General features: G+C 71.7%; 49 protein-coding genes (2 of these 49 running past the window's edge). 22 read left to right on the top strand and 27 right to left on the bottom strand.

Going from position 1 to position 56,908, the window contains the following annotated elements; all coding sequences use genetic code 11:
- On the top strand, positions 1-760 hold the 3' portion of the coding sequence (locus ACFYRX_RS13720) for an aminotransferase class I/II-fold pyridoxal phosphate-dependent enzyme (protein ID WP_389099068.1). Its footprint begins 560 nt before the window's first position; only the last 760 of its 1,320 coding nucleotides appear in the window; its start codon lies beyond the left edge, outside the window; it ends in the stop codon at positions 758-760.
- 10 nt (positions 761-770) lie between these two features.
- Here ACFYRX_RS13720 and ACFYRX_RS13715 read toward each other — a convergent pair whose 3' ends face one another.
- Positions 771-2,738, bottom strand: a complete 1,968-nt coding sequence (locus tag ACFYRX_RS13715; RefSeq protein WP_389099066.1) for an acetoacetate--CoA ligase — start codon at positions 2,736-2,738, stop codon at positions 771-773.
- Between the two features lie 214 nt (positions 2,739-2,952).
- On the opposite strand from ACFYRX_RS13715, the gene ACFYRX_RS13710 reads away from it, so the two are divergent.
- Positions 2,953-5,319: a glycoside hydrolase family 31 protein gene (locus ACFYRX_RS13710; protein ID WP_389099064.1), complete on the top strand. Its 2,367-nt coding sequence runs from the start codon at positions 2,953-2,955 to the stop codon at positions 5,317-5,319.
- A gap of 3 nt (positions 5,320-5,322) precedes the next feature.
- Here the strand turns inward: ACFYRX_RS13710 and ACFYRX_RS13705 are convergent, their stop codons facing one another.
- The gene (locus tag ACFYRX_RS13705; protein WP_389099062.1) at positions 5,323-5,859 is read right to left on the bottom strand and encodes an NUDIX domain-containing protein; all 537 of its coding nucleotides are present in this window, start codon (positions 5,857-5,859) and stop codon (positions 5,323-5,325) included.
- Between the two features lie 135 nt (positions 5,860-5,994).
- Here ACFYRX_RS13705 and ACFYRX_RS13700 point away from each other — a divergent pair, with 135 nt between their 5' ends.
- The 5 genes from ACFYRX_RS13700 to glpK all read left to right on the top strand — a co-directional run bounded on the left by ACFYRX_RS13700 (position 5,995) and on the right by glpK (position 12,065).
- Positions 5,995-6,420 (top strand): Zn-ribbon domain-containing OB-fold protein, encoded by a 426-nt coding sequence (locus ACFYRX_RS13700; protein WP_389099112.1) that lies wholly within the window; start codon positions 5,995-5,997, stop codon positions 6,418-6,420.
- On the top strand, positions 6,417-7,607 hold the full coding sequence (locus ACFYRX_RS13695; protein ID WP_389099111.1) for a lipid-transfer protein: 1,191 nt from the start codon (positions 6,417-6,419) through the stop codon (positions 7,605-7,607). Before ACFYRX_RS13700 ends, ACFYRX_RS13695 begins: the two co-directional genes overlap by 4 nt.
- Before the next feature lie 104 nt (positions 7,608-7,711).
- The gene (locus tag ACFYRX_RS13690) at positions 7,712-9,364 is read left to right on the top strand and encodes an EAL domain-containing protein (protein ID WP_389099060.1); all 1,653 of its coding nucleotides are present in this window, start codon (positions 7,712-7,714) and stop codon (positions 9,362-9,364) included.
- 381 nt (positions 9,365-9,745) lie between these two features.
- Entirely contained in the window at positions 9,746-10,471 is a 726-nt protein-coding gene (locus tag ACFYRX_RS13685; RefSeq protein ID WP_389099058.1) for an MIP/aquaporin family protein, read from the top strand.
- Positions 10,472-10,553: 82 nt separating this feature from the next.
- Complete coding sequence (gene glpK / locus ACFYRX_RS13680) at positions 10,554-12,065, top strand: glycerol kinase GlpK (protein ID WP_389099056.1); 1,512 nt, start codon at positions 10,554-10,556, stop codon at positions 12,063-12,065.
- 71 nt (positions 12,066-12,136) lie between these two features.
- On the opposite strand, the gene ACFYRX_RS13675 is transcribed toward glpK, so the two are convergent.
- The 5 genes from ACFYRX_RS13675 to ACFYRX_RS13655 form a co-directional block, all read right to left on the bottom strand.
- Positions 12,137-12,742, bottom strand: coding sequence for an ATP/GTP-binding protein (locus ACFYRX_RS13675; RefSeq protein ID WP_389099055.1), 606 nt, complete (start codon positions 12,740-12,742; stop codon positions 12,137-12,139).
- 150 nt (positions 12,743-12,892) lie between these two features.
- On the bottom strand, positions 12,893-13,093 hold the full coding sequence (locus ACFYRX_RS13670) for a hypothetical protein (protein WP_389099053.1): 201 nt from the start codon (positions 13,091-13,093) through the stop codon (positions 12,893-12,895).
- 297 nt (positions 13,094-13,390) lie between these two features.
- Positions 13,391-13,786, bottom strand: coding sequence for a DUF742 domain-containing protein (locus tag ACFYRX_RS13665; protein WP_389099051.1), 396 nt, complete (start codon positions 13,784-13,786; stop codon positions 13,391-13,393).
- Between the two features lie 9 nt (positions 13,787-13,795).
- Positions 13,796-14,218, bottom strand: coding sequence for a roadblock/LC7 domain-containing protein (locus ACFYRX_RS13660; protein WP_389099049.1), 423 nt, complete (start codon positions 14,216-14,218; stop codon positions 13,796-13,798).
- On the bottom strand, positions 14,215-17,244 hold the full coding sequence (locus tag ACFYRX_RS13655; protein WP_389099047.1) for a nitrate- and nitrite sensing domain-containing protein: 3,030 nt from the start codon (positions 17,242-17,244) through the stop codon (positions 14,215-14,217). The genes ACFYRX_RS13660 and ACFYRX_RS13655 overlap by 4 nt, the downstream gene beginning before the upstream one ends.
- Before the next feature lie 429 nt (positions 17,245-17,673).
- Between ACFYRX_RS13655 and ACFYRX_RS13650 the strand changes: the two genes are divergently transcribed.
- Positions 17,674-18,213 carry a hypothetical protein gene (locus tag ACFYRX_RS13650; RefSeq protein ID WP_389099109.1) on the top strand — a complete coding sequence of 180 codons (540 nt, stop codon included), beginning with the start codon at positions 17,674-17,676 and terminating at the stop codon, positions 18,211-18,213.
- A 67-nt stretch (positions 18,214-18,280) separates the two neighbouring features.
- Here the strand turns inward: ACFYRX_RS13650 and ACFYRX_RS13645 are convergent, their stop codons facing one another.
- The 4 genes from ACFYRX_RS13645 to ACFYRX_RS13630 all read right to left on the bottom strand — a co-directional run bounded on the left by ACFYRX_RS13645 (position 18,281) and on the right by ACFYRX_RS13630 (position 26,290).
- A complete protein-coding gene (locus ACFYRX_RS13645) occupies positions 18,281-22,954 on the bottom strand; it encodes a hypothetical protein (protein WP_389099045.1) in 4,674 nt (1,557 codons plus the stop codon).
- A gap of 37 nt (positions 22,955-22,991) precedes the next feature.
- Positions 22,992-23,870, bottom strand: coding sequence for a hypothetical protein (locus tag ACFYRX_RS13640; RefSeq protein ID WP_389099043.1), 879 nt, complete (start codon positions 23,868-23,870; stop codon positions 22,992-22,994).
- A gap of 31 nt (positions 23,871-23,901) precedes the next feature.
- On the bottom strand, positions 23,902-25,431 hold the full coding sequence (locus ACFYRX_RS13635; protein WP_389099042.1) for a hypothetical protein: 1,530 nt from the start codon (positions 25,429-25,431) through the stop codon (positions 23,902-23,904).
- A 163-nt stretch (positions 25,432-25,594) separates the two neighbouring features.
- Positions 25,595-26,290, bottom strand: a complete 696-nt coding sequence (locus ACFYRX_RS13630) for a GntR family transcriptional regulator (RefSeq protein WP_389099040.1) — start codon at positions 26,288-26,290, stop codon at positions 25,595-25,597.
- Positions 26,291-26,419: 129 nt separating this feature from the next.
- Here ACFYRX_RS13630 and ACFYRX_RS13625 point away from each other — a divergent pair, with 129 nt between their 5' ends.
- From ACFYRX_RS13625 to ACFYRX_RS13605, 5 genes are read left to right on the top strand one after another with little or no spacing between them, the layout of a single operon-like run.
- On the top strand, positions 26,420-27,715 hold the full coding sequence (locus ACFYRX_RS13625) for an MFS transporter (protein ID WP_389099038.1): 1,296 nt from the start codon (positions 26,420-26,422) through the stop codon (positions 27,713-27,715).
- 34 nt (positions 27,716-27,749) lie between these two features.
- Entirely contained in the window at positions 27,750-28,571 is an 822-nt protein-coding gene (locus ACFYRX_RS13620) for a putative hydro-lyase (RefSeq protein ID WP_389099036.1), read from the top strand.
- A 28-nt stretch (positions 28,572-28,599) separates the two neighbouring features.
- Entirely contained in the window at positions 28,600-29,358 is a 759-nt protein-coding gene (locus tag ACFYRX_RS13615; RefSeq protein WP_389099034.1) for a LamB/YcsF family protein, read from the top strand.
- Complete coding sequence (gene pxpB, locus ACFYRX_RS13610) at positions 29,355-29,966, top strand: 5-oxoprolinase subunit PxpB (protein WP_389099033.1); 612 nt, start codon at positions 29,355-29,357, stop codon at positions 29,964-29,966. The genes ACFYRX_RS13615 and pxpB overlap by 4 nt, the downstream gene beginning before the upstream one ends.
- Complete coding sequence (locus tag ACFYRX_RS13605) at positions 29,963-30,832, top strand: biotin-dependent carboxyltransferase family protein (protein WP_389099031.1); 870 nt, start codon at positions 29,963-29,965, stop codon at positions 30,830-30,832. Before pxpB ends, ACFYRX_RS13605 begins: the two co-directional genes overlap by 4 nt.
- Positions 30,833-30,893: 61 nt before the next feature.
- Here ACFYRX_RS13605 and ACFYRX_RS13600 read toward each other — a convergent pair whose 3' ends face one another.
- The 5 genes from ACFYRX_RS13600 to ACFYRX_RS13580 all read right to left on the bottom strand — a co-directional run bounded on the left by ACFYRX_RS13600 (position 30,894) and on the right by ACFYRX_RS13580 (position 36,325).
- Positions 30,894-31,745, bottom strand: coding sequence for an SGNH/GDSL hydrolase family protein (locus ACFYRX_RS13600; protein WP_389099029.1), 852 nt, complete (start codon positions 31,743-31,745; stop codon positions 30,894-30,896).
- Positions 31,742-32,905 (bottom strand): glycosyltransferase, encoded by a 1,164-nt coding sequence (locus tag ACFYRX_RS13595; RefSeq protein WP_389099027.1) that lies wholly within the window; start codon positions 32,903-32,905, stop codon positions 31,742-31,744. The genes ACFYRX_RS13600 and ACFYRX_RS13595 overlap by 4 nt, the downstream gene beginning before the upstream one ends.
- The gene (locus tag ACFYRX_RS13590; protein ID WP_389099026.1) at positions 32,902-34,035 is read right to left on the bottom strand and encodes a glycosyltransferase family 4 protein; all 1,134 of its coding nucleotides are present in this window, start codon (positions 34,033-34,035) and stop codon (positions 32,902-32,904) included. The genes ACFYRX_RS13595 and ACFYRX_RS13590 overlap by 4 nt, the downstream gene beginning before the upstream one ends.
- Positions 34,036-34,212: 177 nt before the next feature.
- The gene (locus ACFYRX_RS13585; RefSeq protein ID WP_389099024.1) at positions 34,213-35,631 is read right to left on the bottom strand and encodes a HEAT repeat domain-containing protein; all 1,419 of its coding nucleotides are present in this window, start codon (positions 35,629-35,631) and stop codon (positions 34,213-34,215) included.
- A 301-nt stretch (positions 35,632-35,932) separates the two neighbouring features.
- Positions 35,933-36,325 carry an ankyrin repeat domain-containing protein gene (locus ACFYRX_RS13580; RefSeq protein ID WP_389099023.1) on the bottom strand — a complete coding sequence of 131 codons (393 nt, stop codon included), beginning with the start codon at positions 36,323-36,325 and terminating at the stop codon, positions 35,933-35,935.
- Between the two features lie 218 nt (positions 36,326-36,543).
- On the opposite strand from ACFYRX_RS13580, the gene ACFYRX_RS13575 reads away from it, so the two are divergent.
- Positions 36,544-36,738 (top strand): hypothetical protein, encoded by a 195-nt coding sequence (locus ACFYRX_RS13575; RefSeq protein ID WP_046262076.1) that lies wholly within the window; start codon positions 36,544-36,546, stop codon positions 36,736-36,738.
- 40 nt (positions 36,739-36,778) lie between these two features.
- Positions 36,779-38,392, top strand: coding sequence for a hypothetical protein (locus tag ACFYRX_RS13570; RefSeq protein WP_389099021.1), 1,614 nt, complete (start codon positions 36,779-36,781; stop codon positions 38,390-38,392).
- A 97-nt stretch (positions 38,393-38,489) separates the two neighbouring features.
- Here the strand turns inward: ACFYRX_RS13570 and ACFYRX_RS13565 are convergent, their stop codons facing one another.
- On the bottom strand, positions 38,490-39,989 hold the full coding sequence (locus ACFYRX_RS13565) for a PLP-dependent aminotransferase family protein (RefSeq protein ID WP_389099020.1): 1,500 nt from the start codon (positions 39,987-39,989) through the stop codon (positions 38,490-38,492).
- A gap of 64 nt (positions 39,990-40,053) precedes the next feature.
- On the opposite strand from ACFYRX_RS13565, the gene ACFYRX_RS13560 reads away from it, so the two are divergent.
- The 4 genes from ACFYRX_RS13560 (at position 40,054) to ACFYRX_RS13545 (ending at position 43,571) form a co-directional block, all read left to right on the top strand.
- On the top strand, positions 40,054-40,743 hold the full coding sequence (locus ACFYRX_RS13560) for a YitT family protein (protein WP_389099018.1): 690 nt from the start codon (positions 40,054-40,056) through the stop codon (positions 40,741-40,743).
- A complete protein-coding gene (locus tag ACFYRX_RS13555) occupies positions 40,740-41,507 on the top strand; it encodes a glycerophosphodiester phosphodiesterase (RefSeq protein WP_389099016.1) in 768 nt (255 codons plus the stop codon). Before ACFYRX_RS13560 ends, ACFYRX_RS13555 begins: the two co-directional genes overlap by 4 nt.
- A gap of 66 nt (positions 41,508-41,573) precedes the next feature.
- Positions 41,574-42,929 (top strand): MFS transporter, encoded by a 1,356-nt coding sequence (locus tag ACFYRX_RS13550; RefSeq protein ID WP_389099015.1) that lies wholly within the window; start codon positions 41,574-41,576, stop codon positions 42,927-42,929.
- Positions 42,930-43,196: 267 nt separating this feature from the next.
- On the top strand, positions 43,197-43,571 hold the full coding sequence (locus ACFYRX_RS13545) for an RNA polymerase-binding protein RbpA (protein WP_003977404.1): 375 nt from the start codon (positions 43,197-43,199) through the stop codon (positions 43,569-43,571).
- A gap of 94 nt (positions 43,572-43,665) precedes the next feature.
- Here the strand turns inward: ACFYRX_RS13545 and fxsA are convergent, their stop codons facing one another.
- The 4 genes from fxsA to ACFYRX_RS13525 form a co-directional block, all read right to left on the bottom strand.
- On the bottom strand, positions 43,666-44,232 hold the full coding sequence (fxsA, locus tag ACFYRX_RS13540) for an FxsA family membrane protein (protein WP_389099014.1): 567 nt from the start codon (positions 44,230-44,232) through the stop codon (positions 43,666-43,668).
- Positions 44,233-44,304: 72 nt separating this feature from the next.
- Positions 44,305-45,099 carry a polyprenol monophosphomannose synthase gene (locus ACFYRX_RS13535; protein ID WP_389099013.1) on the bottom strand — a complete coding sequence of 265 codons (795 nt, stop codon included), beginning with the start codon at positions 45,097-45,099 and terminating at the stop codon, positions 44,305-44,307.
- 547 nt (positions 45,100-45,646) lie between these two features.
- A complete protein-coding gene (locus ACFYRX_RS13530; protein ID WP_389099011.1) occupies positions 45,647-47,233 on the bottom strand; it encodes an amidohydrolase in 1,587 nt (528 codons plus the stop codon).
- 100 nt (positions 47,234-47,333) lie between these two features.
- Complete coding sequence (locus ACFYRX_RS13525; RefSeq protein ID WP_124002917.1) at positions 47,334-47,774, bottom strand: Lrp/AsnC family transcriptional regulator; 441 nt, start codon at positions 47,772-47,774, stop codon at positions 47,334-47,336.
- 267 nt (positions 47,775-48,041) lie between these two features.
- On the opposite strand from ACFYRX_RS13525, the gene ACFYRX_RS13520 reads away from it, so the two are divergent.
- Complete coding sequence (locus ACFYRX_RS13520; protein WP_389099008.1) at positions 48,042-48,482, top strand: hypothetical protein; 441 nt, start codon at positions 48,042-48,044, stop codon at positions 48,480-48,482.
- Positions 48,483-48,492: 10 nt separating this feature from the next.
- Here ACFYRX_RS13520 and ACFYRX_RS13515 read toward each other — a convergent pair whose 3' ends face one another.
- From ACFYRX_RS13515 to ACFYRX_RS13505, 3 genes are all read right to left on the bottom strand, one after another.
- Positions 48,493-49,587, bottom strand: coding sequence for a phosphotransferase family protein (locus ACFYRX_RS13515; RefSeq protein WP_389099007.1), 1,095 nt, complete (start codon positions 49,585-49,587; stop codon positions 48,493-48,495).
- A 36-nt stretch (positions 49,588-49,623) separates the two neighbouring features.
- Positions 49,624-50,739: a hypothetical protein gene (locus tag ACFYRX_RS13510; RefSeq protein WP_389099005.1), complete on the bottom strand. Its 1,116-nt coding sequence runs from the start codon at positions 50,737-50,739 to the stop codon at positions 49,624-49,626.
- A 318-nt stretch (positions 50,740-51,057) separates the two neighbouring features.
- Positions 51,058-52,245, bottom strand: a complete 1,188-nt coding sequence (locus tag ACFYRX_RS13505) for an acyl-CoA dehydrogenase (RefSeq protein WP_389099003.1) — start codon at positions 52,243-52,245, stop codon at positions 51,058-51,060.
- A gap of 328 nt (positions 52,246-52,573) precedes the next feature.
- Here ACFYRX_RS13505 and ACFYRX_RS13500 point away from each other — a divergent pair, with 328 nt between their 5' ends.
- The gene (locus ACFYRX_RS13500; RefSeq protein WP_389099001.1) at positions 52,574-53,806 is read left to right on the top strand and encodes a glycoside hydrolase family 18 protein; all 1,233 of its coding nucleotides are present in this window, start codon (positions 52,574-52,576) and stop codon (positions 53,804-53,806) included.
- 60 nt (positions 53,807-53,866) lie between these two features.
- Here the strand turns inward: ACFYRX_RS13500 and ACFYRX_RS13495 are convergent, their stop codons facing one another.
- The 3 genes from ACFYRX_RS13495 to ACFYRX_RS13485 form a co-directional block, all read right to left on the bottom strand.
- Entirely contained in the window at positions 53,867-54,529 is a 663-nt protein-coding gene (locus ACFYRX_RS13495; RefSeq protein WP_389098999.1) for a TetR/AcrR family transcriptional regulator, read from the bottom strand.
- Between the two features lie 64 nt (positions 54,530-54,593).
- Positions 54,594-54,740 (bottom strand): SCO1431 family membrane protein, encoded by a 147-nt coding sequence (locus ACFYRX_RS13490; RefSeq protein ID WP_389098997.1) that lies wholly within the window; start codon positions 54,738-54,740, stop codon positions 54,594-54,596.
- Positions 54,741-54,900: 160 nt separating this feature from the next.
- Positions 54,901-56,268: a peptidase C39 family protein gene (locus tag ACFYRX_RS13485; RefSeq protein ID WP_389098995.1), complete on the bottom strand. Its 1,368-nt coding sequence runs from the start codon at positions 56,266-56,268 to the stop codon at positions 54,901-54,903.
- 225 nt (positions 56,269-56,493) lie between these two features.
- On the opposite strand from ACFYRX_RS13485, the gene ACFYRX_RS13480 reads away from it, so the two are divergent.
- Positions 56,494-56,908, top strand: partial view of a uridine kinase gene (locus tag ACFYRX_RS13480; RefSeq protein ID WP_389099107.1) — the 5' portion only. It continues 206 nt past the right edge of the window; only the first 415 of its 621 coding nucleotides appear in the window; the start codon lies at positions 56,494-56,496; its stop codon lies off the right edge, out of view.

Genomic DNA, 56,908 nt, shown 5'->3' with positions numbered 1-56,908 from the left:
GGCGTTGGGGCTGCGCGCGGTCCCCGTGGGCGTGGACGACGAGGGAGTGCGGCCTGAGGCTCTGGGTGAGGCGCTGCGGGCCGGTGCGCGGGCGTTCGTCTGCAGTCCGCGCGCGCAGAATCCGTACGGAGGCCGATTCTCCGTCGAGCGCCGGGACGCGCTGCTGTCCGTGCTCCTGGAGCACCCCGAGGTCCTGGTCGTGGAGAACGATCACGCGTCGGCTGTCGCCGGTGCTCCTCTGCGGACCCTCACGGGCGGCGGGCTGAAGCGCTGGGTGCACGTGCGGACGGTGAGCAAGTTCCTGGGGACGGACCTTCGGTGGGCGGCTGCCGCGTGCGATCCGATCACGTCGGCCCGACATGACGGGCGGTTGCTGCTGACCTCCGGCTGGGTCAGTCATCTGCTCCAGGAGACGGTGTACGGACTTCTCACCGACGAGGGCACGCGCGCGTTGGTCGCTCGTGCCGAGGAGACCTATGCGCTGCGCCGGAGCGCTCTGCTGCGGGAGTTCGCAGACCGGGGCACAGAGGCGTTCGGGGCGAGCGGGATGAACGTGTGGGTGCCCGTCGCTGACGAGTCGGCCGTGGTGAACGGGCTGCGGTCGTACGGCTGGTGGGTCGCGGCCGGGGCCCGGTTCCGGCTGTCGTCGGGTCCGGGTGTGCGGGTCACGGTCGCCGATCTCGAGCCGGCCGACGCGGCGCGGCTGGCCTCGGACCTCGCCGACGTGCTCGGGGAGTCCGAGGCCACCTACGGTGGTTGAGCCGCTGTCGTCAGGCGCGCTTGCGAGCCAGGTCCTCGTAGAAGTGGAGCAGGTCGAGGTTGTCGACGGAGCCCTGGTTGACCGCCTTGTCCAGGGGCGTGCCCTGGAGGAGCCGCTTCACGGGGACCTCGATGCGCTTCCCGGTGAGTGTGTGCGGGATGCCGGGCACCTCGATGACCTCGTCGGGGATGTGGCGTGGTGAGAGGTGTTCGCGGATGGTCCGTTTGATGCGGTCCAGAAGTGCCTGGTCGAGGACGGCTCCCGGGACGAGATGCACGAAGAGGGGCATCCAGTAGCCGCCGTCGGGCTGTTCGATGCCGATGACCAGGGATTCCTTGATCTCGGGGAGTCGCTCCACGGCCTCGTAGATGTCGGCCGAGCCCATCCGGACGCCCTGTCGGTTGAGCGTCGAGTCGGAACGGCCGTGGATGACGACCGAGCCACGTGCGGTGACGGTGATCCAGTCGCCGTGGCGCCACACGCCGGGATAGGTGTCGAAGTAACTGTCGTGGTAGCGGCTGCCGTCGGGGTCGTTCCAGAAGTGGATCGGCATCGACGGCATGGGGTTGGTGACGACGAGCTCGCCGACCTCGTCGGTCAGGGATTCGCCGCCAGGGCCCCAGGACTGCAGGTCGGTGCCGAGACCGGCCGCCTGGAGCTCACCGATGTACACGGGCAGGGTCGGTACGGCCCCCGCGAAGCAGGAGCACACGTCCGTGCCCCCGCTGACGGAGGCGATCCACAGGTCCTCGCGGACCTCGTCGTGGAGCCAGCGGAAGCCGTCGGGCGGGAGCGGTGAGCCGGTGGTGGCCACGCAGCACACCGTGGAGAGGTCGAAGTCGCGTCCTGGGTGCACGTCGGCCTTGCGGCAGGCCATGACGTACGCGGCCGAGGTGCCGTAGAAAGTGGCGCCCGTGCGTTCGGCGACCCGCCACTGGGCGCCGGTGTCGGGATAGCCGGGGCTGCCGTCGTACAGGACGACGGTCGTGCCCGTGAGGAGGCCGGAGACGAGGAAGTTCCACATCATCCAGCCTGTGGAGGTGTACCAGAAGAAGCGGTCCTCGGGGCCGAGGTCGCAGTGCAGGCCGAGCTGCTTGAGGTGCTCGACGAGGATGCCGCCCTGGGACTGGACGATGGCCTTGGGCAGGCCGGTCGTGCCGGAGGAGTAGAGCACCCACAGAGGGTGGGCGAAGGGCACCTGCTCGAAGACCGGCTCGGTGTCCGCGCTCGTCAGGGCCGACCACTCCAGGGCGCCTTCGGGAGCCTCGGTGCCCAGCAGCGGGATGTGGACGACGGCGCGCAGGGAGGGCAGTTCGCCGCGGAGTTCGGTCACCGTCTCCCGGCGGTCGTGCTCCTTGCCGCCGTAGCGGTACCCGTCGACGGTGAACAGGACCACCGGTTCGACCTGCTGGAAGCGGTCCAGGACGCTGCGGGCGCCGAAGTCGGGGGCGCAGGACGTCCAGACGGCACCCACGGCGGCGGTGGCGAGGAGGGCGACGACGGCTTCCGGGATGTTCGGCAGGTAGCCGCTGACGCGGTCTCCCGGCCGGACGCCGAGGGCTCGCAGCTCGGCGGCCAGGGAGCCGACCTGGCGGCGCAGCTCGGTCCAGGTCACCGGGCGGGGTTCATGGGTCTCGTCGACGTACAGCAGGGCCGGTTCGTCCGCGCGGGTCTCGGCCGCGCGCAGGGCGTGCTCGGCGTAGTTGAGGGTGGCGCCCGGGAACCATTCGGCACCCGGCATGGAGCGGTCGCCGAGTACGCGCGCGTAGGGCGTCGAGAACCGTACGTGGAACCATTGGGTGGCCGCTTCCCAGAACTTCTCCAGCTCGTCCACGGACCATCGGTGCAGGGCCGCGTAGCCTCCTTCGGCCGGGGCGCCGTGGTGCTCGGCCGCCCATGCCTGGAACCTGGTGACCTGGGACCGGGCGATGCGCTGCGGATCTGGCTGCCAGAGCGGCTGGGGGTTCACGGTCGACATGGGGCGGCTCCCGGACTGTGCGCGTCGTGTGCGTCACCCGCGCACGGGCAAGGGGTGTGCGCGTGACGCGGCTGACAGGGACGATGCCATGTGATCAACTTCAACGCCAGGGTGCGGCCCACATAGTCCGTGTCGTGAAGATGTGGTCCCGGCACGGGTGAACGGCAGTTGAACGGCACACGCGTGTGGGGCAGTGAGTGGCAGGGTGAGCAGCATGAACGGTCGTGACCTGGTGCGTTCGGTGAAGGCGGTTGGCTCGGCGGGGGCACCCCAGGGGTTGCGTACCGTACGGGCCGCGTGGCGCAGAAGGCGTACCGACGCCACCGGACTGCCGGCACGGGGGGCCGAGCGCGCGCGGGTGCCGGGCCCCGTGCAGAGCGTCGAGCCGGGGCCCGGCGGGGGCGTCGTACGGTTCAGCCGCTCCGAGCTGCGGATCACGGTCACGGTGAACGGGGTGGTGTTCTGGGGCTGGGACGGGGCCGGGCCCGAGCCGTCGTACGCCCTCGCGGGTCGTTGCCCGGAGCCTGATCCTCGCGCGGTCCTGGAGCCGGACAAGGACGGCGGCTGGCGGGTCGTGTCCGAGCGGGCGACGGTCGTCGTGTCGCGGCACGGCGCGGTCGAGGTGCGTACGCCCGGTGGGGTGACCCTGCGCCGGGATCTGCCGCCCCGGTGGTGGGAACCGGTGGAGGGCGGCGCGGCGCGGTGGATGCAGCGGTCGGAGGTGGCCGCCGACGCGCGGTTCTTCGGGCTGGGAGGACGGGCGTCGGGCCCGCGGCTGCGGGACGGAACGTATCGGTTGTGGAACACGGACCCCGGACGGGCGTTCGAGCCGGGCGACGACCCGCTGTACGTCACGATGCCCGTGCAGCTGGTGGTGGCCGACGCCGCCACCCATCTCGTCTTCCACGACACCTCGTGGGACGGCACCGTGACCCTGCGGGAGGGCGAGGAGGGCGCCGGTTCCGGGCACGACCGGGCGGGGACGTCCGAGTTGCGGATGGACGGCGGCCCGCTGCGCTGCTGGGTGATGGTGGGCACACCCGCGCGCGTGCTGCTCGCCTGGGCTTCGCTCACCGGTGCTCCCGCGCTGCCTCCGTCATGGGCACTCGGCCACCATCACGCGCGCCGGGGCTTCGGCAGCGAGCAGGAGGTGCGGCGGATCGTGGCCGGCTATCAGGAACGCGGTCTGCCGCTCGACTCCGTCCATCTGGACATCGACCACCACGACGAGCACCAGGTGTTCACGGTGGACCAGGAGCGCTTCCCCAAGCTGCCCCAACTGGCCGAGGAACTGCGGCGGGACGGGATCCGGCTGGTGTCGGTCGTCAACCCGGCGGTCGGGGCCGCACCGGGCAACGCCGTGTACGACAGCGGCACGGCCGAGGACGTCTTCGTGCGGGACGCGTCCGGGCGAATCGTGGAGGGGGTCGGGTGGGCCGGGGAGACGGTGTTCCCGGACTTCACGCACGCGCGTGTGCGTGCGTGGTGGGCCCGCCTCTACCAGGAGAGGCTCACGGCGGGGTTCGCGGGTTTCTGGCACGACATGAACGAGCCCACCTCCTTCACCGCCTTCGGGGAATCCACTCTGCCGCGCTCGGCCCGGCATGCCCTGGAGGGTCGGGGCGGTGACCACCAGGAGGCGCACAACGTCTACGCGCTGTGCATGGCCCGGGCCGGTTACGAGGGGCTGCGCGAACTGGTGCCCGATGAGCGGCCCTTCCTGTTCTCGCGCTCCGGATGGGCCGGCATGCAGCGCTACGGCGGCACCTGGTCCGGTGACGTGGCCACCGGCTGGCCCGGGCTGCGGGCCTCGCTGTCACTCGTCATGGGGCTCGGGCTGTGCGGAGTGCCCTACTCGGGGCCCGACGTGGGCGGCCACGACGGGAACCCCTCGCCCGAGCTCTATCTGCGCTGGTTCCAACTCGGCGCCCATCTGCCGCTGTTCCGCACACACGCGGGTCCGCGTGCGGGACGGCGGGAGCCGTGGGAGTTCGGCGCCGAGGTGCTGGAACACGCGCGCGTGGCGCTCGTGGAACGCCGTCGGCTGCTGCCGTACTTCATGACGCTCGCGCAGTTGGCCCGGCGTACCGGCGCGCCCTATGTACGGCCCCTGTGGTGGTCCGCGCCGGAGGATCGCGCGCTGCGGGACTGCGAGGACGCCTTCCTGCTGGGTGACTGTCTGCTCGTGGCACCGGTGCTCGATCCGGGCGGCGACCGGCGTGCGGTCCAGCTGCCGCGGGGCCGCTGGTACGACACGACCACGGAGCAGGCGTACGACGGGCCGGGGCAGGTGCTCGTCGACGCTCCGCTGTCGCGGATCCCGGTGCTCGCGCGCGCGGGTGCCGTCATCCCGGTGCGGGGGGACGACGGCGGTCTCGAGCTGGAGGTGTGGGCACCCGCCCAGGGGCGGAGCGGGGGCGGGCTGGTCGTGACCGAAGCGGGCGACGGGTGGGACGAACCGGAGATCGAACGCTATGTCGCCCGCTGGCAGGGCGGGAAAGTGGTCGTTCAGCTGGAGGGTGAGAACGGCGTGAGCAAGCCGTCCCACCCGGTGCGGCTGCGCGGGCTCGGAGCGCGCTGAGTCTCAGACGTAGCGGCCCTCGAACCAGGCCCGGACGGCCAGGGTGTGCAGCGGGAAGGCGAGTTCCTCCGGTCTGCGCAGGAGATGCCATCCCTCCGTCTCGTCCGTGGCGGCGGACGACGGGAGGCCGTCGGCAGGGCGCTCCGGGAGTGCCCCGAACAGCAGCAGATGCCCGTCGGACGAGCTCAGGGCGTCGACGAGCCGTACGTCGCGGCTCGCCGCCTCGATGCCGGTCTCTTCCCTGAGTTCACGGACCAGGGCGTGCCGCCAGTCCTCCCCGTCGTCGATGTAACCGCCGGGCAGTGCGATGCCCCCGCGCGCGGGGGCGATGGTTCGGGTGATGACGACCAGGGCGGCGCCCTGGGTGTCGTACACGGGCTGGAGTGCGACGGCGACCGGCAGGGGGTTGCGGTAGGCCACCGTGTCGCAGGCGGGACAAGTGCGGGGCCAGCCCGCTACGCCCTCTCCGTAGGGCGCTCCGCAGCTCGAACAGTGGGAGCCGCGCACGGAGTTGGGGATGGAGTGTTGAGTTTCGGACACGCGGCGGACTGTATCCGATCATCGGGAGTCCCGGTTCCGTCGGGCCCTCTGCCTCTTTGCCGCTGCGCGTGCAACACTTCTGACGTTCCGTCAGATCCGGTTCGGGGAGGGACTATGTCGCGTACGCGCACACCAGTGGTCGCCGGATGGTTCGCCGGCGACGGGGACGACTTCACTCTTCTCGGCACCCGCTGCTCCGACTGCGCCGCGGTCTTCTTCCCGCGCGAGGACGGCCATTGCCGCAACCCCGGATGCGCTGGTGGAGATCTGGCGGAGATTCCCCTTTCGCGAAGAGGCCGAGTCTGGTCCTACACCGACGGCCGGTACCGGCCTCCGTCACCGTATGTGAGCGATCCGGAACTTCCGTGGGAGCCCTGCACGTTGATCGCTGTGGAGCTGGCCGCCGAACGGATCGTGGTGCTGGGGCAGGCTGTTCCCGGGGTCACCGTCGCCGATCTGGCGGTGGGCGCGGAGGTGGAGGTCGTTCCCGGTGTGCTCCATGAGGACGGGCAGACGGTCTGGACGACATGGCGGTGGCGGCCGACGGGGGTGACGGCATGACGGGAGCGGTGGCGGTTCTTGGCGCCGGCATGCACCCCTGGGGCAAATGGGGCCGTGGCTTTGTCGAGTACGGGGTGGTGGCGGCCCGCGCGGCGCTGGCCGACGCGGGTCTGGAGTGGCGGGAGATCGGCTCGATCGTGGGCGCGGACACCGTGCGGGGCGGTTATCCGGGCTATGTGGCGGGGGCGACCTTCGCCAAGGCGCTGGGCTGGCAGGGGGCCCGCGTCACCAGCGTGTACGCGGCGTGCGCGTCCGGGGCGCAGGCGGTGGCGACCGCGCGGGCACAGATCCTCGCGGGTCTGGCCGACGTGGTGCTCGTGGTCGGTGCCGACTCTGCGCCGAAGGGTTTCTTCCGGCCCGCGGGCGGTGACCGGCCCGACGATCCGGACTGGCTGCGGTTCCGGGTTCTCGGGGCGACCAATCCCACGTACTTCGGGCTGTACGCGCGCAGGCGCATGGCCGTGCACGGGGATACGCCCGAGGACTTCGCTCAGGTCAAGGTGAAGAACGCGGCCATGGGCGTGCTGAATCCGTACGCGCGGTACCGCAGGCGGGTGACCGCGGAAGAGGTGGGGACCTCCGCCGTGGTGGCCGATCCCCTGCGGCTGCTCGACATCTGCGCGACCTCGGACGGTGGGGCGGCGCTGGTGCTCTCCAGCATGGAGTTCGCACGCCGGCGGGGCGTGGCCGATCCCGTGCGGATCAGCGCGGTGTCGACGGTGACACCGACCTATCCGAACACGGTGCTGGACCTGCCGGACATCGCGACGGACTCCGCCGCGGCGGCCGGGCCCACCGCCGAGACCTTCCGGGCGTCGATCGCGCACGCCGCCTACGAGGAGGCCGGAGTCGGGCCGGAGGACCTCTCGCTGGCCGAGGTGTACGACCTGTCCACCGCCCTGGAACTGCAGTGGTACGAGGATCTCGGGCTGTGCGGGGCGGGCGAGGGCGCGAAGCTGCTGCGTGAGGGGGCGACGGCGCCGGGCGGCCGCATACCCGTCAACACGAGCGGCGGCCTCGCCTCCTTCGGCGAGGCGGTCCCGGCTCAGGCGATCGCCCAGGTGTGCGAGCTCACTTGGCAGTTGCGGGGCGCCGCGGGTGACAGACAGGTCGAGCACGCGCGCGTGGGGATCACCGCGAACCAGGGGCTGTTCGGGCACGGGTCGGCGGTGATAGCCGTACGGTGATCACGGGAAAGGGATTTCCTCACGCTCCGTGAATACCTCGCGATTCTGCGTGAACGTCTCATGAACTGAACCTGGGCGTGCCCGAATGGCGCCACCATGCTGCCGTGCGCTCATGGACGGACACTCTCCGCTTCGCCTTCCAGCCGGTGGTCAACCCGGTCACGGGCGGGGTGGCGGGACTGGAGATACTCGCCCGTCCGGAGACCGGCGACATTCTGGCGGAGGCCCGGCGGGACCCCGAACTCGACGGTCGGCTGACCGTGTTGGCGGTGCGGGCGGCGGCCCGGACGCAGACAGTGCTGCCGCTGCACGTCAACGTGTTCGCGGGCACGCTCGCCGACCTCGGCGGGCTCACCCCGCTGCACCACGCGGTGCGTGAGGCGGGGCGGCTGCCGTGGGAGATCACGCTGGACGTGGGTCCGCCGTACACGCATGTGCCGCACCAGGCACTGCCGGAGGCGGTCGCGGAGTTGCGGGGGCAGGGCTTCCGGATCAGTGCGGACGGCATCGGGGACGGTGACGTACCGCTCAGGCTGCTTGTCGACATGTCGCCCGACCTCGTGAAGCTCGACGCGTCACTGCTGGTCCGGCCTTCGGCGGTTCGGGCGATGCGGACCCTGTGCGACGAACTCGGGGCGCTTCTCTGCGTCGAGGGCGTGGAGACCGAACTCCAGTACGCGGCCGCCCTGTCGGCCGGTGCGCAACTGGCACAGGGCGCGCTGTTCGCACCGCCGTCCCGGCTGCCCACGGCGGAGGTGTACATGCCGCCCCGCTCCCCCGCCGCCGCGACGCCCCCTCGGTCCGGACCGTCGGTACGGGAGTTCGTGCGCCCTGCCGCACTGCTGCCGGCCACCGCGTCGGCGGGGCAGGTACGGGCGCTGCTGACCGGGTCGCCCGATGTGTCCGGGGTGCTGCTGGTGGACCGGGACGGGGTGCCGTTCCGCTCGGTGCACCGGTCGCGTTTCCTCCTGTCGATGTCGGGGCGCTACGGACACGCCTTGTACGCCGACCGGCCCGCCGCCAAACTCGGTGATCCGCCACGGGTGGTCGGCATCGACGCCACCGCGTGGGAGGTCCTGGACGTGGTCGCGGTCGGGGGCGAGGACCGTACGTCGGACGACGTGGCCGTGGTCGACCGGTACGGCCGGTGCGTGGGGGTCGTACGGCTCGCGGATCTCGTACGGGCGCTGAGCGAGACCAGGGTGGAGGAGGCGGCCCGGCTCAATCCGCTGACCCGGCTGCCCGGTTCGGACGCGATCACGGCCGAGGTGGACCGGTGTGTCGCGGACGGGCGGACGTTCGCGCTGAGTTGGCTGGACGTCGACCACTTCAAGCAGGTCAACGACGGTGCAGGGTTCGCGGCGGGCGACGAGCTGATCCGATCGGTGGGGCGGGTGCTTCAGCACGCCGCGGCCGACGCCGTACGCGTGGGGCACATCGGCGGGGACGACTTCCTGGTGCTGGCGGATCCGGAGCAACTGGCTCCGCTGGCTGCCGCCGTTCTCGACGCTCCCTGGTCGGCGGGCGGGCGGCCCGTGACGCTCTCCCTGGCCACCGTGGTCTGCGTGCCGGGCAGTGTGGCCGACCACCGGGAGGCGGCGGCATGTCTGGCGCCGCTGAAGAAGGCCGCGAAGGCGCTCAGCGGGGCCAGTTGGGTCATCGGGCGGGCCGGCTCGCCCGGGCACGAGATCCGGCGCGGCACGGGGGCGGAGGCCGCTTCGACGGGGTATGCGGTGGCGGAGCCGGGGTGGGGTTGAGAGGGACGCCCGGGCACGGCAACGCTCGGCTCGGGCATGTTCCGGCTCGCCGCACGCCCGTGGAACGGGGACGCCGGGGCGGTCCGGGCAGCTCGCCCAACCGTTGTGGTCGGCTACCTTGACGCCCCCCGGGGCCCGGTGAACACTTCCGGTGTCAGTCGACATCGCCGTACATTCTCGGCGCATCCAGGCACCACGCGGCGCGGGCCCCCACGAGTCCAGGCCCATACCCCCACGGGCGATTCGGCTGCGACGGCACGCTCGTCGCGGACGCCGGGCGGGGCGCGGGATCTCCCTGCCCTCGGCAGTTCGCCAAGGGAACCGCAACCCTGCACGGAGCGCCGGGGCGGGAACGTCTCGGGCCAGGGCCTAGGAGCCGCCATGAGCAACGGAGACGTATTCCTCGGTGAGGTCATCGGTACGGCGATTCTGATCCTCTTCGGCGCCGGTGTGGTCGCCGCCGTCGTACTCAACCACTCCAAGGCGAAGGACGCCGGCTGGGTCGTCATCGCGTTCGGCTGGGGCTTCGGCGTGCTGGCGGGGGCGTACACCGCCGCCCCGCTGTCCGGCGGGCATCTCAACCCCGCCGTGACCATCGGGATCGCCGTCGACACCGGGGACTGGGACCAGGTTCCCGTGTACATCGCCGGGCAGATGGTCGGTGCCGTGCTCGGAGCGGTGCTGTGCTGGCTGGTCTACTACGCGCAGTTCCAGGCCAACGCCGAGGAGGAGCTCGCGCAGCCCACGCTCGGGATCTTCTCCACCGCGCCCGCGATCCGCAATCCCGTGGCGAACCTGATCACGGAGATCATCGCGACGGTCGGTTTGGTCCTGCCGATCCTGGCCTTCGGCCTGACCAAGGGACTCGGCGAGTCCGGTACCGCGGTCCTCGTCGTCGCCTTCCTGGTGGTCGGTATCGGTCTGTCGCTCGGCGGGCCCACCGGATACGCCATCAACCCCGCCCGTGACCTCGGCCCGCGCATCGTGCACACCCTGCTGCCGATTCCCAACAAGGGCACCTCGGACTGGGGTTACGCGTGGATCCCGGTGGTAGGACCGCTGATCGGCGGGGCGCTGTCCGGGGTCATCTTCAACGCGGCCTTCTGAAACGCGCCTTCTGCAACACCGCCTCCCGAAACACCGCCCTCGTGAAAGACAGCCTTGTGCAGGAACTGACGAAGGGGACGTCATGACGGACAAGTTCGTCGCCGCCATCGACCAGGGCACTACTTCCAGCCGCTGCATCATCTTCAACCAGGACGGCGCGATCGTGGCCGTCGACCAGCGCGAGCACCGCCAGATCTTCCCCAAGCCCGGCTGGGTGGAGCACGACGCCACCGAGATCTGGTCCAAGGTGCAGGCCGTGGTCGCCGGGGCGATCGCCAAGGCGGGGCTGCGTGCCGACCAGCTCAGCGCGCTGGGCATCACCAACCAGCGTGAGACGACGGTCCTGTGGGACCGGGCCACGGGCAAGCCAGTACACAACGCGATCGTGTGGCAGGACACCCGCACCGCGGCCCTGACCAGTCAACTCGGCGGCTCGGACGGGCAGGACCGCTTCCGCGAGCAGACGGGTCTGCCGCTGGCCACCTACTTCTCGGGACCGAAGGCAGCCTGGCTGCTGGACAACGTGCCGGGTCTGCGCGCGCGTGCCGAGAACGGCGAGATCGCGTTCGGCACCGTCGACTCCTGGCTGATCTGGAACCTCACCGGCGGCACGGACGGCGGACGGCACGTCACGGACGTGACGAACGCCGGACGGACCATGTTGATGAACCTCGAGACCCTCCAGTGGGACCAGTCCATCCTGGACGCGATGAACGTGCCGGACGCCGTGCTGCCCGGGATCCGGTCGTCCGCCGAGGTCTACGGCACCGCGGTCGGCCAACTCGCGGGTGTGCCGGTGGCGTCGGCGCTGGGTGACCAGCAGGCCGCGGTGTTCGGGCAGGCCTGCTACGACGTGGGCACGGCGAAGAACACGTACGGCACGGGCTCCTTCCTGCTGCTCAACACGGGCAGCCGGCCGGTCCCGTCGAAGAACGGGCTGCTGACGACGATGGGCTACAAGATCGGCACCGAGGCGCCGGTCTACTGTCTGGAGGGCTCGATCGCCATCACGGGCGCCCTGGTCCAATGGTTCCGCGACCAGCTCGGCATCATCCGTGACGCCGACGAGATCGAACCCCTGGCGGCGAGTGTCGACGACAATGGCGGCGCGTACATCGTGCCCGCCTTCTCCGGTCTGTTCGCGCCCTATTGGCGCTCCGACGCCCGCGGAGTCGTCACGGGTCTCACGCGGTACGTCACCAAGGCGCACCTCGCGCGCGCCGTGCTGGAGGCGACGAGCTGGCAGACCCGTGAGGTCGTGGACGCGATGTACCAGGACTCCGGCGTGCACATCACCACGCTGAAGGTGGACGGCGGCATGACGAAGAACAACCTGCTCATGCAGCACCAGGCGGATGTGCTGGACGTTCCGGTGGTCCGGCCGAAGGTCTCCGAGACCACGTGCCTGGGCGCCGCCTACGCGGCCGGGCTCGCCACAGGCGTGTGGAACGACCTCGACCAGTTGAAGTCGCACTGGCAGAAGGACGTCGAGTGGACGCCGAACATGGAGGCGTCCGTCCGGGACCGCCAGTACCACAACTGGCGCAAGGCCGTGGAGAAGAGCTTCGGCTGGGAGGAGGACGGCGAGAACTAGGCACGCGCGCGTGGTGCCGTCGGACCGCTGCCCGTACCCCTGTCGGCGGGGGTACGGGCAGCACCCGTGCCTCAGGTGATGACGGCCTGGCGGCGCCTCGCCGAGTACGCCATCGCGTGCTGGACGACTCCGACGAGGACGTCCTTCACCGACTGCTTGTCGCGGGCGTCGCACAGCAGGATCGGGACGTCGCCGTCCAGATCGAGGGCCTGGCGTACGTCCTCCTCCGGGTAACGGACCGCGCCCTCGAAGCAGTTGACGCCCACGACGAAGGGTATGGAGCGCCGCTCGAAGTAGTCGACGGCGGCGAAGCAGTCCTCCAGGCGACGGGTGTCGGCGAGCACCACGGCTCCGAGGGCACCCTCGGACAACTCGTCCCACATGAACCAGAACCGCTCCTGACCGGGTGTGCCGAACAGGTACAGCACCAGGTCCTCGCGCAGGGTGATTCGCCCGAAGTCCATGGCGACGGTGGTGGTGCGCTTGCTCTCCACACCGCTGATGTCGTCGACCGGGCGGCCCGCCTCGGTCAGCAGTTCCTCGGTGCGCAGCGGCCTGATCTCGCTGACCGCGCCCACCAGCGTGGTCTTGCCCACGCCGAAGCCGCCGGCCACCAGGATCTTGAGCGTGACGGGCTCGACCGGGGGCTTGCCGCGCTCAGATCGCCCGAAGATCATTGGTCTCTTCTCCTGCTTGCTGGGGGTGTGGAGTGGACGGCGGCCACAGCATCCGCCGTCGGGGGCTCGATGGCGAGTGCGTCGCGTGGGTCGACGTCCGCGGCACCCGGTGCACCGGGCTCGCCGCCCGCCATGCCGTACGGGGGCACCCTACGGTGCCTGGACGCAACCCGAACTCGTCGCGCCGGGGGCGGCCGGTTCGGGCACCGGCCCGACGACGCCGGGCGGGCGCGGACAGTCGCCGTGAAGCCGGGTGTCGTCGTCGGCCAGGAGCCGGAACACGTACAGGACCGCCGAGTTGACCACCGTGAGGGGAGCGTCGGCGCGAGAGGCGGCCTCATCGGTTCGCACAGGCGGCCGTCCGGGCGTCGCTCGACGATGTCGGCGAGGGTGCCGCCCGGGTCGACCGGGAACTGCCGGCCTGTCGTCACGTCCGTCTCCCCGATCGCACTGCTCGGCACCGTGTCCGCGGGCCGGTGGCCGGCCGTCCGCGGATGGTCGTCGACGATTCGTCAGATCATATCGGCAGGGTGTGCGGGCGCCCGCCACGGAACGGTGGGCGCTCCCGCCGTGCGCGTACGGCCCTTCTCGACTGTTCTCCGATGTCAGGCCACCGTGGTGAACGGACCGGGTCGGCGGGAGGGTTGGTCACAGGGCCCTGAGGCCGTTGATCACGTCGCGCAGAATGCTTTCGTCGGGGAGTTCGGCGGGCGGCACCGGCCGGTTCACATGGACCCACTCCGAGTTGACGAGGTCGCCTATGAGGACGCGTATCACCCCGATGGGCAGGTCGAGTTCGGAGGACAGTTCGGCGACCGACTGCGGGGTCTCCCGGCACAGGTCGACGATGTCCACGTGCTCGGGGGACAGCGAGTGGTCCCCTTCGGGGTCGTCCGTGTCCGGTTCGGCGACGACGACCGCGATGAGGTCGAGGCGGTGCTGGCCGGTACTCGTGGTGCGGCCGCGCGTCATGGCGTAGGGCCGGACCACCGGTCCGGCCTCGTCGTCGAACCAGTGGCTTCTTCCCTGACCTTCTGTGCTCATGCCATCTCACTACCCGCCCTGAGGCAGATCGGTGCGTGGGGCGGCGCCCAGATGCACACCGACCCGCTTGACCAGGAGCGTCATCTCGTACGCGACGAGACCCACGTCCGAGTCGGCGTCGGAGAGGACGGCGAGGCAGCTGCCGTCACCGGCGGCCGTCACGAACAGGAAGGCGTCGTCGAGCTCGACGACCGTCTGCCGCACGCTGCCCGCGTCGAAGTGCCGGCCCACGCCCTTGGCGAGGCTGTGGAAGCCGGACGCCACGGCCGCGAGGTGCTCACTGTCCTCGCGGGTCAGGTCCTTGGACACGCCGGTCGGGAGGCCGTCGCTGGAGAGCACCAGGGCCTTGCGGATACTCGTGACACGGTCCACCAGGTCATCGAGGAGCCAGTTGAGCTCGCCGGACTTGTCGGTCGCCTTCGGTGCGGTCATGGACCGTCCCCCTTAGTCGTTCGTTGTGCTGCTGTGCCGCCGGACGTGTCGTCGTCCTCGGCATTCTCCTCACGGCCGCGCTGCCAGCCGCGTTGGAGTGAGGCCATACGGCTGCGTACCTCGTCGGCGTCCCGTTCGGCGGGCCCCGTCTGGTTCTGCGGGCGTCGCTCAGGACTCTGCTTCAGCTGCGGGGCCAGGTTGGCCTGCCGCACCCGGCGGGGCAGCGGGGCGCTGCCGGAGGCGGCGTCCTGTGGCCCACGGGCGGCCTCAAGGGCCGGCCTGTCCGAGCCGGACACTCCGGAGCCGGCACGGGCGGAGTCGCCCCGGCCGGGCCGTACGGCACCGCCCGGGGCGGAGTCGGCCGAACCGTCCCTCCCGAGAACGCCCGGAGCGGAACCGACAGCGGGCGCGCCCGAACCCGGCCCGTCGCCGGCGCCGATGGCGGAGTCGTCCGGGCCCGCGCCGCTCGACGCGATCTCGGCGCGCCGGGTGCGCCGGGGCAGGGCGGGAGAGCGGGCCGCGCCGCCGAGTTCACGGCTCGGGGATGCCGACGAGGCCGGAGCCTGCGGCATCTCGTCGAGGCGGTCGGCCACTCCGGTGCCCCGGCGCAGTGCCGCGGCACGACGTCGGCTCGGCAGCGTCGCAGGCTCGGAGCGCGAAAGCCCTGAGGAGACCGGGGGATTCGGCTGCGACCGGGTTCCGCCCGGGCCGATCGCCGGTGGTTCCTGCGCATCGACGCGTCCCGGCCGTTCGTCGGTGACCGGGCGTCCGTGGGAGCTGACCAGCTTGGGAGTACGAAGACGGGGCAGCGGCACCGGTGCGTCCGGGTCCTCGTCGCCGATGACCGTCGCGTCGGTGTCCGGGCCTTCGTCGTCGACCTGGGCCAGGGAGCGGCGCGGGCGGAACAGACCGCCGCGCTCGCTGTCCTCGGAGTCGAGCGCGCCAGGGAATTCGTTCAGGGCGTCCAGGTCGACGGGCGCCTCCAGTTCGACCGGACCGTCCAGGATCGCGGGCGCCATGCCCGGCACCTGGGGCGACCCCTTGGCCAGGAGGACCCGCTTGGACTCCTCCAGGGCGATCTCCTTCGGCGGCCGGGGGCGGTCCAGACGGAAGCCGATGCCGTTGGTGTCCGGGACGTCGTCGGTCAGCAGCGCGTCGGGGATGAAGACGACAGCGGTCGTGCCGCCGTACGGCGAGGGCTGGAGCGAGACCCGGACGTTCTGCCGCTGCGCGAGCCGGCTGACCACGAACAGGCCCAGCCGGTCGGTATCGGACAGCTCGAACTCCGGTGTCTCGGCGAGCCGGAGGTTGGCGTCCAGCAGCGCGTCGGCGGCCATACCGAGCCCGCGGTCGTGGATCTCCAGCGTGAAGCCGTTGGCGACGCGCTCGCCCACGACCTGGACGGCGGTGTGCGGCGGGGAGAACACGGTGGCGTTCTCCAGGAGTTCGGCCACCAGGTGCGTGAGGTCCGCGACGGCCGGTCCGGTCACGGCCACCCTCGGCAGCCGGCGGACCTCGATGCGCTCGTAGTCCTCGACCTCGGCGACGGCGGCGCGGACGACGTCCATCAACTGGACGGGTTTGCGCCACTGCCGGGACGGGGCGGCGCCGGAGAGGATCACCAGGCCCTCGGCGTGTCGGCGCATGCGGGTGGTCAGGTGGTCCAGGCGGAACAGGTCGGCGAGTTCGTCGGTGTCCTCGGTGCGGCGCTCCATCGTGTCGAGCAGGGTGAGCTGCTTGTGGAGCAGTACCTGACTGCGGCGGGCGAGGTTGACGAAGACCTCGGAGACACCGGCCCGCAACTCGGCCTGTTTCACGGCGGCTTCGACGGCGGCGCGCTGGAGGGTGTTGAGTGCCTGGCCGACCTCGCCCATCTCGTTCTTGTCGTACTCCAGGCGCGGGACCTCGGTCTCGACGTCGACCTGCTCACCCACGGAGAGGCGACGCATGACGCTGGGCAGCCGTACGCCGGAAGCCTCGTGGGCCTCCAGGCGCAGTTGCCTCAGATCGCGGATGAGGCCGCGGCCGACACGTACGGACAGCACGAGCGAGAAGAGCAGGGCGATCAGGCCGAGGACGCCCACACTGGCCGCCTTGATGATGACGGCCATCGCGTCCGGGCGGACCCGGTCCTGAAGACGGTCGCCGGCCTGGTCGTCGAGCTTGGCGAGGTCGGCGAGCACACTGCCCCCGGCGGCGTCCCAGCTCTTGGCGCTGACCCTGTTGAAGGTGCCGGGATCGGCGGAGGCGACGGACTGCTCGGCGGAGCGCAGTGGAGCGGTGCCGGCGTTCTTCCAGAAGCTCTCGTAACGCTCGCGCTCCGCCGCTGGCAGTACCGCGAGGCTGATGTCGTACATCATGGTGCGCTGGGCGACGAGGTCGGAGACGTCACGGATCTCGTCGTGGTTCAACTTCCCCACGACCAGGGCGGAGCTGAGCAACGCGTCCTCGCGGGACAGCAGTTCGCGGGCGCGCGTGATGTTCACCAGGGCACGGGCCTGCTTGTCCAGCTCCACGCTGTCGACTCCGTCGACGGTGGCGAGGAGGGAGTAGCAGGGGTCGACGAGCCGGTTGTACTGGTTGAGGGCCTGGAGGCGGGAGACGGTGCCCTCCTCCACGGTCCGGCGCAGCGACTCGATGCCGTCGAACGCGTCCAGTACGGCGGTGAGCCGCTCGTCGTCGTCCTGGTCCAGGCCGTCGCGGACATGGGGATCGTGCGCGTTCCGGCGGAGCTTGGCGATGGCGTCGTCCGAAGCGGTCCGTGTGCTGCGCAGGTCGGACAGGGCGTCCGACGCGCGCGGGTCGGCGAGGTAGACGAGGGTCTGGCGGCGTTCCTGCTGGAGCACGCGAACGGTGTCCTCGGTGGGATAACCGAGCTTCTCCGTGATGGTCGACACCTGGAAGAGCTGGGCGACCTCACGTCCCGTCAGCACCGTGGCGAAGCCCCATACCGCGATCAGGGAGAGCAGCGGCACGAGAAGCAGCGCCACGATCTTCCGGCGGATCGACTTCCCGCGAAAGCGCATGGCCTCCCCCAGCTCGACCCCCGTCGGCCGGGGGTACACATGTACGTCAACAAACGGCGCGAGCCTACTACTGACGCACCCGTAACTCGAAGCTCCGTCCGGAATCCGAACTTCCGCCCCGGCACCGAGACATACGGAGTTGTCCGGCCATGGCGGGAGATCGCCCCCTGCGATCAGGCAGTCCATGTCGGGCCGGAACCGATCGACCAGGACAGGTGGTTGGCTGGATTTTTTCGTTTCTTTGACGTCGGGCGGGAATCTTGAAGGGGTCCTGTACGTACTTCTCTTCGGGAAATGGCGGTGGATTCGGCCACAGGAGCCGCATCTGCAACTGGGCGGCGTAAAGCAGCGCAAGCCGGGCAGCCACCTTGAAGCCCGGTCCACGGGCATCGGGCGGGAGGTCTGCCGGCGGTGGGGAGTGACACGGTGATGGGCACGGCGGAACGGCAGGAGGCGCCGGAGAACGGCGTGAGGACGGTGCGTACGACGGCACCGCGGCGCCGCGCGGCGCCGGTTCACGGCATTCCGGCGGGGCCGGACATGTCCGGAGGACGCAAGGCGGTGCGGGAGGAGCCGTACCGGCCATTGTGGGTCGAGGAGCCCGCGCGCAGGCGTCGGCTGCCGGACCCGGTGCGGACCTCCGCGGTGCGGGCGGTACTCATCATCGCCGTGACCCTGCTTCAGGCGATGGTGGCGTTCCTGTGCACCCTGGCCGGTTCCTGGCTGGCGTTCCCGATGGTGCTCAGCAGCGTTGCCAGCACCGTGGTGGCCACCTGGGGCGCCCTGGACGTCTGGGTGACCCGCCAGGTGTGGAACCAGCGGCACGGCGTGGTGTCGACCCCGAGCAGCACGGCGCGCGCGCTGCGGCGCGAGCGGCGCAAGGCGCGGCGGCAGGTGCGGGTCACCGAGCGGGCCCAGGAGCGGATACGGCGCCAGGGCGGCGGCACGGGGCAGTTGTCGCACCCCTGAGTCCGGACGGACACTTCACCCAGGAACTCAGGGGTGCAGGTTCCGGGCCTCTGCAGGCCCGGGCCTGCTACGGAGCGACGGGCGCCGGACGCTTGAACATACGGGTCGCCGTGATCTCGCTGTGTCCCGCCTCGCCCGCCTGGGGCTGTTGAGGCAGGCCCGGGCGGAGGTGCTCCTCCACGCTGATGTATTTCAGGCCGGCCCTGAGGTCCGCGTCGTTCCGCAGGCGGATCACCAGGGGGAACTCCGCGAGTGCCGTCGTGTCGAACAGGCCGGTGGTGTAGAGGAGTTGGACGCCCAGGGCGTCCGAAACCGCTCGCTGGAGCTCCAGCAGATAGGTCGCGTTGGCGCGGCCGATCGGGTTGTCCAGGAACAGCGTGCCGGCGTGCCGGTGCTTGTCCCTGCCCCGGTCGTTGGAGCGCAGGGCGGCCATCGTGCAGTACAGGGCGATGGCCGCGGTGAGCAGCTGACCGCCGGAGAACACGTCTCCCATCTGCCCGACGGGCACACGCTCGGCGCGCAGCACGGCGTCCGGCTTGAGGATCTCGACGGCCACGCCCTTGGGCTGGAGTGCGGCGGCAACTCCCCGCAGCAGCAGGGACATTCCGTCGCGTCGCAGGTCGGAGTTCTTCTTCACCGCTGCCCGGGTCGCCTCGTCGACGACCTCGCCGAGCCGCTCGGTCAGCGTGGCCTGGTCGGGCTCCTCGAAGCGGATCCGCAGGAACTCCTGCCCGGACCACTCCCCCAGCCCCTCGGGCAGCCGGGACAGCCGCTGGGCGGACCTGAGCGTGGCGAGGGCGGACTCGACGAGCCCCCGCAGCCGGTCCACGATCGAGTCCCGGTTCCGCTCCAACTGCGCCAACTCGTCGGTCAGCACCCGCAGTCGGGGCGCGAAGGCGTCCGCCCACTTCTGCGCGTGCTCGGGCAGCGCGGACGCGGGAAGCTCACGGATCTGCTGCCGTGCGGGGGTGCGGACCTGCTCGTAGCGCGTGGAGTTCGCGTGCCGGACGAGCACATCGCTCGCCTCGCGCACGGCGGACTCGGCGCCGGAGAGGTCGGCGGCACATCCGCGCAGCGAGCGGCGGGCCTCCGCGGCGGACTGCCGGGCCTCCTCGGGGCTGCCCGGATAGGGCTCCGGCTCCTCCTGCTCCTCCTCCGAACCGTGCTCGCGCAGCAGGTCACGGAGCATCGCGGCGATCTCGTCGAAGCCGCCCGCCGCGTCCTCGGCGGCCCGGTGGGAGCCGAGCAGTTCCGCGTGCGCCTCCCGGGCCTGCGTCAACGCCTCGGTGCGGGACGCGAGTTCGGAAGTCGCCGTGCGCAACAGCGCCTGCGCGTGTTCGGCGTCGCGGGGCTCGGACTCCTCCGGCAGCCCGGTGTGCGCCTCACCGTCCTCGGGCGCGAGCCGCTCGGTCTCGCCGCGCAGCCGGCCGAGCTGCTCGCTCGCGGTCGACATACGGGTCTCCAGGAGCTGGACCAGCTCCTCGGCACGGGCGACGGCGGCCTGCCGGGAGGGCCCGTCGGAACCGTCGGGCGACTGGAGCAACTGCTCCGCGCGCGTGCGGACCTTGTTGCTCAGCCGGTCCAGGTCGGCGAGGGCCCCGCTCTCGTCACTCTCCGCGCGGGCCTGCTCGGCCCGCAGGTCGGCGCCGACACCCACCTTCTCGTACAGCTGGGAGGCCGCCCGGTAGGCCTCGCGCAGGGCGGGCAGGGACGCCCTGGAGGCCTCGGAGTCGGTGTCCGGTACGTCGTCGGGCGCGCCCGCGATCTCGGCGCGCTCGGCCCGCAGCGCACGAGCGGTGCGACGGGCGTCGTCGGCGGCGCGCTGGGCGCCGCGCCGGTCCTCGTCGGCGGCGCGGGCGCGCTCCAGGCAGGTCTGGGCGCGTGCCTCCGACTCGGTTGCCTCGTCGGCCAGTTCGCGCAGCTTGACCTGCCAGCCGGCCCGCTCGCGCAGGCGGAAGGCGAGTCCGGCGAGGGCGTCGGCGGCACGCCGGGCCTTCTGAGCGGCCTCCTGCCGCTCGTCGCGCGTCCGCGCGGCCTCGGCGGCGACCTCGTCGGCCTCCGCCCGCACGGCGCGCGCCTCGGCCAGCTCGGCCTCCGCCTCCTCGGCGAACGCGCGCGTGTCCCGGGCCGCCTGCGCCAGTTCGACGAGCCGGCCGGCCGGACATCCGGTGCGCCAGGAGGCGAGCCGGGCGGCCAGCTCCCGGTCCTTGCCGAGCCTGGCCGCGAGTGACCGGATCTCCTCGTCCCGCTCGCCGGCCCGCGCCCGCAGGGCCTGGCGCTCCTCGTCGGCGGCGTGCTCGTCGTGCATGGCCGGGTTCGGCGGTACGAGGAAGACGTCGGAGCTGCGGGAGTCGGCCCCTGGAGTCGGCGCCAGCAGCGCGGCGGCCGTACCGACGGCGACCGCGGACCGTGGGAGCAGGGCCGCGTCGTTCAGGGCCTCGCGGGCACGCGCGTGCGTGTCGGGGTCGGTGATGATCACGCCGTCGACCAGTTCGGGCCGGGCGGCCAGCACGCGTGCGTGGTCCGCCGGGTCGACGGCCTGCGCGAGATAGCGCCAGCCGGGCAGCGCGGGGATGCCGTTCTCGCCCAGGAACTCGACCGTGGCCAGGACGTCCGGCCCCGGAGGCAGCAACCCGCCGTCACCGAGCGCACCGAGGATCCGCGCATCGTCGGCGGCCGCGGTGCGCAGCTCGAACAGCTGGCGTTCGGCGGAGGACACGGAGTCCTCCAGCAGCTCACGGAGTTCGCCGGCGAAACGGTCAAGGTCCTCGGGGGTGAGTGTCCCGTCGTCGGCCGAGCCCCCGTAGGAATCCGCGTCGGTCCTCCTCGTGGCGCCCGCGTCAGACTTCTTGGCTCCCTCGGCGCCCGTCCGCGGCCCCGGCACTCCCCCGCCGGCTCCGGTCAGGCTCAGCAGCTCCGCGAGCCGCTCCTCCCCGGCCAGGCCCTCGGCGAGGCGGCGTTCGGCCTCGTAGGACCGCTCGGCCGCCGTGGCGGCATCCTCCGCGCGGGCGGCCGTGAGCTCCGCGCGGGACTCGGCGGAAGCGGCCTCGCGTGCGTGCTCGGCGGCCCGGTGCGATGCCTCGCGAGCGGTGTCCCAGGCGGCCACCGCCGTCTTTTCGGCGTCGCTCGCGGCAAGGGCCGCGCGGGCGGGGTCGGCGTCGGGTGCGCTGTCGTCGAGCCAGCCCGCGCGGACCGCCTCCGCGGTCTCCTGCTCGACCTCGCTCAGACGCTGGCGCAGGTGCCCGACCTCACTGCGGGCGCGCTGTGCCTCGGTGGCGGCCGAGGTGGAGTCCCGGTGAGCCGACTCGCTGACCTCCTGGAGGGCGGCGGACCGCTCCTCCCCTTCGTTGGCGAGGGTCTCGGCGTTCCCGGCGGCCACGTGCAGGGCCCGGACGAGATCGGCGGCGGCCTTGGCGCGGGCGGCGAGCGCGGGGGCCGCGTCCCGCTCGGCCACCTGGATGGCGGCTGCCACGCGCGCGACCCGGTCGGCGGCGGCCCGGTGGCGCAGTACGGCCTCGGCGGCCTGCCAAGCGGAATGCAGGGTGCGTGCCTCGGCGAGCTCGCGCTTCTGGGCGGCTGCCGACTTCTCGGCGGCCGCGAGCGCCAGGGAGGCGTGCCGGTAGGCGAGTTCGGCGGCGATCAGCGCGCTGCGCTCGCGGCCCGCCTCCGCGTGGGTGACGGCGTACGCGGCGGCGGTGACCCGCTGGGCCAGGTCCGTGGCCCGTACCCGCTCCTGGACGCCCCGCGCGGACAGACGCCGGGCCAGCGCCCGCGTACGGCGTTCGGCCCCCGTGTGGATGTCACGCGCGCGTGAGCGCGCCTCGGCGGCCTCGACGATCCGTCCCAGAAGATCCACCGACCCGGCGGTGAACTCCCGTTCGGCGATGAGTTCGGCGCGCCGCCCCAGTTTGTTGCCGAAGCCTCCGACCAGGTCGGCGAGCCCGTCGGTGTCCCGTGTGTCGGTCACGGCCCGCAGCAGCAGGTCGGTGAAGTCGGAGTCCTTCTTCACCGCGAAGAGGCCGGCCGCCTCACCTTCGTCGGCGTTCATCTCCCGCTGGTAACGGAAGAGTTCGGGGTCCAGACCGAGCTCGCCAAGGTGCTCGATCCACCGGTCGTGGATCTCCTCCCAGTGCACTTCCAGGTGCGGGTACGCCTTGCCCGCGTCGGTGATGGCGTCCCGGAAGCCCTTCATGGTGCGGCGACGGCCCTGCGCACCCGACTGGCCCTCGACGGACGGCCGTACGCCGGTGGCCTCGGCGACGGGCAGGTTGTCGAGGCTGAGCCCCGGGCCGGGGCGGAACGAGTACCAGGCCTCGGCGAACTTCCGGGGGTCGTTGGAGACCTGGCGCCCCCGCCACTCGCTCACCTTGCCGACGACGACGCACTCACCGGTGAGGGTGTGCTGCCATTCCAGGGCCACATGTCCGCAGTCGTCGGCGAGCAGGAACTTCCTGAGCACGCCGGAACTGGCGCCGCCCAGCGTGTTCCGGTGGCCGGGCAGCATCACCGAGAAGATCAGTTTGAGCAGGACGGACTTGCCGCCGCCGTTCTCCAGGAAGAGCACTCCGGCGGGCGCGGGCCGGCGCGGCGGGCCGACGGGTTCGTCCTCGAAGAACTCCGCCTGGGTGGGCGCGGGGTCGGGCACGACATCGCCCACACCGCGCAGGTCAAGCACGGTGTCGGCGTAACGCGCACCGGCGGGACCGATGGAGTAGAGGCGGACCCGGGACAGCTCGTACATGGCGGACTCTCGTAAGTCTTCGGCAGATCGGGACAGTTCAGGAGTGGAACGGCAGCCCGGCATCGGCCGCCAGCTCCAGGTCGTCGCCGTCCGCGGCGGGCAGCAGCGTCGGCGTGCCGTCGGTGACCGGGACGACGCCCAGTTCGAGGAGTTCGGCCATGGCGGCGCTGCCGGCCATGTCGCGCACCTGGAGCTGGTAACGAGCCGTGGTCCGGTAGGTACCGCCGTTGTCGTCACCGGTCCGCTGGAGGAACCCGGAGTCGGTGAGGAAGGCGGCGGCCTTGCCCACGATGCCGGTCGTGGACCCGGCCAGCCGGCGCGCGTCCTTGGTCGCACCGGCCGCGCTGCGTCTCGCCCAGATCCGCCAGGCCGCCTCCAGACCCGGCGCGTCCGTGGCCGGGTCGGTGTTCTCGCCGACCTCCTCGGCCCGCTCCTCCAGGCGCCGGCAGGCCTGCCGCACGAAGGCGTCGACGCCGTTGACCGAGACGCGCCCGATGTACCCGTCGTCGGCGAGGTCCTCGGGCCTCGGGAACGCCATGGCGGCGACGGCGAGGTGGGCCAGTCCGTGCAGGAAGCGGTCGCCCCCGTCGGCGGACGTACGACGCGCGTAGTCCCCCATCCGCACGGCGAACACGGAGTCCTCGGCGGCGGTCACGGCCATCCCCGCGCGCGGGGACACCTCGAGGACCACCAGACCGAGTCCGGCGGCGACGGCGTCGGCGAGACGGGCGAACGGCGGGTCCTCCCGGTACCGCCGCAGCAACTCGGCGTACTCCTGGTCGCGTGCCGGCTGAAGCTTGGGCTGCAGCCCGAAGGCGACGAGCCGAGCGGCGTCGGCGGCATCGGCGGGGGTGACGGCCGCGGGCGCCGACGGGGCCGGGGCCTGCGCATCACTCCACTCGGCATGCTCACTCACGGCTGGGGCTCCTTGTCACGCTCTTGCTCACTCATGCTGCTTCCGTCCGGTCCGCCGCCATCCCCGCGGCGTCCAGCAGGGCGGTGCCGACGATGAAGTCGGCACCGCCGAAGTCCGGATCGTCCAGTTCCGTCCCGTCGTCCACCGCGAAGAGCAGCTTCTGCTCGCCCTGCCGGTAGGCGGTTCCGACCGCGGGGCTGGCCGCGTGGACCGCCAACAGGGCCACCAGATAGGCCAGGTCGAAGCCACCGGTGTGGCGGGCCTCCACGAGCAGCCCCGAGAGCCGTCGCGGCGCGTCCGCCGGCAGATCCAGCAACTCCTTCGCGGTCGCGAGCTGTTCCTCGGTGAACCGGCTGTCGTCCGGGGTGGCGATGAGGTCCGGCTCCGGCATCTCGGCGCCCAGGTGCTCGCGCTCCATCGGGGGCGTCAGCAGTATGTCGACGAGATCGCCCACCCGCACCGACACCGGCGTCCGCAGCCCGGTCCCGCGCGCGAAGAACGCGTCGGTGACGCGCGTGGCCTGCTCCAACGGCAGCGGCAGCACCGGCGCGACGAGGTGGCCGTACAGGTCTATCCCGGATGTCGTCATCGGTGTGGCGAAGGCCTGGCGGTCCTGTTCGGCGCGGAACAGGGGCCCCGCCTCCAGGAGCCGGGACTGGAGCTGGGTGTGGCGCCGGATGCAGTCCTTGACGATGTCGACGAGTTCGGCGGCCCGCCGCTTCTGCTCGGGGTCCTCGGACTCGTCCCGTGCCTTGCGGATGTTCGTCAGGATCGCGTTCTCGTGGCGGTACCGGTCGGCGACGTGGTCGAGGGCCTCGGCGATCATGTCGGGCACGGAGTTGAGCCAGTCGACGGCCCGGACATTGCGCCGGGTGGCGTCCAGGGCCCTGCGCAGGGTCTCGGAGTACTGCACGGTCCGGTACCGCGCCTGCTCGGCGGCGAGCTGGGCGTCGGCGAGGCGGCCGCGGCTGATCAGCACCTCCAGCTTGACCTCGGCGGCGATCTGGGCGCTGGTGACATCGGTATCGAGGGCGCCGACCAGGACGTTGACCGCCTCGTCGGTCGTGCGGAGGTACACCGAGCCGCCGGGGCCGGGGACCTCCTCGATCAGCTTGAAGTCGTAGTCGCGCCGGACATAGGTGCCGTCCGGCGCGAAGGTGCCGTAGACCGCCCGGAAACCGCGGTCGACGCTGCCGACGTTGATCAGGTTCTCCAGGACCCAGCGGGCCACCCGGTCGTGCTCGGCGACGGGGCGCTGCGGGGCCTGGGCGGCGATGCGCGGGATGAGGCGGGCCACGACCTGGTCGTGGTCGGCGCCCGTGTCGAAGTCCATGTTCAGTGTGACCAGGTCGATGCCGGAGAGGGCCACCTCCGCCATGCCGTACACCGAGTACTCGCCCGCGAGGTTCGCCTTGCGAGCGTCCAGGTCGTGCAGCGGCGCGGTGCATGCGAGCGCGCGCAGCCGACGCGCCAGTCCCTCGTCGGCGGCCGGGCCCGGTGCGGGGCGCGGCCCCGCGCTGAACTGGGGCGGAACGCTGTCCGTCGATGCAGGCGAAGTCACGGTGCACAGACTAGGTCCTGGGTCTGACAACTCCCCAAACGGCGCGGATCGCCTCCGGCGGTCGGGCGGGGGACTACCGGTTGTTCGTCATCTGATCGCCGGTGGGGGCTGATCGCGCGCACCCGGCGGAGCCGCATGACCAAGTACCGCCCCGCGCCCCTGGCTAGGAGTCCTCGCCGACCCTTCGCCTGTACACCTCGACCACTCGCTCCAAGGAGTCGGCGAGGTACACAGCGAGCAGCTTTTCGGCCTCGACCCTGTCACCCGCCTGCAGAGCCCGGAGGATCTGCTGGTTGCGGGCCAGGTACGGCTCGTGCAGGGCCTTGGGGTCGTCCACGACATGGAAGGCCAGGCGGAGTTCGGCGAAGACGCTGCGCATCAGTTCGTCGGTGCGGTCGCTGCCCGCCAGGGCGACCACCTCCCGGTGGAAGTGGATGTTGGCCGTGCCCAGCGCTTTCCAGTCACCTTCGCGCACTGCCCGCTGCCCCTCCTCGACCGCCTCGGCGAGCGCGTCCAGGGCGTACGGCGGCTCCCCGAGTCCCCGTACGACGGCGCACTCCACCAGCGCGCGCGTGCGGTAGATGTCCTCGACGTCCTCGACGGTCAGGACCCTGACGAAGACGCCCCTGTTCAGCTCGTGGACGAGCAGTCGTTCGTGCGTGAGCAGCCGGAAGGCTTCGCGCAGGGTGTTGCGGGAGACCCCGAGGGCGCCCCCGATGCTGTCCTCCGAGAGCCGGGTGCCGGGCGGGAAGTAGCCCTCCGCGATGCGACTTCTGAGGATGTCCGAGACCCGCTCGGCCGTGCTGGTACGGCCCAGAAGGGCGCGGTCGTCGGCCAGTCCGCTCAGCTGCTCTGCCATGCCCGGAATTCAACCGCAGAGAGGAGAACGAAACAACAGAGGTATTGAAGGATCGTTGAACGATCCTCTACGTTGGGACCACCGCACGGTTCAGCTCCGCACCCTCCGTCCTCCCACTGCGAGGTGCCCATGAGCACGATCCCGCCAACCCAGTCCCTCACCACCGACCCCGCGACGACCGAACGCACCGACGAAGACGGGGCGTTGAGCTGGTTCCGGGCCCTCGGCCCACGCGGCCGCCGCGCGTTCGCCGGAGCCTTCGGCGGCTACGCCCTGGACTCCTACGACTACTTCACGCTCCCGCTGAGCATGGTCGCGCTGGCCGCGTACTTCGGGCTGGACAGCGGCCAGACCGGTCTCTTCACCACCGTCACCCTGGTGGCCTCCGGAATCGGCGGGGCGCTGGCGGGGGTGCTGGCCGACCGGGCCGGCCGGGTCCGGGCGCTGATGATCACGGTGATCACCTACGCGGTCTTCACCGTGGCCTGCGGCTTCGCACCGAACTTCGAGTCCCTGCTGGTCTTCCGCGCCCTTCAGGGCCTCGGTTTCGGCGGCGAGTGGGCGGTCGGCGCGATCCTGGTCGCCGAGTACGCGAGCACCCGGCACCGGGGCCGCACCCTGGGCGCGATCCAGAGCTCGTGGGCGGTGGGCTGGGCGCTGGCCGTGATCGTGTACACGCTGGTCTTCTCGGTCTTCGACGACGGCACGGCCTGGCGCGTGATGTTCTGGACCGGCGCACTGCCCGCACTGCTGGTCGTCTGGGTGCGGCGCCAGGTCCAGGACGCCCCCGAGGCGATCGCGGTGCGCGAGAAGAGCGCCGGCAAGGGCTCGTTCACGGCGATCTTCAAGCCGGACCTGCTGCGTACGACGATCTTCGCGGTGCTGCTGTCCACCGGCGTCCAGGGCGGCTACTACACGCTCGCGACCTGGGTGCCTACGTATCTCAAGAGCGACCGCGGACTGTCGGTCGTCGGTACTGGCGGCTATCTGACGTTCCTGATCTCCGGCGCTTTCCTCGGCTACCTCACCGGCGGCTATCTCACCGACCGGCTGGGCCGCCGGCGCAACATCTGGCTCTTCGCGCTGCTGTCGGCCGTCTGCATCGTGGCCTACGGCAACATCCCGCACGGAGCCGACACCCTGCTCCTGGTCCTCGGGTTCCCGCTCGGGTTCTGCATGTCGGCGATCTTCAGCGGCTTCGGGTCCTATCTGAGCGAGCTGTACCCGACCGCGGTGCGCGGCTCGGGACAGGGCTTCACGTACAACACCGGCCGCGCGATCGGCGCGGTCTTCCCGACCGCCGTCGGCTTCCTGGCCGACAGTTGGGGCGTGGGCGGGGCGCTGGTCTTCGGCGCCATCGGCTACGGCATCGCGGCACTGGCCCTGCTCGGACTCCCGGAGACGCGTGGAAAGGAACTCGCGTGAACCGTCCGGCGCAGACCCGCGGAAAGGAACTCGGATGAACCGCACGGAAGACCGTCCTCTGACCCTCGTCGACGAGCACGCGCACGCGTGGAGCCCGGCTCAGGCCCGCACCCGCTTCCGCGCGGGCCTGACGGGCCCCACCGCCGGGGTCGCGGCCGGCCACACCCAGGTCAACCTGATCTCGGTGCCCGCCGACTGGGCGTACGACATGCTGCTGTTCTGCCAGCGCAACCCCAAGCCCTGCCCGGTCCTCGACGTCACGGACGCGGGCGACTGGACCACCGTCCTCGCCGACGGCGCGGATCTGCGCACCGATCTGCCGCGCTACCGGGTGTGGGAGCACGGCGAGCTGGTGGACGAGCCGACGGACGTGCGCGCCCATTGGCGCGACGACCTGGTGTCGTTCCTGATCGGGTGCAGTTTCACCTTCGAATGGGCGCTTTCCGAGGCGGGCGTCCCGATCCGGCACATTCAGCAGGGTCGGAACGTTCCCATGTATGTGACCAATCGCCAGTCCCGCCCCGCGGGAAGACTGCACGGCCCCATGGTGGTGTCCATGCGCCCGGTGCCGCCGCAGCACCTCGCTGCCGCCATCAGGGAGAGCAGCCTGCTGCCCGCGGTGCACGGCAGTCCCGTCCACTGCGGTGATCCCTCGGGGCTCGGCATCGACGACCTCGGCCGACCCGACTTCGGTGATCCGGTGACCGCCGAACCGGACGACATCCCGGTGTTCTGGGCCTGCGGGGTGACGCCCCAGGCCGCGGTGATGGCCTCGCGCCCACCGTTCGCCCTCACCCACGCGCCGGGCCAGATGTTTCTGACGGACGCCCGCGACGAGCAGTACCGAGTGGCCTGAGAAGCCCGGAAGGAGACACGAGACGTCCATGAGCTCGATCGATCTGAACGCCGACCTCGGCGAGGGCTTCGGCCGCTGGCAGCTGACCGATGACGAACAGCTGCTGTCCGTCGTCACCAGCGCCAACGTGGCCTGCGGGTTCCACGCCGGAGACGCGGCCACCATGCGGCGGGTGTGCGAGCTGGCGGCCGCGGGCGGGGTCCGGGTCGGCGCGCAGGTCTCCTACCGGGACCTGGCGGGCTTCGGACGGCGCGCGATGGACGTGCCGTCCGCCGAGCTGACGGCCGAGGTGGCCTACCAGATCGGCGCCCTGGAGGTCTTCGCCCGGGCGGCGGGCACGCGTGTGTCCTACGTCAAGCCGCACGGCGCGCTCTACAACCGGATCGTGCACGACGAGGAGCAGGCCGCGGCGGTCGTCGACGGCGTGCTCCTCGCGGACGCGACGCTGCCGGTGCTGGGTCTGCCCGGCTCGCGTTTCCTGGAAGCGGCCGGGAAGGCGGGCCTGCCCGGCGTCACGGAGGCCTTCGCGGACCGCGCCTACACCGAGGAGGGCACGCTGGTGCCGCGCGGCCAGGAGGGCGCGGTGGTCACCGATCCGGACGCGGTCGTGGAGCGCTCACTGGGCCTGGCCCGGGACCGCGCGGTCCTCTCCCGCTCCGGCGCCCGCATCGAGGTCGCGGCCCGCTCGCTGTGCCTGCACGGGGACACCCCGGGCGCGGTGGAGCTGGCCCGCCGGGTCCGGGATCGGCTGGAGGCGTCGGGCGTCCGGGTGGAGGCGTTCGTATGAGGGCCCTGCCGGTCGGGACCGACGCCCTGCTCGTCGAGGTGTCCTCGGGCGAGGAGGCCCAGGCCCTGCATGCCGAGCTGGTGCGCCGCCGCGCTGAGGGCTCGCTGTCGGTCCGCGAGATCGTCCCCGCGGCGCGCACGGTCCTCCTCGACGGCCTCGCGGAACCGGGCCGCCTGGCCGCCGAACTCTCCGCCGCCGAAGTGCCGCCCGCTCCTCCCCACGCGCGCGCGGCGATCGAACTCCCGATCCGCTACGACGGCCCCGACCTGGCCGACGTGGCCGCGCACTGGGGCGTCTCCCCCCAGGAGGTGGCCCGCATCCACGCCGGCACCGAGTTCACGGTCGCCTTCTGCGGATTCGCCCCAGGCTTCGGCTACCTCACCGGCCTGCCCGCCCGCTACGACGTCCCGCGCCGGGCCACCCCGCGCACCTCCGTCCCGGCGGGTTCGGTGGCGCTCGCGGGGCCGTACACGGGCGTCTATCCGCGCTCGTCACCGGGCGGCTGGCAGCTCATCGGCACCACGGACGCCGTGCTGTGGGACCACGCGCGCGTGCCGGCCGCACTGCTGTCGCCCGGGACCCGCGTCCGCTTCGTGGAGTCGGCATGACGGACCGCGCCCTCTCCGTCGTACGTGCCGGAGCACTGACCACCGTCCAGGACCGGGGCCGGCCCGGCCACGCCCATCTCGGCGTCCCCCGCTCCGGTGCCCTCGACGGCCCCGCGGCGGACCTCGCCAACCGGCTGGCCGGCAACCGCTCCGACGCGGCCGTCCTGGAGACCACGCTCAACGGCTGTGCGGTACGCCCCCGTTCGGCGGTCACCGTGGCAGTCACGGGCGCCCCCTGTCAGGTCACGGTGGACGGCCGTCCGGCAGCCTGGGGTGCACCGGTGCGCGTACCGGCCGGAGCCGTGCTGGCCATCGGCACGGCCGTACGCGGGGTACGCAGCTATGTGGCCCTCTCCGGCGGCATCACCGTGGAACCGGTCCTCGGCAGCCGCTCCACGGATCTCCTGTCCGGACTGGGCCCGACCCCCCTCACGGACGGCGCGGTACTCCCCCTGGGGGCCCCGGAACCCTTCCACACACGCGTGGACGCGGCCCCGCAACCAGCGCCTCCCGCTGAACTCGTCCTACGCGTCACGCTCGGACCACGGGACGACTGGTTCACAAGGGCATCGGTGAGGATCTTCACCTCGGGCACCTTCCGGGTGTCCTCGGCGAGCAACCGCATCGGCCTGCGCACGGAAGGACCCGCCCTGGAGAGAGCGTTCACAGGCGAACTCCCGAGCGAGGGCATGGTCCTGGGCGCGGTCCAGGTGCCGCCCGACGGCAGACCCGTGGTCTTCCTCGCCGACCACCCGACCACCGGCGGATACCCGGTGATCGGTGTGGTCCACGAGGCCGACCTCCCTGCGGCGGCCCAGGCGGTTCCGGGAATCCCTGTGCGCTTCGTAGCGGTACGACGCCGCTGACCCACCCAGGGGCGCGGGGAACTGAGCGACCAGCCCCACCTCCCCGCGCCCGGCCACGCGCTCATGCCGCCTCGGGCCGTTGCTCCTGAACGGACAACGACGTCAAAGCCATGGACACCGCGTGCGCGGCCCGCAGATCAAGCCGCCCGCTGGTCCCCCGCGCGCGATGCCGCATCTCGTCCACGGCCAATGTCACCAACTGCGGCAGCAGATCCGTGCACCGCCGCACCACCCACCCGGTCCCCGCAGTGGCCAGCCACCACAGACTCGCCGACTTCGTCGGCACGGGAAACTCCGGCTCGGCCGAGGGCGCGGTCCCCGTCGCCACGCCGCGTTCCACCAGCACCTGGTGAAAACGCACCGCCAACTGCCGATGCCCCCGCTCACTGGGATGCAGCCGATCCGAACTCCACATCGCACGCTCGGTGGTCCAACTTCCCTGGGCGGCATGCAGATGCACCGCTTCATAGCGCTCGGACAGCGCGTGCACCACGGCGTTGACCGCCCGTTGCCGCCGGGCGAGCGGCCGGGCCAGCGCACCGGGCAGTCCGAACATGGTGCCCGGGTCGGGCAGGCACGCGGTGAGCAGCACCGCGCCCTGCTCGCGGAAGGCCGCATAGATCGTGTCGAGCCGTGCGGCCATGGCATGGATGTCGAAGGTGCAGCGCAGGGTGTCGTTCACCCCGACGACCACCGACACGACGTCCGGCCGCAGGGCGAGCCCCGCGGGCAGTTGCCGCTCCAGCACGTCCCGGGTCTGCGCCCCGCTCACCGCGAGGTTGGTGAAGGCCACCTCCTCGTGGGAGAGCCCGTCGGCGAGCAGCGCGGCCCAGCCGCGCCACCCGTCCCCGACGGGGTCCCCCACGCCCTCGGTGAGTGAGTCACCGAGGGCGGCGAAGCGCGGGCCTGTCATGCCACGCCACCGGGCACGGAGCGCCGTACGGAGGCGTCCGCGTCATGCGCGGCGAGGAACGCCCGTACCGCCGTGTCCCACCCGAAGCACTCCGCACGCGCGCGTGCGGTCTCGCGGCGCTCGGGCTCGGAGCGTTCGAGCAGCATGTCCACGGCGTCCGCGAAGGCGTCGCCCCGGTCGGCGGCGACGGCTCCGGCCGAGCCGATCACCTCGGGCAGCGCCGAGGAGGCGCTCACCACCACCGGCGTGCCGCATGCCATCGCCTCCAGCGCGGCGAGCCCGAACGTCTCGGCGGGCCCAGGTGCCAGGCACACGTCGGCGGAGGCCTGGAGCGCGCCGAGCAGTCCGGGGTCGGAGACATGGCCGAGGAACCTGACCGGGAGCCCCCGCTCCCGCGCCCGCTGCTCCAGGCGCGGCCGCAACGGCCCGTCCCCCGCCACCACGAGCACCGCCCGCCGACCGCGCCGTACGAGCGCCTCCACGGCGTCCAGGGCCGTGCTCGGCCGCTTCTCCACGGACAGCCGGGTACAGGTCACGAGCAGCGTCTCGCCCTCGCGCGCGTATCGGTCCCTCAGGCCCGCGTCGCGCAGGGCCGGACGCCGCTCGACCAGATCGACGCCCAGCGGGGCCCGTACGACGTTGCGGGCCCCGATTCGCACGAACTCCCGCTCCGCGAACTCCGTGGTGCACACCACGCGCGCGTACGTGTGCGCCGTACGGACGTTGAGGGCGTCGGCGGCGCGCCGGGCAGCCCCCTCCGACAGGCCCCAGGTGCGGAGCACGCCGTCGGCGGTCTCGTGGGAGACCATCACGGCCGGGACCCGGGCCCGCCGGGCCCACTTGCCGGTCCACCTGAGCGTCGTACGGTCGGAGACCTCCAGCCGGTCCGGGGCGAGTTCCTCCAGGAGCCGGGCCACCCGCCGCTTGTCGGCGAGGACCCGGTAGCCGCCGGTGCCGGGGAGCAGCGGGCCGGGCAGGGTGATGATCCGTCCCTGCTCGGTCCGGCGGTCGCTCGCGCGGTCGCCGGGCACTACGAGCACAGGCTCGTGCCCGGCTGCCTGGTAGCCCTTGCCGAGCTCGCGCAGCGCGGTACGCAGTCCGCCCGAGGCGGGAGCGACGAAGTTGGCGAGGCGGACGATCCGCAGTGACTGTCCGCTCATGCCGCCACCGCCGTCTTCCGGCCGGAGAGCACGGCGGCGTACTTGCCGATCAACTGGTCGCCGACGGCCGCCCAGGTGCGTCCCTCGACCATGGCCCGCGCGGCGGCACCGAACGAGGCACGCATCGCGGGGTCGGCGGCCAGGGACAACACCGCGTCCCGTACGGCGGCCGGGTCGCGCGGCGGGACGAGGAACCCGGTGCGCCCGTGGGCGACCAGGTCCAGCGGACCGCCGGCGGCGGGCGCGACGACGGGCACGCCGCTCGCCATGGCCTCCTGCACGGTCTGGCAGAAGGTCTCGAAGGGGCCGGTGTGCGCGAAGACGTCGAAGGAGGCGAAGATCCGGGCCAGTTCGTCGCCCATGCGGCGGCCCAGGAAGACCGCGCCGGGGAGCGCCTGTTCGAGATGGGGAGCGCTCGGCCCGTCGCCGACCACCACGACCTTGACGCCCTCCAGTCGGCACGCGTCGGCCAGCAGTTCGATGTGCTTCTCGGGGGCGAGCCGCCCGACGTAGCCGACGATCATCTCCCCGTTCGGGGCGAGCTGCCGACGCAGCGCCTCGTCGCGCAGGTCGGGGCGGAAGCGGACGGTGTCGACGCCCCGCGGCCACAGTTCGACCCGGGGCACACCGTGCGCCTCCAGGTCGTGCAGGGACGCGCTGGAGGGGGCGAGGGTGAGGTCGGCGGCGGCGTGGACGGAGCGGATGCGGCGCCAGGCGGCGGCCTCGCCCGCGTGCACGTAGGTGCGGGCGTATCCGGCGAGGTCGGTCTGGTAGACGGCCACGGCGGGGACACCGAGCCGGGCGGCGGCGGCCATGCCGCGGACGCCGAGGACGAAGGGGCTGGCCAGGTGGACGACGTCGGCTCGGTGCTCGGCGATCGCCGCGGCCACGCGCCTGCTGGGGAGGGCGACGCGGACCTGGGGGTAGCCCGGGAGGGGGAGGGAGGGGACACGGACGACGGGGCACGGCGCGAGGGCGTCCACGCCGGGCCCGGGGCCGGACGCGGTGGCCGGCGCGACGACGAGCGGGAGGTGACCGCGATCTACGAGGTGCCGGGCGGTCTGGAGCGCGCAGTGGGCCACGCCGTTCACATCGGGGGGAAAGGATTCGGTCACTATGACGACACGCATACGGCTGTTGTCGCCGCGCCGGACGTGGTCACGTCAACGTGGATCTTTCCGGACGTGGAACGTCCCGTGAGCGTTGCGCTGCGCACCCGGGCAGGTCAGGCCGTGTCCATGCGTACCTGACCCGCGGGTCACCCCTGGTTCACCCCGCGGGCGTGACGGTGCCCACGGGGGCCGGTCTCACATGGCGGCCGCGTCCGGTCCGATCCGGCTGCGGACCACGGTCTGCACCTCGGCCTCCTCGGCCGGGTCGGCGGCGAGCCTGCGCAGTCGTTCCACGACCCTGGCGTCGCCGGTCTCGGCGTGCCGGGCGGCGATCTCGCGCGTGGACTCCTCGCAGTCCCAGAGGCACTCCACGGCGAATCCGGTGGCGAAGGAGGGGTCGGTGGCGGCGAGCGCGTGGGCGGCACGACCGCGGAGATGGGAGGAGGCCGTCTCCCGGTAGATGTGCCGCAGCACGGGGGCGGCACAGACGATGCCCAGCCGGCCGGTGCCGTCGACGAGGGTCCACAGGGTGGGCGCGTCGGGACCTTCACCCCGTACGGCCTCCCTGAGCGCGGCGAGCACGAGGTCCCGGTCCTGGGTCCCCCCCAGACAGGCGAGCATGCGCCCGGCGGCGGCGCCCAGGGGATCGGGCCGACGGGCCCAGCCGCGTGCCCGGTCCACGGCGGCGATACTGCGCATACGTTCGAACGAGTCGAGCGCGGCCTCCACGACGGCCGCCGAACCGGTGACCACGGCCGTCTCGATCAGGTCGAAGGCCTCGGGATCATTGCCGTCGGCGAGATAGCGCAGCGCGGTGCACCGCGCTCCCTCCGTGCCGTCCTTGGCGGCCGCGAGGATTTCGGGCCGGTCCTCGGTGCCCGCGACGGCGGCCAGGCAGCGGGCGGCGGGCACGTACAACGCGGCCCCCCGCTCGACGCCCTGCTGGGCCCACTCGAAGACGGCCTGCACGCTCCACCCCGGGCGGGGTCCGGCTGGTCGCATCTGTCGTTGCCAGCGGTCGAAACAGCCGGTCTCCTGAGCGGCACGCACGCGCGTGGAGACGGATTCGCGCGGATCGTCGGCCCACAGTCGCCATGGCCGGGGCTCGAAGGCGTCGCGGACGGCTGCGGCGAGTTCGGCCTCGCCCTCGGGATCGGTCCCGAAGCGTGCGAGGACGGGCGCGGCGAGGGAACGCAGACCGGCGTCGTCGTCCCGCAGCGCCAGTTCGTCCAGCGCCCAGGCCCAGTTGGAGCCCGAGGCGGCGTACCTGCGCAGCAGTTCGAGCGCGTCGCGCCTGCCGTAGGAGGCGAGGTGGCCGAGGACGGCGAGGGCCAGGCCCGTGCGTGACTCCTCGGTGTCGAAGACGTCGTCCACCTCGAAGAGGTGCGCCTCGATCTCGTCCAGCTCGCCGTTGAGGTCGAGGAAAAGACGGGCGTAGTACAGCGAGCGGTTCTCCACCTGCCAGTCGTGGCGGGGATCGCGCAGCACGCAGTGGTTCAGGGCCGCGAGCGCCTCGGCGCGCGGGGCGGTGAGCGCGTGCAGTGTGCCGTCGCCGCGGCCCCGCTGGAGCAGGCCGAGCAGCGTGCCGCTGGGCGCTATGACCGGATCGAACATGGGAAACAGCCTCACATCAAGCGTCGACGCAACCGGGGACCTGCATTACCTGGCCGCGTGACAACACGTCGGGGCGCCCGCCGTTTCCTGCTTGCTGTAAGCCATCTTCCTCTGCCTCTCGTCGGTGGCCCATGCGGACCCGCGTCACGGTCCGCGCGGTGCGGCATCACCTGCCCTGCCATCACGTCCGTGAACCACGACGTCATGATGACTCGGCACTTCCGTCTGCCGCGACCGAAATTTCGGCGGCCCTGTACCGCCTCCCCCGTTTTCTGTGTTTCAGCTGGTCAGAACATGCGGATCAGTGTGCGCCGAACAACTCGAGCAGTTCCGCCCGGCCGAACATCCTGGCGGTGTCGACGGCGGACGGGGTGCCCTCGGAGGGGTCGGCGCCACCCTCCAACAAGGCCTCGATGACATCCGTGGAGCCCTTGAAGACGGCTCCGGCGAGCGGTGTCTGCCCCCGGTCGTTGACGCCGCCGGCCGCCGCTCCCCGGGTCACCAGGGCGCGCACCGCGTCCGCGTGGCCGTGGTAGGCGGCAAGCATCACGAGCGAGTCCCCGCGGTCGTTGGTGAGGCCTGCCGGAACGCCCGCGTCGACGTACGCCACGAGAGCCTCGGTCTGCCCCTGCCGGGCCAGATCGAAGATCTTCGTCGCCAGCTCCACGACCTCGGGGTCGGGGGCTTCGCTCATCGGCCGGTCCGCCTCTCATACAACCGTTCAGGTGAATCGCAAGGGTACTGGCTCGCGCGGCAGATGACCCGAAGTGCCGGAGGTAAGGATCACCACGGCTCCGCCAACTTGGTGAAATCGACAGAATTTCACTCATTTGCACCTTTTGTCGTATGGATACATGCTGTGATCCTGGAAGTACTCATGGTGACTGTCCCCCGCGAACCAGGAGCACTCAAATGATCTTCTCCATCTCCGGTGTCGTACTGCTCGGCATCGTCGTCTTCATCTTCTTCCGCAAGGACGGACTCAAGGCGTCGCACGCCCTCGTCGCCGCCCTGTTCGGCTTCTACCTGGCCAGCACGGCCATCGCCCCGAGCATCAAGGCCGGCGGCGAGAGCCTCGCGAGCCTCCTCGGCGGCATCAAGTTCTGACGCCGTCCCTCCCGTCCGTACGCACCTTCAGGAGACAGCAGTGGTCCGCCGCCCCCTCCCCCGCATCCTGAGCACAGGCAGCGCACAGATCGCCCGGAGCCGGGAGCTGGCCCGGACGGCGGCCGACAGCGCCACCGACGTCCTCCATCCGCTGATCACGATCACCCGTGGCCTGCGCCGACTGGCCTCGGCCGGGCGGCGCAGGTGGGCGGAGACCCCCAAGGACAGGCGCGGACCGCTGCTTTTCCTGGTGGCCTCGGTGGTCCTGGTCGTGGCACTCGTGCCGTACGGCCCGCTGCTCGCCGTCATCACGCTGATGGCGGCGGCAGCCTGGCAGGGCCGGGACCGCAGACCGCCGGAGCCGGAAGGACCCGACGAGTCGCAGACACAGCGCCTCCAGTCGCTGTACGAAGCGCTCGTCCCGTACTTCTCGGCGGCCGAGGACCCGGCCCCGCTGTACACGCACGGCGGCGAGTGGGAGAAGGCCTTCCCCGCGTACGACTTCGACGGCACCGGCCGGATCACCCATCTGGTGATCCACTACCCGGCGTACTTCACCGACGGCGAGGCCCAGTCCCGGGCCCGCATCGAACAGTTGCTGCACGCCAAGTCGGGGCGTGGGCGCGAATACCACTTCGTCTGGGACGAGGAGGGCAACCAGCTCACGGTCTCCGTCCTCGCCCCGCTGCCCACCGACATCGCCGCCCAGCGTTTCGTCACCGCCCCCGGCGAGACGGTCCTCGGCTTCACGGACCCCACCCAGGTCCAGCGCACGCTCCCGCTCGGCTACGGCGACGAGCAGCGCGACGTCCCACCGGTCGTGTGGCGCACCGGCAGCCGCTCCACCGAACCGCACCTCCTGGTCATGGGCCAGCCGGGCAGCGGCACCTCGACCCTGCTGCGCTCGATCGCGCTCCAGGCCCTGCACCACGGCGACATCGTCGTCGTCGAGGGCGGCGGCACCGGCGAGTACGCGTGCCTGACCGGGCGGGACGGGGTTCTCGCGGTGGAGTGCGGGCTTGCGGGTGCCCTGGCGAGCCTGGAGTGGGTGGCCACCGAGACGGAACGCCGCCTGATCGCGACCAACCGGGCCCGCCAGGCCGGCCACCCGCCGCCGGACGACACCACCCGCCCGCTGTGGATCCTCCTCGACCGTCCGAGCGCCTTCACCCATCTGGCGGCCGCGGACGGCACCAAGGATCCGCAGTCCCTGCTTCAGGTCCCCCTGCGGCACGGCCGTGCGGCGAACGTCACCGTGGTGGTGGCCGACCAGTTCGACAGCGCCGAGGCGTTGAGCGATCCGGTACGGCAGCACACACGCGCGCGTGTCGTGCTGGGCCCGGCGACGCCGGACCAGTTGGAGGCCGTCCTGGGAACTCCCGCGCACACGACTCCGGTCACACAGGTCCCACCCGGCCGCGGCTACGCCCGCCTGGGCAACGGCCCGGTCCACCGCCTTCAGGTCCCGGCGACTCCGGATCCGTACGACGAGGCGACGAGCGAGGCGCATCGGCAGGCGGTGCTGTCGTTGCTTCCGCCGCGGACGGCACCGGCGGACGGGGAGACGGTTCCCGTGGAGGCGGAGGCGGTCCCCGCGGAAGCGGTGGTCGCGGAAGCGGTGGTCGCGGAAGCGGTGGTCGCCGAAGCTCCGTAGCCATCAGAGGGTGTCGTGCGGCTGCGGCTGCGTGGGGGTTGGTCGCGCTCACGCGGCCGTAGCCGCATATCGACACGGCCCCGCGACCACACTTCATTCACGCGACGAACGTACGAGGTGCCTCGCCGCCCCCGGATCCCCCGCTCTCCACCACCCGCGCCGCCGCCGCCAGCCGTGCCGCAGCCTCGTCGGCCACCGCGCCTCCCACCGTGAACGGGAGCCGCACATAGCCTTCGAACGCCCCGTCGACCCCGAACCGCGGCCCTGACGGGACCCGTACGCCCACCCGTTCCCCGACCTCCGCCAGCCGCGAGCCGGACAGCCCTCCGGCCCGCACCCACAGGGTCAGGCCGCCCTGCGGCACCTCGAACTCCCACGAGGGCAGCTCCCTGCGCACCGCCGTCACCAGCGCGTCCCGGTTCTCCCGGGCCTGCTCCCGCCGCAGTTCCACCGCCTGCTCCCACCCCCCGGTGCTGAACAGCCAGTTCACGGCCAGCTGCTCCAGTACAGGCGTCCCGAGGTCGGCGTAGGCCCGCGCGGCGACCAGGCTGCGGATCACGTCCGGTGCCGCCCGCACCCACCCGATCCGCATCCCCGCCCAGAACGCCTTGCTGGCGGAGCCGACGGTGACCACGGTGGACCCGGCCGGGTCGAAGGCACACACCTGCCGCGGCATCGAGACGTCCTCGTCCAGCCACAGCTCGCTCATCGTCTCGTCCGCCACCAGCACGGTCCCCGCGGACCGCGCCGCCTCCACCAGCTGCCGCCGCTGGTCCTCGTCGGCCAGCGCACCGGTCGGGTTGTGGAAGTCGGCGACCACGTAGGCGATCCGTGGTGCCGCGTCCCTCAGCACCTGCCGCCAGCGGTCCACGTCCCAGCCGGTCAGCCCCTGCGCCATCGCGACGGGCACGAGCCGGGCGCCGGCCTCCCGCATCAGCTGCAGGATGTTGGCGTACGAGGGCGACTCGACGGCGATCCGCTCGCCGCGTCCCCCGAACAGATGACAGATGGCGTCGATGGCGCCCATCGCCCCCGTGGTGACCATGATCTGTTCCGGCATGGTCGGGATCCCGCGCGCGCTGTACCGCTCGGCGATCATCGCGCGCAGCGCGGGCAGCCCGGCCGGGTAGTCGCCGTGCGTGTGGGCGTACGGGGGCAGCTCCTCCAGGGCGCCCTGCACCGCACGCGTCAGCCACGGCTCGGGGGCGGGCAGTGCCGCGCAGCCCAGGTCGATCATCGAACCGAGGGCCTCAGGAGGAAGGGGTTCCAGGCCTCGCGCGGGGAGGGGGTTGCCTGCCGGGACCGCCGTCCAACTGCCCGCCCCGCGCCGGGACTCCAGGAAGCCCTCGGCTCGCAGCGCCTCGTAGGCCGCCGCCACGGTCGTACGGCTGACGGACACGGAGAGGGCCAGCTCCCGTTCCGCGGGAAGCCGGGCCGCCACCGGAACCCGCCCTTCCAGGACCAGCAGGCGGATGCCGTCGGCGAGGGCGCGGTAGGCCGGCGGTCGGCGCGTGCCGGGGCCCGCCGGGCGGTCCTGCTGGGAGTTGAGCAGCCGGGCAAGCTGCGCGGCACCCACCGCCGAGGTCCACTGCGCCACTGAAATCAGTCCACCTTCCCCGAATTGGCCATGGATGACGTGTCATCCCAAGCCACAGGGTGTCATGCGTCAGGCCACTACCACCACAGGGGGACCCACCTTGTCCACGCAGAGCCGTCCGGGACGACGGTTGATCCAGCTGTACGTCGGACTCGGCCTGTACGGGGCCAGCTCCGCGCTGCTCGTCGAGGCGGGCCTCGGCCTGGAGCCCTGGGGCGTGCTGCACCAGGGGCTCGCCGAGCTGACGGGGCTGTCGATCGGTGTCGTGTCGATCATCGTGGGCGCGGCAGTGCTGCTCCTGTGGATCCCGCTGCGCCAGCGGCCGGGCCTCGGCACGGTCTCCAACGTCTTCGTGGTCGGCATCGCCATGGACGCCACCCTCGCCGCGGTGCCGGCTGTGCACGGTCTCGTCGTGCAGGTCCCTCTTCTCCTCGCCGGGATCGCGCTCAACGGTGTGGCCACCGGTCTCTACATCGCCGCCGGCTTCGGCCCGGGCCCGAGGGACGGTCTGATGACCGGTCTGCACCGGCGGACGGGACGCTCGATCCGGCTGATGCGGACCGCGGTCGAAGTGGCCGTCGTGGTCACGGGGTTCGCCCTCGGCGGCACCATCGGCATCGGCACCGTCCTGTACGCGGTGTCGATCGGACCGCTCGCCCAGCTCTTCCTGCGGGTGTTCGCCGTCCCCCCGGCATCCGAGGGCAGCACGGTCGTTGCCACCGGGCAACCGCAGGGAGCGATACTGCGTCCGTGACCTCGCGGATACGCCACCCCTACCTCGACCATCCCGGCCCCATCCCCTTCGCCCACCGGGGCGGGGCGGCGGACGGTCTGGAGAACACCGCGTTCCAGTTCCGGCGGGCGGTCGAGGCGGGTTACCGGTACCTGGAGACGGACGTCCACGCGACGGCGGACGGCAAGCTGGTCGCCTTCCACGACACGACGCTGGACCGGGTGACCGACGGCGCGGGCCGGATAGCCGACCAGCGCTGGGCGGCCGTACGGCACGCGCGCGTGGCGGGCAAGGAGCCTGTGCCGCTCTTCGAGGAACTCCTGGAGACCTTCCCCGAGGCGCGCTGGAACGTCGACGTCAAGGCCGAGCCCGCTCTCCAGCCGCTCCTGGAGCTCATCGAGCGTACCGGCACCTGGGACCGGATCTGCGTCGGCTCCTTCTCGGAGGCACGGGTGATGCGCGCCCAGCGACTGGCCGGGCCACGCTTGGCGACGTCTTACGGCACCCGGGGCGTGCTCAATCTGCGGCTGCGTTCATGGGGAGTGCCGGCGGCGCTGCGCCGCTCGGCCGTCGCCGCCCAGGTGCCCGAGGCCCAGTCCGGCATCCCGGTGGTCGACCACCGCTTCGTGCGCACCGCCCACGCGCGCGGGCTCCAGGTGCACGTGTGGACCATCAACGAACCCGATCGCATGCACCGGCTCCTGGACCTGGGAGTCGATGGCATCATGACCGATCACATCGACACACTGCGCAAGGTCATGGAGGACCGGGGCATCTGGGTCTGACCCCCGTCCGGCCCGTCCCTCCCCCGGCCCGCGCACGGCACCTTCACGGGGGAAGCGAGGGCACGGGTGGGCACCGACACCGTGCGGACGGGCTCGGCGGACGAGGCCGCCGAACGGCGGCGCGAGCAGCGCGGCTGGTACTTCTACGACTGGGCGTGCTCGGTCTACTCGACGAGCGTGCTCACCGTGTTCCTCGGCCCCTATCTGACGTCGGTCGCCAAGAACGCGGCGGACGCGGACGGATATGTCCATCCGCTGGGGATCCCGGTGCGGGCCGGCTCCTTCTTCGCGTACTCGGTGTCCCTGTCGGTGATCGTCGCCGTGCTGGTGATGCCCCTGGTGGGCGCCGCCGCCGACCGCTCCGGCCGCAAGAAGCCCTTTCTGGCCGCTGCCGCCTATACCGGGGCCGCCGCGACGACCGCCATGTTCTTCCTCGGCGGCGAGCGGTATCTCCTCGGCGGCATCCTGCTGGTCGTCGCGAACGCCGCGCAGTCCGTGGCGACCATGCTCTACAACTCCTACCTCCCGCAGATCGCCGCACCCGAGGAGCGCGACGCGGTCTCCTCCAGGGGCTGGGCGTTCGGCTACGCGGCGGGCTCCCTGGTCCTGGTGGTCAACCTCGTCCTGTACACCGGCCACGAGTCCTTCGGCCTCTCGGAGAGCGCGGCGGTCCGCATCTGCCTGGCCTCCGCGGGACTGTGGTGGGGCGCCTTCGCCGTGATCCCGCTGCGACGGCTGCGGGACCGCCGTGCCACCCCGGAGCGGGCGAAGGAGTCGACCGCCCCGGGGTTGCGGCAGCTCGCGGCGACCGTCCGTGACATGCGCCGCCACCCGCTCACACTCGCCTTCCTGCTGGCGTACCTGATCTACAACGACGGCATCCAGACCGTGATCTCCCAGGCGTCCATCTACGGCTCCGAGGAACTGGACCTCGGACAGTCCACGCTCATCGCGGCCGTGCTCCTGGTCCAGGTGCTCGCGGTGGCGGGGGCGCTGGCGCTCGGCCGACTCGCCCGGCTGTACGGGGCCAAACGCACGATCCTGGGCTCACTGGTCGCCTGGGCTGGGGTCCTGGGAGCCGGATACTTCCTGCCCGCCGGCGCGCCCGGGTGGTTCTTCGTCCTCGCGGCCGGCATCGGACTCGTGCTCGGCGGCAGCCAGGCCCTGTCCCGCTCCCTGTTCTCGCATCTCGTCCCGCCCGGCAAGGAGGCCGAATACTTCTCTGCATACGAGATGAGCGACCGGGGCATGAGCTGGCTGGGCCCGCTCCTGTTCGGGATCACCTACCAGCTGACGGGAAGCTATCGGGACGCGATCATCTCGTTGGTGGCCTTCTTCGTCATCGGATTCCTGCTGCTCGCAAGGGTCCCGGTGCGACAGGCGATCAGCGACGCGGGCAATCCCGTACCGGAAAGGATTTAGCGTTCAACACGAAAGCGCTGTAGTGTACGCGTTTGGCCTGCCAGGCGTACCGTTACTGCGCGTCAAAGATGCCGAAACGTTGGGTGATATCTGTTAGCAGATGTGACAAACCGGGCGCTGGTGGGTACAACAAGGGGCGGCTACGACGGCGACGCGTTGCCCGGGACGGGACCCGGAACGGGAATCTTTACCGCCGACCGGACGTTGACCGGATGACGACGACAGCGACACCTGTCCTGTGGGCGACAAGCCCGGGAGGCACGATTCATGAGTGAGCGAGCTCTTCGCGGCACGCGCCTCGTGGTGACCAGCTACGAGACGGACCGCGGTATCGACCTGGCCCCGCGCCAGGCCGTGGAGTACGCATGCGAGAAGGGGCATCGTTTTGAGATGCCCTTCTCGGTCGAGGCGGAGATCCCGCCGGAGTGGGAGTGCAAGGTCTGTGGGGCCCAGGCACTCCTCGTGGACGGTGACGGCCCTGAGGAAAAGAAGGCCAAGCCCGCGCGTACACATTGGGACATGCTGATGGAGCGACGCACTCGCGAGGAACTCGAAGAGGTCCTTGAGGAGCGTCTGGCGGTTCTGCGTTCGGGGGCGATGAACATCGCAGTTCACCCCCGGGACAGCCGCAAGTCGGCCTGAGCGGGACACAACAGCACATACGAGAACCCGCGGGCGCGGTACGTGATCTACGTACCGCGCCCGCGGGTTTTCCGCTGTCTGCCCCGCGGTCGGCTCAGCGTGTGAGCGGTGGGCGCGGTCCCTGCGGGGCGCCGTCGTCCGGCTGGTCGCGGACGATGACCTCGCCCTGGACCACCTTGCCGTCGGGGCGCTGCATACGGGCCTGCTGGAAGGCGTCGCCCAGGGTGCCCGGCACGGCCTCGCGCAGTTTGCGGTCGAAGGTCCGCTCGGCATAGCGGCCGACGGCCTTCTGAACGGGCGGGATCAGCAGGAGCAGGCCCAACGCGTCGGAGACCAGGCCGGGGATCATCAGGAGCAGGCCGCCCAGCATCATCAGGCCGTTGCCCCCGCTGCCCGAGCCCGACGGGGCGCCGCCCCGCTGGAGCGCCTCGTTCAGGTTCTGGAAGGCGCGGCGGCCGGCCCGCTTGATCACCACCGAGCCGAGCACGAAGCCGGCGACCAGCAGCAGGAACACCGAGAAGCCGCTCGCCGCGCCCGCGACCACGGTCAGCAGCCAGATCTCCAGCACCAGCCAGGCGGCGACGCCCAGCGGCAGGAAGGTGCGCAGTCGGGAACGGCGGGGCCGGACGGGGTACGTCGGAGTGGGAGCGCCTGTCGTCATACGTCCAGTGTGCCTGGGCGCGCCTCAGCACGGGATAAGGGGACGATCAACCGCGGCTGTGAGGTGGCAGGACTACGGCTGTGCGCGCTTTCCCCGGGCGGTGATCCTGCCGACCCGCTCCCCCACACCCCAGGTGGTGACCCGCCACAAGGCCTCGACGAGGATGTCGCGGCTCATCTTGGAGTCGCCGAGTTCGCGCTCGACGAAGGTGATGGGAACCTCGACGACGTGGTAGCCGGCCTTGACCGCGCGGCGCGCCAGGTCGACCTGGAAGCAGTAGCCCTGGGAGGCGACGTCGTCGAGGCCGAGGCCTTCGAGGGTCTCGCGGCGGAAGGCGCGGTAGCCGCCGGTGATGTCCCGCAGGGGCAGGTCGAGGGCGACACGGGAGTAGAGGCTGCCGCCGCGGGAGATGAACTCGCGGGACTTGGGCCAGTTCACGACCCGGCCGCCGGCCACCCAGCGGGAGCCGAGCACCAGGTCGGCGCTCTTGAGGGCGGTGAGCAGCCTGGGCAGTTCCTCGGGCTGGTGGGAGCCGTCGGCGTCCATCTCGACCAGGACGCCGTAGCCGTGCTCCAGGCCCCAGTGGAAGCCCGCGAGGTAGGCGGCGCCCAGGCCTTCCTTGCCCTTGCGGTGCAGGACCTGGACGTGGTCGTCCTCGACGGCCAGTTCGTCGGCCAGCTTGCCGGTGCCGTCGGGGCTGTTGTCGTCGGCCACGAGGACGTGCGCCTCCGGGACGGCCTTGCGCACCCGGCCGACGATGGCCTTGATGTTCTCCGCCTCGTCGTAGGTCGGGATGATCACCAAGGTCGTGCCGAGCGGGCCGAACCGCCTCTCCTGTGCTGTGAGAGTCCCGTCGCCGTCGTTCACCGCTGCCCCTTCGAGTCATTGCGCAGGCATCCACCATAGTGGGCACGGCCTGCGATGACGTGACAAGGCGTTCGTATGCTGGTGTCGTTTCCACAAGAGCGGGGTAAGAGTCCGATTTTCACCCTTGTGGATTCGTGATCCCTGCTGCGGATGGGGGCCCGGCGCCCTTCGGGCCGACCTGGGGCCCGCTGGCTGCGGGTCGACCGAAAGCCGTTGTCTACTGAGCGCCCGGGCCCCACCCGGGTCACACCTCCCCGGCCGGACGGAACGTTCCCTCGCCGTGGCGCGAGCGCTGAGCCTGGCTCCCAGTGGCGGTGCTCCGGTGCGGTACACCGTCCCTGACCCAGCGGCGCTGCGACGACTGGGTGGAGGTTCCCCGGTCGGGTGTCCGGTGGTGGACCCGGCCGAACCTACCGGCCTCCTGCCGTCGCCTGTCAACAGTCGTCCGACCTGCGCATCTGCCACCAACGTGCTGGTCAGCGGGGAGGATGCGCAGGTCGCGCGACAGGGGGCGGGCGGCCGATCGGTGCCGCGCCACCCCCGGAGATCACTCGCCCGGCCCTACGAAGACGGTCCGTCCGCCGACCACGGTGCGCAGGCAGACGGGGAGGTCACGGCCCGGCGTCAGGTCGGGCAGACCGGGGGTGCCGGAGCGGGGGTCGGTGGACCAGCGGGCGACCCGGTCGTCGGGGGCCTGCACGACCAGTTCATCGGTGCGCCAGACGGCGTAGTCGGCGGGGGCGCCGGGCACCAGGACACCCGCGTCGTCGCGGCCCACCGCACGCCAGCCGCCGCGGGTGTGCGCGGTGAAGGCGGCACGCACGGAGACGCGGTGCTCGGGGGTCCGGTGGAAGGCGGCCGCACGGACCGTGCCCCACGGGTCGAGGGGGGTGACGGGGCTGTCGGAGCCGAAGGCGAGCGGGACACCGGCCCGCAGAAGGGCCGCGAAGGGGTTCAGACGGCCCGCCCGCTCCCGGCCGAGGCGCCGGACGTACATGCCGTCCTCGCCGCCCCACAGGGCGTCGAAGGCGGGCTGGACGGATGCGGTGAGGCCGAGTTCGGCGAAGGCGGCCACGGCGTCGGGGGTGAGCAGCTCGGCGTGTTCGACCCGGTGCCGGGCGGCGCGGACGCGGGCGAGGCCGAGCTTCTCGGCGGCGGCGCGGACGCCCTCGACGACGGTGGTCACGGCCGCGTCGCCGATCGCGTGGAAGCCGGCCTGGAGGCCCGCCTCGGTGCAGGCGGTGACATGGGCGGTCACGGCGGCCGCGTCCAGGTAGGCGATGCCGGTGTGGCCGGCGTCGGTGTACGGCTCGTGCAGACACGCGGTGTGCGAGCCGAGGGCGCCGTCCACGAAGAGGTCTCCGGCCGCGCCGACCGCGCCGAGCTGCCGGGCCTTGTCGACGTCCTGCTCGGCCCAGTACCCGACGACCCGGGGTCCGGCCTCCTCGGCGGCCAGCCGCAGCAGGCCCGTGAAGTCGTCCTCGGAGGAGATCTCGGGCCCGGCGCACTCGTGGACGGTGCCGATGCCCAGGGAGGCGGCGTGGGCCAGGGCGGCGCGCTGGGCCTCGACGCGTTGGGAGGGGGTGACGGAGCCGAGGGCGGTGGCGCGGACGGTGTGGTGGGCGTCGGCGGTGAGGGGGCCGTCCAGGCGCCCCAGGGACGTCATGTCGAGCAGTGCCGTCGTCACGACCGCCGAGTGGACGTCGATCCGGCTCAGATACAGGGGGCGGCCGCTCGTCGCCTCGTCGAGCTCGGCGCGCGTGGGCGGGCGGCCGCCGGGCCAGCGGGCGGCGTCCCAGCCGTGCCCGAGCAGGACGCGGTCGTCGGGGCGGGCGGTCGCGAAGTCCCGTACGAGGCTCAGGGCCGCGTCCAGGGAGGGGGCGTCGGAGAGGTCCAGGCCGGTCAGGGCGAGGCCCGTGGCGGTGGTGTGGACGTGGGCGTCGGTGAACGCGGGGGTGACCAGGGCGCCGTCCAGGTCGACGGTCTCGTCGACGCCGTCCGCGAAGGCGTCCGCGGCGCCTTCCGAGCCCACCCAGGCGACTTGGCCCCGCTCCACGACCATCGCGGTCGCGAACGGGTCGGCGGGGCTGTGGACCTCGCCTCGGCGCAGGAGGACGGTCTTCGGTTCACTCATGGGGACAGTTTTGCAGGGGGCCCTCGCACCCCGGAGGTGCGGGTGCACGGCCGGATGCCGGTGCGTCGGCCCTGGTCGCGTCCGTGCGGCGGTGGTTCGTTCAGATGCGCGGCGGCCTTGCCTCGTACGGGGTCGACAGGACCACCGTGGTACGCGTGGAAACCCCTGCCAGTGACCTCAGGCGGGCCAGCAGCTCCTCCAGCTCGTGCGGGGTCGAGACCCGCACCTTGAGGATGTAGTTCTCGTCGCCCGCGACGCTGTGGCAGGCCTCGATCTCGGGGACGCCGGACAGGCGGTCCGCGATGTCGTCGGGGGCGCTGGGGTCGAACGGTTTCACCGAGATGAAGGCGGTCATGGGCAGGCCCACCGCCTCGGGGTCGACCACCGCTGCGTACCCGCGGATCACACCGCGCTGCTCGAGCCGTCGCACCCGCTGGTGCACGGCCGAGGTGGACAGGCCGGTGGCCTTGCCCAGGTCCGTGTAACTCATCCGCCCGTCCTTGACGAGCAGCTGCACGATTTGTCGGTCCAGCTCCTCCATGGCGCAAGAACCTACAGTGCGCCTGATCTCCACCGGTACCTGAGCGGCCCAGGTCATGCCCGGTTCGTGATGTGTCCGGGCGTTGCCCGTGTGCCGCCCGAGGGACAAAGCGACCGCGACGGGCACCTGCGAGTGGCATGTGACGAAGGCCACACCCCCGCGAGGGCCTCCGTGATGGTCTCGTGATTACCGCCATGACGGGGCGGGAAGTGCTTGCTGTGGTCGAGGCCGCAGTGCCTTCACGGCCCAGCCCTAGGGGGAGAACCCATGCAGAGTCTTAAGCGCCCTGGACGTACCGCACCCAAGCGACTCCAGGCGGTTGCCGACCTCGAACCGGAAGGCGTCGAACCCGACGCCCTCGACGACGAGGACTTCGACGTGTACGACACGTTCGAGATGTACCGGGTGATCTGCCCGGACTGCGCGCAGCCCATCGCCCTGCTGGCGGACGAGGAGAAGCTGCCGGAGCACGCACTGTGCGCTTCACCGTGGAACCCGTTCGGCCTGACCGTCTGCACCGGTACGGGCCGCAAGGCCTCCGAGGCCCGGTCGGCGGACGAGTCGGCGGAGCCCCAGGAGCAGGACACCGCCCTGCTGTTGACGCTCCCTCAGGGACTCGACTGGCGGACCCAGCCCTTCTCGCACGTCGGCGGCCCGGGCTCGCGCCCCGTGCGTGTCGTGCCGGTAATGCCCCGCCAGGCCGCCTGAGCCGCTCTCTTCAGTCCCAGTAGCTGCCCTGCACCATGGCTCGCAGGCTGCCGTGGTGCAGGATCAGTGTGTCCGGGTCCGCCGGTAGGGCGGTCTCTCCGAAGTGGACCTGGCGGTAGGCGATGCGCAGCATGACGATCGCGTGCCGCAGCGCGGCGTACAGCGTGAAGAAGTCCATGTCGTGCGGTGTGTGGCCGGTGAGGTCGGCGTAGCGGGCCTCGATCCGGTCGCGGCGCAGGAAGCCCGGCAGTCCGCGCTGGCCGAAGGCGACCGTCAGATCCTGGAAGAAGCGGTGCAGATAGACCGTCCAGCCCAGGTCGACCTCGCGCGGGGCCAGGGCCGCCATCTCCCAGTCCAGTACGGCGACCGGGTCGAAGCCGTCGTAGATCACGTTGCCGATGCGCGCGTCGCCCCAGTTGACGACGGGTGGGCCGGGATCGCGCGGCCAGAGTTCCTCCAGCCGGTCGAAGGACTGCTCGATGAGCGGTGAGCGGGCGAGTCCGTCGACCACCCAGTCGTAGTAGACGTGTTGGGCGGTGACATGACGGCGCAGTGCGTCGCCGTCCCCGGGCAGTTCCAGGAACTCGGCCTCCACTGGAGGCACTTGGTCGTGCAGTCGGGCCAACAGCCCCACCGTGGACGCCTCCAGGTGCTCACGCTCGGCGTCACTCGCGGAGTGCAGCCAGTTGCCCTCGTAGGTGTAGGGCATGACGTCCGGCGGCACACGCCCGGCCACGCGTTCCATGACGAAGAAGGGTGCTCCGAGCGGGCCGGGGTCCTCTTCCAGCCACTGCACCCTCGGCACGGGCAGGTTCGAGAAGCGGGCCACGGCCCGCATCGTGCGGTACTGGCGGACCATGTCGTACACCGGGAAGACCGTGTACGCCGACGGGTCCGCGGCGAGCCTCAACGCACAGGATCGCAGCGGCGGTTCGGGGTGTTCGATGTCGAAGAGCAGGGTCTCGCTGGACAGGCCGTTCGTTGCGGGGACGGTGACGCCGACGGCCTTCGCTCCGGGCAGCCGGGCGGCTAGCCAGGTGGTGAGACGTTGGGCGAGTTCCTCGGGGTCGCGGGTGGTGGTGCGGGGGCGGGGTGCCGTGGCCATATCGTCGTCTCCCTCCCGGAGAACACCTGAACTCCCTTATGGGGCAACCGAGTCGAAGCCGGTGAAGCCGCTCGGGTCGTGTCGGCCGAACGAGCCGTGCTCGAAGATGCCGTGACCGGTGCGGCCTTCCAGCCGGAAGCGGGCGGCATGGTCGGTGACGCCGTAGCCGGCCAGGGCGTGCGGCTCGGTGAGGTCGTAGGTGTGGCGGTCGGTCCAGTCGCGGCCCCGCCAGGTGCCGTGCTGCCAGTCGTCGGCGGGGGGATAGCCGGCGCCGAGCGCGAGCGGCGAGGAGGTGAGGACCTCCACGTCCAGCTCCATGGGTTTGCGGGGGTCGCCGAGGCGGACGAGGGCGCGTTCCGGGTGGCGGGTTCCGGAGCGGTAGGTGATCTCGGTCTGGGGCCAGCCGAGTTGGCGGTCACGGTGGCCGGGGCGGACGAGGGTCGCGTCGTTGAGGGCGCGGTAACCGTCGGCGTCCTCCTGGACGATCACCATGAGGAAGCGGTCCCCCAGGTGGACCGGGCTCCAGATCCAGTGGAAGCCCTCGGTCGGATGGTCCTCGGCGAGCCGGCCGCCGTCCTCACCGGGGACCGGGCGCACGCCCCAGCTGCGGTCGCGGGTTCCGGTCCAGCGGTTGGGGGTCAGCTGGATCTCCTCCCCGCCGACACGCAGCACGCCGTGACACCGGCCGGCCTGGACGAACCGTTTTCCCTCCAGGGTGAGGCGGCCGCCGCGCCGCTGCTGGTGGTGCGGCTCCCACAGCGGCGGGAAGTCCGCCGACCATCTGATCCTGAACGACAGTCCGTCCGGATCGTCGGGGTCCGGATCGCACTGCAGGACGAACTCGCGGAGCGGCTGCAGCACGCCGATGGTCACGGGACCGACCCGGAGCCGCATCCGGTCGTCGCCGAGCGCGTCCGAGGCGCGCACCGCGTGCAGGGTGTCGCCGAGGCGGAGCGTCGCGTAGGCGTCGATCACCCCCAGGTTGGGGTACACCCCGAGCCCGAGGATGAGCAGGGCGCGCCCCTCGTCGTCGATGACGTGGAAGATGCAGCGGTCGTAGGCGTTACGGTCCCCCGTGGCCACGTGCTTCATCGACAGGGGCACCTGGTGCACGGGGTACTCGTCGAGCGGTACGGGGCGGTCCTCGGACACCTCAAACTCCCTGTCCTGCAGCTGCGCTGACGGTACGTCAGACAGCTGACGGAGGCCAGATGCACGGCCGTGAACGCACGCTCGATTCCCGGAACCGGTGACCCCGCCGCGGGAAGCCGCGTTGCCCCGGCATGACCTCCGCATACGCACCGTTCGCAGAATCGGTTGCGCTGACTCCGCCCCTCGCGCCGCCGGCCCCGCCGCCACCGCCCCAGGACCCGCCCATCTACCGCGACCTGCTGCACACCTGGGCCAGCGGCGGCCGCACCCTGCCGGGACGCCACGACCCGGAGTGGGTCCGGCTGGCGGCGCCGCAGGTCAGGCCGGGTCATTTCGGCGCGTCTCCGGACCTGTCAGGTGCCGGGCGATGACCATCCGCTGGATCTGATTGGTGCCCTCGACGATCTGGAGGACCTTCGCCTCGCGCATGTACCGCTCGGCCGGGAAGTCCGCGGTGTAGCCGTATCCCCCGAGGACCTGGACGGCGTCGGTGGTGACCTTCATCGCGGCGTCGGTGCAGTGCAGTTTGGCCATGGCGGCCTGCTTGGCGAAGGGTCGTCCGGCGTCACGCAGCCGCGCCGCCGCGAGGTACAGCGCCCGGCCCGCCTCGATCTGCGTCGCCATGTCGGCGAGCATGAAGCGCAGCCCCTGGAAGTCGGCGATCGGCCGTCCGAACTGCCGACGCCCGGTCGCGTAGTCGACCGCCTCGTCGAGGGCCGCCTGGGCCACCCCGATCGCGCACGCCGCGATACCGAGCCGCCCCGAGTCCAGCGCGGACAGGGCGATCGCGAAGCCCTGCCCCTCGTCGCTGATGCGCCGCCCGTCCGGCACCCGCACCCCGTCGAAGTGGACCTGGGCGGTGGGCGAGCCCTTCATGCCCATCTTCTTCTCCGGCGCAGCCGCGCTCACGCCGTCCGCGTCGGCCGGCACCAGGAACGCGGTGATCCCGCGCGGGCCCTCCTCGCCGGTGCGCGCCATGACGGTGTAGAAGTCGGCGACCCCGCCGTGGGTGATCCAGGCCTTGGTGCCGGTGATCACCCAGTGGTCACCGTCCCGGACAGCCCTGGTGCGCAGCGAGGCCGCGTCCGAGCCGGAGGTCGGCTCGGAAAGGCAGTAGGCGCCGAGGAGTCCGCCGCCGAGCATCGCGGGCAGGTACTCGATCTGCTGCGCCTTGGTGCCGTAGGTGGCGAGGGCGTGGGAGGCGAGGGAGTGCACGCTGACGCCGAGACCGACGGTCAGGCGGGCGGCGGCGAGTTCTTCGAGGACCTGGAGGTAGACCTCGTACGGCTGGTCGGCGCCGCCGTGTTCGGAGTCGTACGGCAGGCCGAGCAGGCCGGTCCTGGACAGCAGGGTGAAGACCTCGCGCGGGAAGTGCCCGGCGTCCTCCTCCTCGGCCGCCTTCGGGGCGATCTCTCGCTGCGCGATGTCGCGGACGAGCGAGATCAGGTCCCGGGCCTCGTCCGTGGGCAGGTGCCGGTCCACCGGCTGCGGGGCGCGGTCGGGCATGGCGACGTTCTCCTCCCTGTGGGGGGCTGACGGACGCACGCCGTGGGGTGGGGCGGCTCCGCCGGGTCTCACCGGCGCCGGTCGCTGCTCACGTCTCCCGGATCACGGAAGCTGCTGACCAGCGGCTGCGCCCTGTGAGTATGCCCGACAGGAGGCAAGCGGTCACCGGTTGACGACCGTTTGCCCCAAAACAGCCCCGCCCACCGACAGCGGCCCGGATTGGTCCGAACCATTGACGAGGTGGTCTAGTCCTTCTACTGTTCCGGCAACGCTTTACCGCGTTCATGCCAATCAGCTGGCGTTCCCTCTCCCCCACGAGGAGACACCGATGCACCTTCCCCACCGCGCCCGCTTCCGGGCCCTGATATCGGCCGCGTGCTGCGCGCTCCTCGGCGCGGGCCTGCTGGGCGGCGCGAGCACCGCGACCGCCGCCGCCCCGGAGCCGACACCGAGGGCCGCCGGCTCCAAAGTCGTCGGCTACTTCACCGAATGGGGCACCTACGACCGCAAGTACTACGTCAAGAACGTCGAGACCTCCGGCTCGGCGGCGAAACTGACCCACATCAACTACGCCTTCGGCAACGTCACCGGCGGCAAGTGCGCGATGGGCGACGCCTACGCGGCGACCGACCGCACCTACACCGCGGCCGAGTCGGTGGACGGCGTCGCCGACACCTGGGACCAGCCGCTGCGGGGGAACTTCAACCAGCTGCGTGAGCTGAAGAAGAAGCACCCGGGCCTCAAGGTCCTCTGGTCCTTCGGCGGTTGGACCTGGTCGACCGGCTTCGGCGAGGCCGCCCGGAACCCGGCCGCGTTCGCGCAGTCCTGTTACGACCTGGTCGAGAACTCCAAGTGGGCCGACGTCTTCGACGGCATCGACATCGACTGGGAGTACCCGAACGCCTGCGGCAACACCTGCGACACCAGCGGCAGGGCGGCGTTCAAGAACCTGATGGCGGCGCTGCGTTCGAAGTTCGGACGCAGTTCGCTGGTCACCGCCGCGATCACCGCGGACGCCACGGCCGGCGGCAAGATCGACGCGGCGGACTACGCGGGCGCGGCCCAGTACGTCAACTGGTACAACCCGATGACGTACGACTACTTCGGCGCCTGGGACGCGTCAGGACCGACGGCCCCGCACTCGGCACTGAACTCCTACTCGGGCATCCCGAAGGCGGGCTTCCACACCTCGGCGACGATCGCCAAGCTCAAGGGCCTCGGCATCCCGGCCTCGAAACTGCTGCTCGGCATCGGCTTCTACGGCCGTGGCTGGACGGGCGTGACCCAGTCGGCGCCGGGCGGCACCGCGACCGGTCCGGCGGCGGGGACGTACGAGCAGGGCATCGACGACTACAAGGTGCTCAAGTCCAAGTGCCCGGCGACGGGGACGGTGGGCGGCACGGCGTACGCCAAGTGCGGGAACAACTGGTGGAGTTACGACACCCCCGCGACCATCGCGACGAAGATGACGTACAAGAACCAGCAGGGCCTGGGCGGCACCTTCTTCTGGGAGCTGAGCGGGGACACCTCGGGCGGTGAGCTGATCAGGGCGATCAACTGACCTGTCCGGCACCGGACTCGGGGCGGGGGACCACGAGCCTCCGCCCCGACCCGTCGGCCGTCAGTCCTCGCGGCGGGCCGGCGGCGGGGTCGGGTGGGCGGGGTCCATCTCCGCGATGGCGCGCATCGCACCGCCGAGCGACTTCACCAGGAGTTCGCGCATGGTGTCGCGGGAGAGCTGGGGCGGGCGGTCGATCCAGTCGAGGGTGGCGCCCTCGACGCTGCACACCCACGCGAGCAGGCCCATCCGCGCCAGCGGGGAGATGTCGGTACGGCCGTAGGCGCCTTCGGCGATGGTGGCGACGATCGCCTCGCGCACCCCGTCCCGGATGGCGTGCACCTCGGCGTCGAAGCCGACGCCCCCGCTGACGACGGTGCGGTAGGCGGCCTGGTTGTGCTCGGCGTAGCGCAGATAGCTGTCAAGGGTGCGGTGGACGCGGTCCACCTGCCCCAGTTCGAGACCGCTCGCCGCGTAGGTGACCAGGTCGGCGACGGAGTCCTGGATGATCGCCAGGTAGTAGCCGCGCTTGGACTGGAAGTAGTAGTAGATCAGCCCCTTGGCGACGTGCGCCTGGCGGGCGATGTCGTCCATGGAGAGCGCGTCGTAGGAGGTGTCCGCGAACAACTTCCGCCCGATGGAGATCAGTTCGGCGCGGCGCGCGACCGAGCGCTCGGTGCCGCGGGCCCGCGGTCGGGCGGCATCACGCTGTTCACTGATATTCAATATCGACCCTGGTCTCGGCTGGCGGCGGGACATCGGCAGTATGTCAGGTCACCTATGGATCGGGTCACAGTAGGCCGAGCTGCGTGACGAGCATCGCGATCACCGCGACGAGGGTCCAGCCCGCGACGTGTTCGAGGATGTGCGGGCCGTCGTCCTTGGGGCCGCCGGTACGGGCATGGGCGCGGGCGGCGGTGGCGGAGTGTGCGGTCATCGTGGCTCACTGATCTCGGATGGCCGTGGGAACGGCTGGACGGGCTGGCGGTCTCCCCCCACCGATCTGTCCACCTTGCCACCGACATGCGCCTTTGCGGCAGAGAGGTTGGTCACAGCGAACGGCCCCCGACGGATGCCGGGGACCGTTGCGGGGCGCCTCAGCGCACGCCCACCGCCGCGAGCGCCTTGCGCTGGCGCGCGGTCGGACAGGCCGGGAAGTACAGGTAGCAGACGCCGCCGGTGCCGGAGACGACCTTGCCGCTCGCGTTGTACCGCTTGGTCCGGAGCCAGATGTTCTCCCACTCACGCCGCTTGTAGACGCGCCGCACCGCGGTGTCGCTCGGCGAGGCCGGGTCGTTCGCGATCACGTCGCCCTCGGCGGTGAAGCCAATCACCGTCATCAGATGCCCGGAGGTGCCGTAACCCGCTCCCGTGAGCTCCTCCTTGAGGAACGACTGGGACGTTATGGCCGGGATGCCGGCCGCGATCAGCGTCTCCAGGTCCGTGAGCGAACCGAGCCGGGTGACCACGCCCTGGAGGTCGTCGAAGGTGGCCGCGTAGGCCGCGTTGAAGGGCCAGTTGCCGCAGCCCTCGTACTGGTGATCGTAGGTGTAGCGGGCCGCGTGGCAGACCTGCGGATCGGCGTACGACGGGTCGACCCAGGCGAGTTGCTCCGCGGTGAGCCGGCCGCCCCAGTACTCGATGATCATCTGCGAGGAGGTGGGGCTGCACCAGGCCTCGCCGCCGTTGTCGTACTCCGGGTACTGGCCAGCGTGAATCTCCTGCGAGTAGCGCGGGACGACCAGTTCCCGGGCGAGGCCGGGTGCGGAGGCGGGGACGGTGAACCGGTCGGGGACGTCCGAGCCCATCGCGCCCAGCCGCCACACGGTCGGCGTGGCCTTGGTGCCCGGCTTGCGGTGGAGGGTCAGCCGCAGCCGGTACGACGCGAGGCGCAGTCCGGTCGACGGGTCGTCGATCGCGAAGGTGTCCGTCCAGATCGTGCTTTTGCCGTCGCTCTGGTCGTCGACCGAGGTCCGCTTGATGTCGCCGTCGCCTGCGGCCCAGCGGCCCATCACGTACCAGGGGGTGGCCGTGCCGTCGGAGTACGTCCCCTGGAGCTCGATCTGGATCCAGGTGCCGGCCGGGGTGTGGGCGTTCCAGGAGGCGACCACCTCGGTCGAGGGCACGGCGAGCCGGTGGACCGGGGAGGTCCACGTCGCGTACTCCCAGGTGGCGGTGGTCCCGGTGTGCGGGTCGGTGTACTCGGTGGTGCCGGCCGGGGCGCCGATCACGACGCCGGGACGGCCGCCGGCGACGGCACGGGTGCCCTCGTGGGCACCACTGCGCCAGTCGCCGTACGTGATCCAGGCACGGTTGTCGACCGTGCGGGCGGCGTCGTCGTCGGGTTCCGAGCCGGTCGCGCTGCCGGCGGCGGCCGCGGCGCCGGTGCCGCCGGTCACCGTAGCGGCTGCGGCAACGGCTACGGCCAGAACGGTTCTGCGGGACGGCTGTTCGGCTCTGCTCATGGGTGGGAAGACCCCCAGGTCTGCGAGTCGGGGCGGGTCCGATGCACGGTAACTATGGATGAGGCGGCATGCTCCTGCCAGCACTTCGGCGCTTGCCACGCCTACCAATATTGGTCTCGTCCACTGGCATGACCTGGGAACCTGTGGTTCCGTCGTCGGGCGGGCCGTCACTGGACCGACCGCGTCGCACCGCACCCGCCCCTTCACCCGCTCCCAGGAACCGCCATCCACGACCTCGCCTCCCGGCTCCGCCGACTGCCCCCGTCCTGCGGTCCGGTCCGCCTGATCGGTGTCGACGGTCACGCCGGCTCCGGAAAGTCCACGTTCGCCGGGAAGTTGGCGGACGCCCTCGGCGGCGCCCCTGTGCTGCACCTCGACGACATCGCCAGCCACGACGAGCTGTTCGGCTGGACGGGGCGACTGCTGAGCGAGGTGATCGCACCCCTCGGCCGGGGCCGGACCGCGCACTACGCCCCCTACGACTGGCACGCCCGCCGCTTCGGACCACCCCGCGCCCTGCCCCCGGCACCGGTGATCCTGCTGGAGGGGGTCGGAGCGGGCCGGCGCGCTCTGCGGCCGCATCTGGCGCGGCTGCTGTGGATGGATCTGCCCCGTGAGGAGTCCTGGACGCGGGGGCGGT

This window comes from Streptomyces sp. NPDC005374 (genome assembly GCF_042872225.1).
Taxonomy (GTDB): Bacteria; Actinomycetota; Actinomycetes; order Streptomycetales; family Streptomycetaceae; genus Streptomyces.
Note: the sequence above shows the minus strand (reverse complement) of the source record. Positions and strands in the feature narration are given on the sequence as shown.

Excerpts from the sequence above, each read along its gene's own strand:
- ACFYRX_RS13490 (WP_389098997.1), bottom strand. The coding sequence starts at position 54,740 with ATGACCGCACACTCCGCCACCGCCGCCCGCGCCCATGCCCGTACCGGC.
- ACFYRX_RS13545 (WP_003977404.1), top strand. The coding sequence starts at position 43,197 with ATGAGTGAGCGAGCTCTTCGCGGCACGCGCCTCGTGGTGACCAGCTAC.
- ACFYRX_RS13685 (WP_389099058.1), top strand. The coding sequence starts at position 9,746 with ATGAGCAACGGAGACGTATTCCTCGGTGAGGTCATCGGTACGGCGATT.
- ACFYRX_RS13520 (WP_389099008.1), top strand. The coding sequence starts at position 48,042 with ATGCAGAGTCTTAAGCGCCCTGGACGTACCGCACCCAAGCGACTCCAG.
- ACFYRX_RS13645 (WP_389099045.1), bottom strand. The coding sequence starts at position 22,954 with ATGTACGAGCTGTCCCGGGTCCGCCTCTACTCCATCGGTCCCGCCGGT.
- ACFYRX_RS13650 (WP_389099109.1), top strand. The coding sequence starts at position 17,674 with ATGGGCACGGCGGAACGGCAGGAGGCGCCGGAGAACGGCGTGAGGACG.
- glpK (WP_389099056.1), top strand. The coding sequence starts at position 10,554 with ATGACGGACAAGTTCGTCGCCGCCATCGACCAGGGCACTACTTCCAGC.
- ACFYRX_RS13525 (WP_124002917.1), bottom strand. The coding sequence starts at position 47,774 with ATGGAGGAGCTGGACCGACAAATCGTGCAGCTGCTCGTCAAGGACGGG.
- ACFYRX_RS13660 (WP_389099049.1), bottom strand. The coding sequence starts at position 14,218 with ATGACCGCACCGAAGGCGACCGACAAGTCCGGCGAGCTCAACTGGCTC.
- ACFYRX_RS13560 (WP_389099018.1), top strand. The coding sequence starts at position 40,054 with ATGCGTCAGGCCACTACCACCACAGGGGGACCCACCTTGTCCACGCAG.
- ACFYRX_RS13580 (WP_389099023.1), bottom strand. The coding sequence starts at position 36,325 with ATGAGCGAAGCCCCCGACCCCGAGGTCGTGGAGCTGGCGACGAAGATC.
- ACFYRX_RS13695 (WP_389099111.1), top strand. The coding sequence starts at position 6,417 with ATGACGGGAGCGGTGGCGGTTCTTGGCGCCGGCATGCACCCCTGGGGC.
- ACFYRX_RS13665 (WP_389099051.1), bottom strand. The coding sequence starts at position 13,786 with ATGAGCACAGAAGGTCAGGGAAGAAGCCACTGGTTCGACGACGAGGCC.
- pxpB (WP_389099033.1), top strand. The coding sequence starts at position 29,355 with ATGAGGGCCCTGCCGGTCGGGACCGACGCCCTGCTCGTCGAGGTGTCC.
- ACFYRX_RS13575 (WP_046262076.1), top strand. The coding sequence starts at position 36,544 with ATGATCTTCTCCATCTCCGGTGTCGTACTGCTCGGCATCGTCGTCTTC.
- ACFYRX_RS13675 (WP_389099055.1), bottom strand. The coding sequence starts at position 12,742 with ATGATCTTCGGGCGATCTGAGCGCGGCAAGCCCCCGGTCGAGCCCGTC.
- ACFYRX_RS13530 (WP_389099011.1), bottom strand. The coding sequence starts at position 47,233 with ATGAGTGAACCGAAGACCGTCCTCCTGCGCCGAGGCGAGGTCCACAGC.
- fxsA (WP_389099014.1), bottom strand. The coding sequence starts at position 44,232 with ATGACGACAGGCGCTCCCACTCCGACGTACCCCGTCCGGCCCCGCCGT.
- ACFYRX_RS13710 (WP_389099064.1), top strand. The coding sequence starts at position 2,953 with ATGAACGGTCGTGACCTGGTGCGTTCGGTGAAGGCGGTTGGCTCGGCG.
- ACFYRX_RS13615 (WP_389099034.1), top strand. The coding sequence starts at position 28,600 with ATGAGCTCGATCGATCTGAACGCCGACCTCGGCGAGGGCTTCGGCCGC.
- ACFYRX_RS13485 (WP_389098995.1), bottom strand. The coding sequence starts at position 56,268 with ATGAGCAGAGCCGAACAGCCGTCCCGCAGAACCGTTCTGGCCGTAGCC.
- ACFYRX_RS13585 (WP_389099024.1), bottom strand. The coding sequence starts at position 35,631 with ATGTTCGATCCGGTCATAGCGCCCAGCGGCACGCTGCTCGGCCTGCTC.
- ACFYRX_RS13500 (WP_389099001.1), top strand. The coding sequence starts at position 52,574 with ATGCACCTTCCCCACCGCGCCCGCTTCCGGGCCCTGATATCGGCCGCG.
- ACFYRX_RS13620 (WP_389099036.1), top strand. The coding sequence starts at position 27,750 with ATGAACCGCACGGAAGACCGTCCTCTGACCCTCGTCGACGAGCACGCG.
- ACFYRX_RS13605 (WP_389099031.1), top strand. The coding sequence starts at position 29,963 with ATGACGGACCGCGCCCTCTCCGTCGTACGTGCCGGAGCACTGACCACC.
- ACFYRX_RS13590 (WP_389099026.1), bottom strand. The coding sequence starts at position 34,035 with ATGCGTGTCGTCATAGTGACCGAATCCTTTCCCCCCGATGTGAACGGC.
- ACFYRX_RS13600 (WP_389099029.1), bottom strand. The coding sequence starts at position 31,745 with ATGACAGGCCCGCGCTTCGCCGCCCTCGGTGACTCACTCACCGAGGGC.
- ACFYRX_RS13630 (WP_389099040.1), bottom strand. The coding sequence starts at position 26,290 with ATGGCAGAGCAGCTGAGCGGACTGGCCGACGACCGCGCCCTTCTGGGC.
- ACFYRX_RS13625 (WP_389099038.1), top strand. The coding sequence starts at position 26,420 with ATGAGCACGATCCCGCCAACCCAGTCCCTCACCACCGACCCCGCGACG.
- ACFYRX_RS13595 (WP_389099027.1), bottom strand. The coding sequence starts at position 32,905 with ATGAGCGGACAGTCACTGCGGATCGTCCGCCTCGCCAACTTCGTCGCT.
- ACFYRX_RS13655 (WP_389099047.1), bottom strand. The coding sequence starts at position 17,244 with ATGCGCTTTCGCGGGAAGTCGATCCGCCGGAAGATCGTGGCGCTGCTT.
- ACFYRX_RS13515 (WP_389099007.1), bottom strand. The coding sequence starts at position 49,587 with ATGGCCACGGCACCCCGCCCCCGCACCACCACCCGCGACCCCGAGGAA.
- ACFYRX_RS13715 (WP_389099066.1), bottom strand. The coding sequence starts at position 2,738 with ATGTCGACCGTGAACCCCCAGCCGCTCTGGCAGCCAGATCCGCAGCGC.
- ACFYRX_RS13505 (WP_389099003.1), bottom strand. The coding sequence starts at position 52,245 with ATGCCCGACCGCGCCCCGCAGCCGGTGGACCGGCACCTGCCCACGGAC.